53 protein-coding genes and 1 tRNA gene (2 of these 54 cut by a window edge) are annotated in these 56,751 nt (G+C 64.4%); 20 read left to right on the top strand and 34 right to left on the bottom strand.

The window, feature by feature from the left end; translation table 11 throughout:
* The 6 genes from ACLLJI_RS10135 to ACLLJI_RS10110 all read right to left on the bottom strand — a co-directional run.
* On the bottom strand, positions 1 to 3 hold the 5' end (the start) of the coding sequence (locus ACLLJI_RS10135; protein ID WP_283560613.1) for a ubiquitin-like protein Pup. It extends 195 nt beyond the left edge of the window; 3 of the gene's 198 nt are visible here — the first part of the coding sequence; it begins with the start codon at positions 1 to 3; its stop codon lies beyond the left edge, outside the window.
* 141 nt (positions 4 to 144) lie between these two features.
* Positions 145 to 1,737, bottom strand: coding sequence for a depupylase/deamidase Dop (dop, locus tag ACLLJI_RS10130; protein WP_434621401.1), 1,593 nt, complete (start codon positions 1,735 to 1,737; stop codon positions 145 to 147).
* Between the two features lie 14 nt (positions 1,738 to 1,751).
* Positions 1,752 to 3,482 carry a proteasome ATPase gene (gene arc / locus ACLLJI_RS10125; RefSeq protein ID WP_434621398.1) on the bottom strand — a complete coding sequence of 577 codons (1,731 nt, stop codon included), beginning with the start codon at positions 3,480 to 3,482 and terminating at the stop codon, positions 1,752 to 1,754.
* A gap of 81 nt (positions 3,483 to 3,563) precedes the next feature.
* Positions 3,564 to 4,685, bottom strand: a complete 1,122-nt coding sequence (locus ACLLJI_RS10120; RefSeq protein WP_434621022.1) for a tRNA (adenine-N1)-methyltransferase — start codon at positions 4,683 to 4,685, stop codon at positions 3,564 to 3,566.
* Between the two features lie 256 nt (positions 4,686 to 4,941).
* Positions 4,942 to 6,114: a site-2 protease family protein gene (locus ACLLJI_RS10115; RefSeq protein ID WP_434621019.1), complete on the bottom strand. Its 1,173-nt coding sequence runs from the start codon at positions 6,112 to 6,114 to the stop codon at positions 4,942 to 4,944.
* Entirely contained in the window at positions 6,111 to 6,944 is an 834-nt protein-coding gene (locus ACLLJI_RS10110; protein ID WP_434621016.1) for an HAD family hydrolase, read from the bottom strand. The genes ACLLJI_RS10115 and ACLLJI_RS10110 overlap by 4 nt, the downstream gene beginning before the upstream one ends.
* 147 nt (positions 6,945 to 7,091) lie before the next feature.
* Between ACLLJI_RS10110 and ACLLJI_RS10105 the strand changes: the two genes are divergently transcribed.
* On the top strand, positions 7,092 to 7,979 hold the full coding sequence (locus tag ACLLJI_RS10105) for a PAC2 family protein (RefSeq protein WP_283560609.1): 888 nt from the start codon (positions 7,092 to 7,094) through the stop codon (positions 7,977 to 7,979).
* Here ACLLJI_RS10105 and mshC read toward each other — a convergent pair.
* On the bottom strand, positions 7,976 to 9,346 hold the full coding sequence (gene mshC / locus ACLLJI_RS10100; RefSeq protein WP_434621011.1) for a cysteine--1-D-myo-inosityl 2-amino-2-deoxy-alpha-D-glucopyranoside ligase: 1,371 nt from the start codon (positions 9,344 to 9,346) through the stop codon (positions 7,976 to 7,978). The two genes, ACLLJI_RS10105 and mshC, sit on opposite strands and share 4 nt — an antisense overlap.
* A 9-nt stretch (positions 9,347 to 9,355) precedes the next feature.
* A complete protein-coding gene (locus ACLLJI_RS10095; RefSeq protein WP_434621008.1) occupies positions 9,356 to 10,198 on the bottom strand; it encodes an undecaprenyl-diphosphate phosphatase in 843 nt (280 codons plus the stop codon).
* An 89-nt stretch (positions 10,199 to 10,287) separates the two neighbouring features.
* Here ACLLJI_RS10095 and ACLLJI_RS10090 point away from each other — a divergent pair, with 89 nt between their 5' ends.
* A complete protein-coding gene (locus ACLLJI_RS10090) occupies positions 10,288 to 11,226 on the top strand; it encodes an aldo/keto reductase (RefSeq protein ID WP_434621005.1) in 939 nt (312 codons plus the stop codon).
* Between the two features lie 686 nt (positions 11,227 to 11,912).
* On the opposite strand, the gene ACLLJI_RS10085 is transcribed toward ACLLJI_RS10090, so the two are convergent.
* The 3 genes from ACLLJI_RS10085 to ACLLJI_RS10075 all read right to left on the bottom strand — a co-directional run bounded on the left by ACLLJI_RS10085 (position 11,913) and on the right by ACLLJI_RS10075 (position 13,811).
* Positions 11,913 to 12,449, bottom strand: a complete 537-nt coding sequence (locus ACLLJI_RS10085) for a hypothetical protein (protein ID WP_434621002.1) — start codon at positions 12,447 to 12,449, stop codon at positions 11,913 to 11,915.
* 12 nt (positions 12,450 to 12,461) lie between these two features.
* Entirely contained in the window at positions 12,462 to 12,869 is a 408-nt protein-coding gene (locus tag ACLLJI_RS10080) for a DUF222 domain-containing protein (RefSeq protein WP_434620999.1), read from the bottom strand.
* A gap of 669 nt (positions 12,870 to 13,538) precedes the next feature.
* Entirely contained in the window at positions 13,539 to 13,811 is a 273-nt protein-coding gene (locus ACLLJI_RS10075) for a hypothetical protein (protein WP_283560599.1), read from the bottom strand.
* A gap of 121 nt (positions 13,812 to 13,932) precedes the next feature.
* Between ACLLJI_RS10075 and ACLLJI_RS10070 the strand changes: the two genes are divergently transcribed.
* On the top strand, positions 13,933 to 14,166 hold the full coding sequence (locus tag ACLLJI_RS10070; RefSeq protein WP_434620995.1) for a DUF5703 family protein: 234 nt from the start codon (positions 13,933 to 13,935) through the stop codon (positions 14,164 to 14,166).
* A 45-nt stretch (positions 14,167 to 14,211) separates the two neighbouring features.
* Here ACLLJI_RS10070 and ACLLJI_RS10065 read toward each other — a convergent pair whose 3' ends face one another.
* Complete coding sequence (locus ACLLJI_RS10065) at positions 14,212 to 15,366, bottom strand: acyl-CoA dehydrogenase family protein (RefSeq protein WP_283560597.1); 1,155 nt, start codon at positions 15,364 to 15,366, stop codon at positions 14,212 to 14,214.
* Between the two features lie 12 nt (positions 15,367 to 15,378).
* Positions 15,379 to 16,683 (bottom strand): M20/M25/M40 family metallo-hydrolase, encoded by a 1,305-nt coding sequence (locus ACLLJI_RS10060; protein WP_434620991.1) that lies wholly within the window; start codon positions 16,681 to 16,683, stop codon positions 15,379 to 15,381.
* 162 nt (positions 16,684 to 16,845) lie between these two features.
* Between ACLLJI_RS10060 and ACLLJI_RS10055 the strand changes: the two genes are divergently transcribed.
* The 4 genes from ACLLJI_RS10055 to ACLLJI_RS10040 all read left to right on the top strand — a co-directional run bounded on the left by ACLLJI_RS10055 (position 16,846) and on the right by ACLLJI_RS10040 (position 19,967).
* Positions 16,846 to 16,928: transfer RNA gene (locus ACLLJI_RS10055), tRNA-Leu, on the top strand.
* 858 nt (positions 16,929 to 17,786) lie between these two features.
* Positions 17,787 to 18,818, top strand: a complete 1,032-nt coding sequence (locus ACLLJI_RS10050) for an aldo/keto reductase (RefSeq protein ID WP_434620988.1) — start codon at positions 17,787 to 17,789, stop codon at positions 18,816 to 18,818.
* A gap of 373 nt (positions 18,819 to 19,191) precedes the next feature.
* The gene (locus ACLLJI_RS10045) at positions 19,192 to 19,395 is read left to right on the top strand and encodes a cold-shock protein (RefSeq protein WP_196396538.1); all 204 of its coding nucleotides are present in this window, start codon (positions 19,192 to 19,194) and stop codon (positions 19,393 to 19,395) included.
* Between the two features lie 368 nt (positions 19,396 to 19,763).
* Entirely contained in the window at positions 19,764 to 19,967 is a 204-nt protein-coding gene (locus ACLLJI_RS10040) for a cold-shock protein (protein ID WP_196396538.1), read from the top strand.
* Positions 19,968 to 20,066: 99 nt separating this feature from the next.
* On the opposite strand, the gene ACLLJI_RS10035 is transcribed toward ACLLJI_RS10040, so the two are convergent.
* The 4 genes from ACLLJI_RS10035 to ACLLJI_RS10020 form a co-directional block, all read right to left on the bottom strand.
* Entirely contained in the window at positions 20,067 to 20,882 is an 816-nt protein-coding gene (locus ACLLJI_RS10035; protein WP_434620983.1) for a family 1 encapsulin nanocompartment shell protein, read from the bottom strand.
* Positions 20,879 to 21,286, bottom strand: coding sequence for a ferritin family protein (locus ACLLJI_RS10030; protein WP_434620980.1), 408 nt, complete (start codon positions 21,284 to 21,286; stop codon positions 20,879 to 20,881). Before ACLLJI_RS10030 ends, ACLLJI_RS10035 begins: the two co-directional genes overlap by 4 nt.
* Before the next feature lie 362 nt (positions 21,287 to 21,648).
* A complete protein-coding gene (locus ACLLJI_RS10025; protein ID WP_434620977.1) occupies positions 21,649 to 23,796 on the bottom strand; it encodes an MDR family MFS transporter in 2,148 nt (715 codons plus the stop codon).
* On the bottom strand, positions 23,796 to 24,311 hold the full coding sequence (locus ACLLJI_RS10020; RefSeq protein ID WP_434620974.1) for a MarR family winged helix-turn-helix transcriptional regulator: 516 nt from the start codon (positions 24,309 to 24,311) through the stop codon (positions 23,796 to 23,798). The genes ACLLJI_RS10025 and ACLLJI_RS10020 overlap by 1 nt, the downstream gene beginning before the upstream one ends.
* Positions 24,312 to 24,679: 368 nt before the next feature.
* Here ACLLJI_RS10020 and ACLLJI_RS10015 point away from each other — a divergent pair, with 368 nt between their 5' ends.
* A complete protein-coding gene (locus ACLLJI_RS10015) occupies positions 24,680 to 25,189 on the top strand; it encodes a DUF6328 family protein (RefSeq protein ID WP_434620971.1) in 510 nt (169 codons plus the stop codon).
* Positions 25,190 to 25,266: 77 nt separating this feature from the next.
* Here ACLLJI_RS10015 and ACLLJI_RS10010 read toward each other — a convergent pair whose 3' ends face one another.
* From ACLLJI_RS10010 to ACLLJI_RS09980, 7 genes are all read right to left on the bottom strand, one after another.
* Complete coding sequence (locus tag ACLLJI_RS10010; RefSeq protein WP_283560589.1) at positions 25,267 to 25,512, bottom strand: hypothetical protein; 246 nt, start codon at positions 25,510 to 25,512, stop codon at positions 25,267 to 25,269.
* A gap of 8 nt (positions 25,513 to 25,520) precedes the next feature.
* The gene (locus tag ACLLJI_RS10005) at positions 25,521 to 25,967 is read right to left on the bottom strand and encodes a universal stress protein (RefSeq protein WP_434620967.1); all 447 of its coding nucleotides are present in this window, start codon (positions 25,965 to 25,967) and stop codon (positions 25,521 to 25,523) included.
* A gap of 393 nt (positions 25,968 to 26,360) precedes the next feature.
* On the bottom strand, positions 26,361 to 27,233 hold the full coding sequence (locus ACLLJI_RS10000) for a universal stress protein (RefSeq protein ID WP_434620964.1): 873 nt from the start codon (positions 27,231 to 27,233) through the stop codon (positions 26,361 to 26,363).
* 143 nt (positions 27,234 to 27,376) lie between these two features.
* The gene (locus ACLLJI_RS09995) at positions 27,377 to 28,624 is read right to left on the bottom strand and encodes a kynureninase (RefSeq protein WP_434620961.1); all 1,248 of its coding nucleotides are present in this window, start codon (positions 28,622 to 28,624) and stop codon (positions 27,377 to 27,379) included.
* Between the two features lie 81 nt (positions 28,625 to 28,705).
* Positions 28,706 to 29,632, bottom strand: coding sequence for a MaoC family dehydratase (locus ACLLJI_RS09990; protein ID WP_434620958.1), 927 nt, complete (start codon positions 29,630 to 29,632; stop codon positions 28,706 to 28,708).
* Entirely contained in the window at positions 29,629 to 30,999 is a 1,371-nt protein-coding gene (locus tag ACLLJI_RS09985; RefSeq protein ID WP_434620955.1) for a 3-oxoacyl-ACP reductase, read from the bottom strand. Before ACLLJI_RS09985 ends, ACLLJI_RS09990 begins: the two co-directional genes overlap by 4 nt.
* Positions 31,000 to 31,004: 5 nt before the next feature.
* The gene (locus tag ACLLJI_RS09980; RefSeq protein ID WP_434620952.1) at positions 31,005 to 32,381 is read right to left on the bottom strand and encodes an acetyl-CoA C-acetyltransferase; all 1,377 of its coding nucleotides are present in this window, start codon (positions 32,379 to 32,381) and stop codon (positions 31,005 to 31,007) included.
* Positions 32,382 to 32,445: 64 nt separating this feature from the next.
* On the opposite strand from ACLLJI_RS09980, the gene ACLLJI_RS09975 reads away from it, so the two are divergent.
* Both ACLLJI_RS09975 and ACLLJI_RS09970 read left to right on the top strand, forming a co-directional pair.
* Positions 32,446 to 33,198, top strand: coding sequence for a TetR/AcrR family transcriptional regulator (locus tag ACLLJI_RS09975; RefSeq protein ID WP_434620949.1), 753 nt, complete (start codon positions 32,446 to 32,448; stop codon positions 33,196 to 33,198).
* Between the two features lie 9 nt (positions 33,199 to 33,207).
* Positions 33,208 to 35,304 carry an acyl-CoA dehydrogenase family protein gene (locus ACLLJI_RS09970; RefSeq protein WP_434620946.1) on the top strand — a complete coding sequence of 699 codons (2,097 nt, stop codon included), beginning with the start codon at positions 33,208 to 33,210 and terminating at the stop codon, positions 35,302 to 35,304.
* Positions 35,305 to 35,364: 60 nt separating this feature from the next.
* On the opposite strand, the gene glgA is transcribed toward ACLLJI_RS09970, so the two are convergent.
* Positions 35,365 to 36,558 (bottom strand): glycogen synthase, encoded by a 1,194-nt coding sequence (gene glgA / locus ACLLJI_RS09965; RefSeq protein WP_434621395.1) that lies wholly within the window; start codon positions 36,556 to 36,558, stop codon positions 35,365 to 35,367.
* A 109-nt stretch (positions 36,559 to 36,667) separates the two neighbouring features.
* Between glgA and glgC the strand changes: the two genes are divergently transcribed.
* The 4 genes from glgC (at position 36,668) to pepN (ending at position 43,596) form a co-directional block, all read left to right on the top strand.
* The gene (gene glgC / locus ACLLJI_RS09960) at positions 36,668 to 38,080 is read left to right on the top strand and encodes a glucose-1-phosphate adenylyltransferase (protein WP_434620943.1); all 1,413 of its coding nucleotides are present in this window, start codon (positions 36,668 to 36,670) and stop codon (positions 38,078 to 38,080) included.
* A gap of 10 nt (positions 38,081 to 38,090) precedes the next feature.
* Positions 38,091 to 39,530: an SDR family NAD(P)-dependent oxidoreductase gene (locus ACLLJI_RS09955; protein ID WP_434620940.1), complete on the top strand. Its 1,440-nt coding sequence runs from the start codon at positions 38,091 to 38,093 to the stop codon at positions 39,528 to 39,530.
* Between the two features lie 126 nt (positions 39,531 to 39,656).
* Positions 39,657 to 40,790: a YeiH family protein gene (locus ACLLJI_RS09950; RefSeq protein ID WP_434620937.1), complete on the top strand. Its 1,134-nt coding sequence runs from the start codon at positions 39,657 to 39,659 to the stop codon at positions 40,788 to 40,790.
* Positions 40,791 to 40,881: 91 nt separating this feature from the next.
* Positions 40,882 to 43,596: an aminopeptidase N gene (gene pepN / locus ACLLJI_RS09945; RefSeq protein WP_434620934.1), complete on the top strand. Its 2,715-nt coding sequence runs from the start codon at positions 40,882 to 40,884 to the stop codon at positions 43,594 to 43,596.
* Here pepN and ACLLJI_RS09940 read toward each other — a convergent pair.
* From ACLLJI_RS09940 to ACLLJI_RS09915, 6 genes are all read right to left on the bottom strand, one after another.
* Entirely contained in the window at positions 43,520 to 44,599 is a 1,080-nt protein-coding gene (locus tag ACLLJI_RS09940; RefSeq protein ID WP_434620931.1) for a tellurite resistance/C4-dicarboxylate transporter family protein, read from the bottom strand. The two genes, pepN and ACLLJI_RS09940, sit on opposite strands and share 77 nt — an antisense overlap.
* Before the next feature lie 59 nt (positions 44,600 to 44,658).
* Positions 44,659 to 45,720, bottom strand: coding sequence for a lipoate--protein ligase family protein (locus ACLLJI_RS09935; protein WP_434620928.1), 1,062 nt, complete (start codon positions 45,718 to 45,720; stop codon positions 44,659 to 44,661).
* A 123-nt stretch (positions 45,721 to 45,843) separates the two neighbouring features.
* Positions 45,844 to 46,098 carry a type B 50S ribosomal protein L31 gene (locus ACLLJI_RS09930; RefSeq protein ID WP_196396553.1) on the bottom strand — a complete coding sequence of 85 codons (255 nt, stop codon included), beginning with the start codon at positions 46,096 to 46,098 and terminating at the stop codon, positions 45,844 to 45,846.
* Between the two features lie 153 nt (positions 46,099 to 46,251).
* A complete protein-coding gene (locus ACLLJI_RS09925; protein WP_434620924.1) occupies positions 46,252 to 47,058 on the bottom strand; it encodes a TrmH family RNA methyltransferase in 807 nt (268 codons plus the stop codon).
* Positions 47,059 to 47,082: 24 nt separating this feature from the next.
* Positions 47,083 to 47,871, bottom strand: coding sequence for a sulfite exporter TauE/SafE family protein (locus tag ACLLJI_RS09920; protein ID WP_434620920.1), 789 nt, complete (start codon positions 47,869 to 47,871; stop codon positions 47,083 to 47,085).
* A 72-nt stretch (positions 47,872 to 47,943) separates the two neighbouring features.
* Positions 47,944 to 48,726 carry an ABC transporter ATP-binding protein gene (locus ACLLJI_RS09915; protein WP_434620917.1) on the bottom strand — a complete coding sequence of 261 codons (783 nt, stop codon included), beginning with the start codon at positions 48,724 to 48,726 and terminating at the stop codon, positions 47,944 to 47,946.
* A 77-nt stretch (positions 48,727 to 48,803) separates the two neighbouring features.
* Between ACLLJI_RS09915 and serB the strand changes: the two genes are divergently transcribed.
* Complete coding sequence (gene serB / locus ACLLJI_RS09910; protein WP_434620914.1) at positions 48,804 to 49,814, top strand: phosphoserine phosphatase SerB; 1,011 nt, start codon at positions 48,804 to 48,806, stop codon at positions 49,812 to 49,814.
* A 160-nt stretch (positions 49,815 to 49,974) separates the two neighbouring features.
* Here the strand turns inward: serB and ACLLJI_RS09905 are convergent, their stop codons facing one another.
* A complete protein-coding gene (locus ACLLJI_RS09905; RefSeq protein WP_283560570.1) occupies positions 49,975 to 50,730 on the bottom strand; it encodes an SDR family oxidoreductase in 756 nt (251 codons plus the stop codon).
* 97 nt (positions 50,731 to 50,827) lie between these two features.
* Positions 50,828 to 51,592, bottom strand: coding sequence for a beta-ketoacyl-ACP reductase (locus tag ACLLJI_RS09900; protein ID WP_283560569.1), 765 nt, complete (start codon positions 51,590 to 51,592; stop codon positions 50,828 to 50,830).
* A gap of 172 nt (positions 51,593 to 51,764) precedes the next feature.
* Between ACLLJI_RS09900 and ACLLJI_RS09895 the strand changes: the two genes are divergently transcribed.
* The 3 genes from ACLLJI_RS09895 to ACLLJI_RS09885 are packed head-to-tail and all read left to right on the top strand — an operon-like array spanning position 51,765 to position 53,431.
* Positions 51,765 to 52,256: a DUF3099 domain-containing protein gene (locus ACLLJI_RS09895; RefSeq protein ID WP_434620909.1), complete on the top strand. Its 492-nt coding sequence runs from the start codon at positions 51,765 to 51,767 to the stop codon at positions 52,254 to 52,256.
* On the top strand, positions 52,253 to 52,525 hold the full coding sequence (locus ACLLJI_RS09890) for a hypothetical protein (protein WP_283560567.1): 273 nt from the start codon (positions 52,253 to 52,255) through the stop codon (positions 52,523 to 52,525). The genes ACLLJI_RS09895 and ACLLJI_RS09890 overlap by 4 nt, the downstream gene beginning before the upstream one ends.
* A 9-nt stretch (positions 52,526 to 52,534) precedes the next feature.
* Positions 52,535 to 53,431, top strand: coding sequence for an SURF1 family cytochrome oxidase biogenesis protein (locus ACLLJI_RS09885; protein ID WP_434620905.1), 897 nt, complete (start codon positions 52,535 to 52,537; stop codon positions 53,429 to 53,431).
* A gap of 32 nt (positions 53,432 to 53,463) precedes the next feature.
* Here the strand turns inward: ACLLJI_RS09885 and ACLLJI_RS09880 are convergent, their stop codons facing one another.
* Positions 53,464 to 55,062, bottom strand: coding sequence for an ABC-F family ATP-binding cassette domain-containing protein (locus ACLLJI_RS09880; RefSeq protein WP_283560565.1), 1,599 nt, complete (start codon positions 55,060 to 55,062; stop codon positions 53,464 to 53,466).
* A 313-nt stretch (positions 55,063 to 55,375) separates the two neighbouring features.
* Here ACLLJI_RS09880 and ACLLJI_RS09875 point away from each other — a divergent pair, with 313 nt between their 5' ends.
* Entirely contained in the window at positions 55,376 to 56,158 is a 783-nt protein-coding gene (locus tag ACLLJI_RS09875; RefSeq protein ID WP_434620901.1) for a biotin transporter BioY, read from the top strand.
* Positions 56,155 to 56,751, top strand: the 5' portion of a protein-coding gene (locus tag ACLLJI_RS09870; protein WP_434620898.1) for an energy-coupling factor ABC transporter ATP-binding protein. The gene runs 99 nt beyond the window's last position; the window shows 597 of its 696 coding nt (coding positions 1–597); the start codon lies at positions 56,155 to 56,157; its stop codon lies beyond the right edge, outside the window. The genes ACLLJI_RS09875 and ACLLJI_RS09870 overlap by 4 nt, the downstream gene beginning before the upstream one ends.

Genomic DNA, 56,751 nt, shown 5'->3' with positions numbered 1-56,751 from the left:
CATCGTGATCCCCTTTCAACTGTTCGTCCTTCTCTCATCCTGCCACGAACTGTCCACGCCACGGGTGTGTGCCGGGTCCCGGGTTTCCCGAGGCTGGATTTCCGCGCCGTTTCCTGCGTAGCCGTATTCCTGCGCCGCTGCGCATTACCGGGGCAGGCCGAGCAGCTCGGCCAGGAAGTCCGCGGCGTCCCGGTGCCGATCGAACAGTCCGCTTGTCAATGCGCGGGTCCCGCGCAAAGGCTCCCGGGTCGGCACGCGCTGCAGACGGCGCTGGCCGGGCAGCTCGAAGATCACCGAATCCCAGCTGGCACCGATGATGTTCGCGCCATAGCGTTGGATGCACTGGCCCCGGAAATAGGCTCTCGTGTCTTCGGGCGGCTGCGCGACGGCGCGGGTGATGTCTGCCTCCGGCACCAGTCGGTCCAGCCGACCTCGGGACAGCAGGCGATAATAGAGTCCCTTTTCGGGGCGGACATCAGACCACTGCAGGTCAATCAGCCCCAGCCGCGGGTCGTCCCACTCCAGCGAGTCCCTGTCGCGGTACTGCTGGAGCAAAGACAGCTTGGCCGCCCACTCCACCGATCGCGAAGCCGCCGACGGGCCTGCCCCGAGCTGGGTGAGGACGCTCTCCCAGCGCTGCAGCACTTGGTCCGTATGGCCGTCGCCGCAGGGCCCTGCGGCTCCGGTCTGCGCCGTATGTCGCTGCGCCGCCTCAAGATACATCCATTGGATGTCCAGGGCCGTGACGCGGCGCCCCTCGGACAGCCCGATCAAGGCGCTCATCCCGGTGTCATGGCTGACCTGGCGCAGCGACTCCACCGGCCGCTGGACCTTGAGATCGGGTGCCGTGCCGTGCTCGATCATGTCCAGCACCAGCGCCGTGGTGCCAAATTTCAGGAAATTTGAGATTTGGCTGAGATTTGCGTCTCCGATGATCACATGCAGCCGACGGTATTTCTCCGCCGTCGCATGCGGTTCGTCACGCGTGTTGATAATAGGCCGGCGGATCGTGGTTTCGAGGCCCACCTCCGCCTCAAAAAAGTCCGCTCGCTGGCTTAGCTGGAATCCCTTGCCGGTTCCGTCCTGCCCCAGTCCGACGCGCCCGGCGCCGCAGATCAGCGCACGGGTGACAAAGAACGGTGTGAGCCCGGAAACGATATGGCCGAACGGCACCGCCCGCGGCATCAGATAGTTTTCGTGGCTGCCATAGGAGACGGACTTATTGTCCGTATTGTTTTTATACAGGTTCACCGCGGGCAACCCTGGGGTTCCAGCGATCTGCCGCACCGCAGCCAGGGCAACCAGGTCCCCTGCCGCGTCCCAGACCACGGCATCACGCGGGTTGGTCACCTCCGGACTGGAATACTCCGGATGCGCGTGGTCCACGTAGAGCCGGGCACCGTTGCCAAGGACCATGTTCATCATCAGCGGGCCGGTGTTGCCCGCACCGTCCTGATCCGGATCCGGCTCACCATTTTCCAAAGCAATCTGGGCGGCCGTCAACTCCTCCGGCTGGTCCGTGAGCTGGGACGGATGTGCCTGCTGCCGCGGTACCGACCAGCCGCGCGCATCCGCCAACGGATCCTCATCGGTATAATCCCAGCGCGCTTCGCTGCCGCCCGCCGCACGCTCACCGGTCAGCAGGGCATAAGCATGCACGACCTGGCTGGAGAGCCAGGTCGCGTTGCTCCCGGGCGCTCCGGGCGCGTGGATACCATATTCGGTCTCCGCGCCCATCACCCGGACAGCGGTCACAGATACTGCCCGGTGTTGGACATGGTCTCGAGCGTCTTGCCGGGCTCCTGGCCAGCCTTACCCTGCACAATGGTGCGGATGTAGGTTATCCGCTCGCCCTTCTTGCCGGAAATTCTTGCCCAGTCATCCGGGTTGGTGGTGTTCGGCATGTCCTCGTGCTCACGGAACTCATCGACCACCGCGCGGAGCAGATGGTCGATCCGGATGCCCCGCTCCCCCGTGGTCAGCAGGTCCTTGATGGCGTACTTTTTGGCCCGGTCCACCACATTCTGAATTACGGCTCCGGAGTTGAAATCCTTGAAATAGAGCATCTCAGTGTCGCCATTGGCGTACGTCACTTCGAGATACTCATTGGACTTTTCGGTGGAGTACATCGCCTCCACCGTGCGCTGAATCATGGCCTCCACGGTTGCCTGCCGGTCCCCACCATTGGCGGCCACGTCATTGGCGTGGAAGGGCAAATCAACCGTGACATATTTGGCAAAAATATCCGCCGCGGCTTCAACATCCGGCCGCTGAATCTTGACCTTGACGTCCAGCCGTCCCGGCCGCAGGATCGCGGGATCGATCATGTCCTCGCGGTTGGACGCACCGATGACGATGACGTTGTCCAGCCGTTCCACTCCATCGATCTCACTGAGCAGCTGCGGCACGATAGTGGTCTCCACATCCGAGGAGATGCCTGTCCCCCGGGTGCGGAAGAGAGAATCCATCTCGTCAAAGAAGACGACGACTGCACTGCCGTCGGAGGCCTTTTCGCGGGCCCGGCTGAAGATCATCCGGATCTGCCGCTCGGTCTCCCCGACATACTTGTCGAGCAGCTCGGGTCCCTTGATATTGAGGAAATAGCTCTTTTGGTCCTTTGACCCGGAACGCTCCGCCGCCCTGGCCGCCAACGAGTTGGCCACGGCCTTAGCGATCAGCGTCTTTCCGCAGCCTGGAGGGCCGTAGAGCAGAATCCCCTTCGGTGGCTTTAGACCGTGTTCGCGGTACAGGCCCGGATGCAGGAACGGAAGTTCCACCGCGTCACGGATCTGCTCGATCTGCGGCCCCAGCCCGCCGATGTCCTGGTACGAAATGTCCGGCACCTCCTCGAGGATCAGATTCTCCACCTCGGAACGGGGAACCTTCTCTAGCGCGTAGCCCGTCCGCGTGTCGACTGACAGTGCGTCCCCCACACGCAGCTTCAGGCTCTGTAAAGCGCCGGAAAGCCGGATCACGCGCTCGTCATCGGACCTTCCGATCACCAGCGCACGGTCTGTACCCAAAAGTTCCTTGATCGTCACCAGCTCTCCGACCCGGTCAAAGCCCAGCGCCGCCACCACTGTCAGCGACTCATTGAGCAGCACCTCCTGACCGACGCTGAGTGAACGGACATTCACCAGGGGGCTCAGGCTCACGCGCATCTTCCGGCCGGAGTTGAACACGTCAACGCTCTCCTCCGTCTGGGCAACGCCGGTAGCACCTGCGACGGAGTGCCGGCGAGCGTTGATCTGCAGCAGCGTCCCGAAACTGAACGGAGCCTGGCCGTCCTTTTCCAGCGCGCTCCTGAGCTTGACGATCTCGGCCTTAGCGGTTTCGAGCATCGTGACCAGACGCGAGTTGTTCGCCGTAGCCGCAGCCAGCTGCCGGTCCACATTGCGCAGCTTATCCCGAAGCAGGTTAAGCTGACGCTCCACCGCCTGCTGTGCCTGCAGATCCGGAGTCTGAGGAGTATCTGCATTCATCGGTTCGCCCACGGTGGTCAAATCCTTCCGTTAGGAGGCAACGCCTCTTCCCTGGCTTGCCATCGGTTCTTGTCTAAGACCCTAGCGTTCTTTACTGATTTCAACGGCACTGGTCTCGACGTCGTGATGGTATTCCACGCCCTCCCCGTTCTCAACGTCCGGCGGCACGGAAGTGTTTCCCGGCATTCCGGGCACCGGAACCGTGGAGGTCGCCTCACGGGCGGCACGGCGTAGTTTCTTGTCCGAGACGGCCCGCTCTCCAACGTTCGCAGGAGTCCAGGCGTTCAGGTCTTCCGCACTGAACTCGGTCTTGGAGGGCCGCCGCTTAGGCGTCAGCCCCGTAACGCCATCGGCCAGCCTACGGGTAATCAGCAGGAATCCGGTATGAGCGACCATGCGATGGTCGGGACGGACGGCCAGGCCCTCCAGATGCCAGCCGCGGACCATGGACTCCCATGCGTCCGGCTCGGTGAAGCGGCCATCGGCACGGATGGCCTCCGCCGTACGGGACAACTGTGTCACAGTGGCCACATAGTTGATCCAGACTCCGCCAGGAGCCAGCACCGTAGCCACCGCGTCGACGCATTCCCAGGGCGCCAGCATGTCCAGCACCACGCGGTCGACGCTGCCGGCTGCTTCCTGCCGGACCACCTCATCCTGGAAATCGCCCAACGAGATCTTCCAGGCCGGGTGTGAACCGCCGAATATGGTTTCCACGTTCCCGCGGGCGATATCGGCAAATTCTTCCCGGCGTTCGAAGGAGTGCAGGTAACCGCCGTCGCCGACTGCGCGCAGCAGCGAGATGGACAGTGCGCCGGAACCGACACCGGCTTCGACCACACGAGCGCCAGGGTAAATATCCGCCATCGTAATGATCTGCCCGGCATCCTTGGGATAGACAACGGCTGCGCCGCGCGGCATCGACAGCACGAAATCCGAGAGCAGTGGGCGCAAGGTCTGGTAGAGCTGGCCGACGTTGTTCGTCACCACTGAGCCCTCGGGCATGCCGATCACCGCATCGTGATTAAGGAAGCCCTTATGCGTGTGATAGGCCGACCCCTCGGTGAGTGTGATGGTATTCATCCGGCCGCGCTCGTCCGTCAGCTGCACCCGCTCACCGGCTCTGAAGGGCCCGCGCCTGGCCGCGGCACCATGCGGTTCTGCCCCGACGCCGGGGGCCGGCTTGGCGTGGATCTGGCTCATACTCAAGGTCCTTACTGATGAAAGTTAAGTGAACAATTCCTGTGCGTCGACGGAGGCCGGAAGACCGTCGTCCAACCGGCCGCTGCTTCAGCGAAGACCCGCAGCCCGCCCCGCGGTCAGCCGTTGCCGGCCGCCATCCCCGGGCCAGCCAATTCCGCCCGGCGACCCCCGGTCCAGCCGACTCCGCCGGGCCGCCCCGCGCTTCAGCGGATGCCACCACCCCGCCGGCGCGTCGGCCCCTCCGGCTGTCAGCTGGTCAACTGCTCAGCCGTGGGTCGGGTTTGCCGGTAATGGCAGCGACCACCACGGCCTGGCTGAGCACCCCCGTCACCTGACCGCGCTGATCGATCACAGCGTATTCGCTGCCGGCCAGCTGAGCCAGATACTGGACCAGTTCCTGTCCCGAGGCCGACTGCGGCACATACGCACCGGCAGCAAGATTTCTGGCCACCGCCGTGGCCGGCGTGTTAACTGCAACGGCACCGGGAACACTGCCCAGCACGTTTTGGTCCACGATCGCCGATGGCCTGCCGTCGGGCGTACACAGCACAATGGAAAGCCCAGGATTTGACCCGCCCACGGCGAGCACCTGCGCCACGGAGGACCCGTCCGGCATGCCGACAGCCCTGTCGCTGAGCCGGCCGGCGCTGATCTCCGGCAGCCGCAGCCGCATCCGGGCATTGCTGATCGCAGCGGTGGCGCCCAGCCAGAGGAAACCGGCAATGAACACCGTAACCAAAATGTTGGTGCTGCTCGGCTGGCCACCGTTGAGCAACGGTAACCCAACGACGGCGAGGACCAGCAGGACCACGATGATCCGACCGGCCCAGCCCGCCGCGACTGTTCCCTTTTCCTGGCTTCCGGTTGCCTTCCAGACAATCGACTCAACCAACCGGCCGCCGTCGAGCGGTAAACCGGGCAGCACATTGAACGCGCCGATCAGCAGATTGGCCCACACGAAGATGTTGACCAGCGTGCTCAGCACTGCCGCCTGCAGGGTCTGCGGTACGGCAAGGTTATTGAGCAGCAGCCAGCCCAGCCCGGCCAGCGCGATGTTGGCCGCCGGTCCGGCAAACGCCACCAACAGCGAACGTCCCGGAGTGGCAGTGAAATTCTCAAACTGGGTGTGGCCGCCCCAGAGGTTCAGCACGATCTTCTGCGTTGGCCAGTGATACACCTTTGCCATCAGCGCGTGTGCAAGCTCGTGGACCAGTACCGAGAACAGCAGCAGCAGGGCGTAAATGAAAGCCACACCGTAGGCGCCCGCGCCCAAGCCGGGATAGCCCTGGGCCAGCTGGGGGCCGAAGAGGAACACGGTAACCGCCGCAATCAAAAACCAGGAGTAGGCCAGGACGATCGGGATGCCCGCAATCCTGCCCATCGGAATCCCCTCGCGCACTATCCTCGCACCGGTCGCGGGCGTACTCACTCTGCGCTACCGGTGGCTGCGGTACCGACGGGCGCGGAAGCGGCGGCGACCCCGGCTGCGGGGATCAATCCGGCGGCGAGTTGGACAGCCCGGTCGCCGACCAATCCACGCAGGTCTTCCACGCTACGTCCGGCCAACGACGTCCAGGTGGTACGGCCCGCATCCTCGGGCAGCGGCACCGAGTGGGGAATCGCCAGCGTCACCACGCCCGAAGCCTGCGCGGAGGCGACGCCGGGTATGGAGTCCTCCAGCGCCAGGCACTCGTGGATACTCAGCTGCGGATCCAGCACCCGCAACCTCTGCACCGCGGTCAGATAAGGTTCCGGATGCGGCTTACCGTGTGTGACTGCGTCACCGGTGACCATGAATTCGAAATACTCCTGCGGCAAACCAGTAACAATTTCAGCCGCCAGCGGGCCCTCGCTCATCGTCACCAACGCACAGCGCACGCCGGCTTCGAAGAGTCCATGCAGCAGTTCCCGCGCACCCGGCCGCCATGGAATTTCCTGCCGCACCTGCCGGATCACCTCGGCGGTCAAATGATCGATGATTTCACGGATCTCCATCCGGACGCCGGCCTGCTGGAGCACGCCGGCAGAGTGCACCAACGACTGCCCTACCATGCCCATGGCCTGTTCCTGGCTCCATGTACCACCATGGGCATGGACCAGAGCAAATTCCGCGCTGATCCAGTACGGCTCCGTATCCACCAAGGTGCCGTCCATGTCCCAGAGCGCAGCCTTGAGGGTGGCCGTCCGAGGCCTCTGCCCGGCATCGCCGGGCACCCCCGAATCTCTGGACTGAACGCTGGAAACCGCCGAAGAATGCATGGATCCAGTCTACGGGGCGCCACGGGAAGCCAGTGGCGTCTATGCTCAGCGCGAATGTGCATCCGACCCCAGCCGCCTGGAGCGCCGCTAAGCTCTTAGCCGTAATTGGTGCCCGTCAAGTCCCCGCCGTCGTAGGGTGGAGGCGTGATGAGTTACGACGAAGGCGCCACGTCTCCCGTGAGCCGGCTGATCGAGTCCGTGCCCGACGGCGAACGGGTCACTGTCATGCTCGCGGCATTCGAAGGCTGGAATGACGCAGGCGAAGCCGCCAGTGACTGCCTCAAGTACCTGCACCGGCTGTGGGGCGCCAAAAAAGTCGCCACGCTCAACCCGGATGAGTACTACGACTTTCAGTTCACCCGGCCCGCCGTGAGACGCAACGCCGCCGGAGCGCGCAAAATCAAGTGGCCCACCACGAAGCTCACGAAGGCCTCGGTGCCGGGATCAAATGTGGACGTCGTGTTTGTGCACGGCATCGAACCGTCGTACCGGTGGCGCGCCTACACGGCCGAGCTGCTGGCACATGCCGCCGGACTGAATGTGAATTATGTCGTGCTGGTCGGTGCCCTGCTGGCGGATGTACCGCACAGCCGGCCGATCCCCGTGACCACCACCAGCGACGACGACGAGCTGCGGACCCGCTTGAATCTTGAATCCTCACAGTATGAAGGCCCGATTGGCATTGTCGGAGTGCTGGCCGAATTGGCCCTGCTCGCGGGGCTGCCCACGGTGTCGCTATGGGCCGCCGTCCCGCACTACGTCGCGCAGGCGCCATCACCGAAGGCGCAGCTGGCCCTGCTGAACCAGATCGAGGACTTGCTGCAGATTACCTTTGACACGCAGGAAATGGCAGAGGAATCCCAGGCTTGGGAACGGGGGGTCGACGAGCTTGCCACAGAGGACCCGGAAATCGCCGCCTACGTCCGGCAACTGGAGGAGGCAAAGGACACCGCGGAACTGCCCGAGGCCAGCGGGGAATCCATCGCCCGCGAATTCGAGCGTTACCTCAAACGACGCGGCAAGGACATGCCTTAAGGCTGGACGACGACGCCGAGCAGCGCCTCGAGCGCGTCCGTAACGACCGCGGAATCCAACCCGGAATGCCGGTCAGCGAGTCGCGTTCCGGAGGCAGGCTGAGCGGCCGCCCACCTATCCACGACCGCCAGTGCCCGTGGAGCATCCAGATCAGCGGCCAGCGCCGCCCGCACCCCGGAAACCAGCGCAGCTGCGGACCCGGGGCGTGTATCAACCAGTGCCTGCCTCCAGCGCAGCAGCCGTTCCTTTGCCTCCGCCAGGACCCCGTCCGTCCAGCACCAGTCGCTGCGGTAATGATGGGCCAGGATCGCCAGCCGGATGGCAACAGGGTCAACACCGCCGGCCCGCAGCTTGGAGACCAGGACGAGATTCCCCTTTGACTTGCTCATTTTCTCACCGTCCAGCCCCACCATTCCGGTATGCACGTAGTGCCGCGCCATCTCAATACCGCTCAGGGCATAGGCATGCCCCGCTCCCATCTCATGGTGCGGAAAGACCAAATCGGAACCGCCGCCCTGGACCGTAAACGGAACGGGCAGAAAACGCTGGGCAATGACCGTGCATTCGATGTGCCAGCCGGGGCGCCCCGCGCCGAGGGTCGCACCACTCCAGCACGGCTCGCCCTCGCGGGCCACGCGCCACAGCAACGGATCCAGCGCATTACGCTTGCCTGCCCGGTCGGGGTCTCCCCCGCGCTCGGCAAAAACGGGCAACATCTCCTGCGGCGTCAGCCCGCTGACCTGCCCAAGCCACCATGCGCCGTCGTCGGCTGCCCTAACGGCAACCGCTCCGCCCTCACGGGTCCCGCCGACAGCAACCGAGCCGCCGTCATGAGTGCCGCCCGCGGGCGGCGTGGAAGCCGCATCGACGGAGAAGTAGATATCTCCGGAAGGCTCCCCATCCGACCCTGGCACGGAGTAGGCCAAGCCCGCTGCCACGAGCCGTTCAACCTGCGGAACAATCCACTCAATGGATTCCACGGCGCCGATGTAATGTTCCGGTGCGAGAACGTTGAGCGCTTCCATGTCCGCCCGGAACAGATCCGTCTGTTCGACGGCCAACTCGCGCCAATCCACGCCGTCGCGGACCGCACGCTCCAGCAGCGGATCGTCCACATCCGTCACATTCTGAACGTAGCTGACACTTTGGCCGGCGTCACGCCAGGCACGGTTCAGCAGATCGAACGCAACGTAGGTGGCTGCATGGCCAATGTGCGTCGCATCGTAGGGAGTGATGCCACAAACGTACATGCTGGCCGAATCCTGGACGGGCAGCGGACGGACCGCTCCTGAACTGGTTTCGTGCAGACTAAGGGCGGCCATCGATCCGGCGAGCTGGGGAACGGGACGGGAATTCCAAGACTTCACCGCTTTAGCCTACTGGCCGGGAGTGATCACGCCGAACCCGAGCAGCACGAACAGCAAAAGACCCAGGGCGATCCGGTACCAGACAAAGATCCGGAAGCTTCTGGTTGAGATGTATTTCAGGAACCAGCCAATAATCAGATATCCCACCGCAAACGCGATGACGGTGGCCAAGGCCGTTTCACCAACCCCGAATGGCCCCTGCGCGCCCTCGTGCTTGGCGAAGATCCTATACAACTCGTAGAGACCGCTGCCAAAGACAGCGGGAATGGCGAGCAGGAATGAGTACCGGGCGGCCGCTTCCCGGGTGTAACCCATCAGCAGGCCGGCCGTGATGGTTCCGCCGGAACGGGACACGCCGGGAATCAGCGCCAACGCCTGGGCGAAGCCGAATAGGATGCCGTGTTTCACGCTCAGATCCTTCAGGTCGCGTTCCTGTTTCGCGACCGCGTCCGCAACCGCCAGGATCAGGCCGAAAACGATCAACGTCGTCGCCACGATCCACAGATTCCGCAGCGATGATTCAATCGCGTTCTGGAACAGAATGCCCAGGACCACGATTGGCACGGTTCCGACAATCACCAGCCAGCCCATCCGCGCATCCGGGTTGTCCCGCGGCACCCGACCCCGCAAGGCGCCGAACCACGCCTTGATGATCCGGACTATGTCCCTCCAGAAAAACACGATCACGGCGGTCTCGGTGCCTAATTGGCTCACCGCGGTAAATGCGGCACCCGGATCGGTACCGGTCGGCAGGAACTTCCCGACGACAAACAGATGCGCGCTTGAGGAGATGGGAAGGAATTCGGTCAGGCCCTGTACCAGGCCGAGGAAGGCAGCTTCAAACCAGTTCACCTTCCGACCTTAAGGCACAAATCGCGAGGTCCCTGCCGCAACGCCCGTAACGCACGAAACATTGTCTTTCCGGCACGTAAGCTGGCGTTATGCAGCAACGATACGTAGGCACCAGCGGACTGCGTGTTTCCGCCGTGGCCCTCGGCACCATGTCCTGGGGAACGGACACTGACGAGGAAACCGCGCGCGACCAGCTCCGTGCCTACACCGCTGCCGGCGGCACCACCATCGACACGTCAGTCACCTACGGCGAAGGTCGAAGCGAAGCAATCCTGGGCGCGATGGTCGGCGACGTAGTAGCCCGCAGCGAGGTTGTTTTGGTCTCGAAGGCCGGAATTACCCGGCGCAACGGAAAACGGATGGTGGACACCTCCCGGCGGGCGATGCTCACAGCCCTGGATTCATCGCTGGCCCGGCTCAGCACCGACCATCTGGACCTGTGGCTGGCGCACGCCTGGGACGATAACGTCCCGCTGGAGGAAACTCTCAGCGCCTTGGATTACGCCGTGACATCCGGTCGGGTCCGCTACGCCGGAGTCTCCAACTACAGCGGCTGGCAACTCGCCCGCGCTGCTACGTTATCCCGAACGCCGCTGGTCGCTAATCAGGTGGAATATTCGCTGCTGCAACGAGGTGCCGAAGCGGAAGTGACGCCTGCTGCGGAACATCTGGGCATCGGCCTGCTGTGCTGGGCACCGCTGGGACGGGGCGCACTGACCGGGAAATACCGGGGCCAGATCCCGGCCGATTCCAGGGGCGGGAACGATGCGCTGGCCGGGTATGTCCAGCCTTATCTTTCAGGGCTTCCCGCCCGGGTCACGGAGGCGGCTGTTACCGCTGCCAAGGGCCTCGACCGGCAACCCCTGGACGTAGCACTCAGCTGGCTGCTGAGCCGCCCCGCCGTCTCGGGAACCGTGGTCGGGGCCCGCACGGCAGGGCAGCTTAAGCAGATCCTCGATGCGACCCTGGAGCCCTTACCCGAGCAGATTGAAGCGGTTCTCGACGAAATCTCCACCCCGGCCCGTTAGTCCCGGCTCCTTAGTCCCGGCCCGGCAGTCCGGAGCCACCCGACACGACGGGCCCGCTCGTGCAATTCCGGCCCGGCAGTCCCGACATGGCAGGCCGGACCCTGATGCCGCCTACCAGCCGACATTGGAGTTTCCAGAAATCCTCCAGCGGTGCTTCTAGAACGGCGGTTCGATTTCGGGCGGAGGAGTCTCATCGGGCGACGTCGACTCGGCCCCGAGTTCCCGGCCGGCCAGAGGCTTCTCCCTCGGGATGGACTTTGCGGGAAGCCGCGAAACCATACGACCGGGTCGTTCTGACACAGGGGCGCCAGGAATATCGGGCATGGCTGCGTGTGGTGGTTGGTTGTTGGGTGGGGCGGTGAGTTGTGGTGGGTAGTGGTTCGGTGGTGGTGGTGGGTAGTGCCGTCCGGCTGGTGAGGTCCATGCGGTTTGTCCGGTTTCGGTCATGACGGGTGTCCAGCCGCGGATCCGGAGGTTTGGTGGCGGGTCGCCGACGCTGGTTTCCCGTCGGGGGAGGTACCGTCGGGGGTTTTGAAGGCGCCTCTGCGTTTGCCGTGGCGGTCTTTGCCGTCCTTGAAGTGTTTGATCAGGTGGTGCTTCTTGCATTCATCGGTGAGCTCGTCCGCGGATGTCCCTCCGCCGTGTTCCTTCGCAGTGAGGTGGTCGAGTTGGGTGTCGGCGGTGTGTTACGCGTCGCTGTGGATGAGGAGCCGGAGGAGGCCGGGGGCTTCGGCGGTGAGTCTGCGGGCGAGGTCCGCGGGGATCGGGCCGTAGCCTTCGAGTTCGGCCGGTTCGTCGGTCAGGCCCATCAGCGCGAACACGGGGACGGTGACCAGGATCTGGGCCTGCGGGGAAGGACACCCGCCGGGAGCGCCGGCACCGGGGCCATCACCCTCGACGTCAACACCGACGTCGCTGTCACTGTCACTGTCACTGTCACCGGCACTGTCACCGGCACTGTCGCTGTCGCCGTCGCTGGCCCTGTCGCTGGTTCCGGTGCCAGGCGTCCCGCCGCCTGGTCTGGTGGTGGTGTTCAGGAGCCAGCCGGCACTGATGTCGACGCGCAGTTGTGTCAGGGTTCTTGGTTCGGTGGGGCCTTGGGCCGCGCGGGCGGCTTTCGAGGCCCGGTTCCAGATGCCCTGGGCGGTGTCGGCGGGCAGGTACGCGCTCAGGTATGACATGCCGTCGCGGTCCGGGGAGAGCTCGAGGCGGCGTTTGGTCACCGCGTCCCGGTGTCAGGTGATCATGGTTCCGGGGTGTTCGCGTTCGCGCCACCGTCGGGCCTTGGTCCGGAGTTTGGCCACGGTCAGGCCCGGGGCGGCGGCGAGCAGCCGGGCCTCAAAGTCCCTGGCCACGGCCGGGGGGATCGCCGGGTCGATGGCGGCGTTCGGGGAGCCTACCTCGTCGATGATGACCTGCGCGTGCCGGTAGGACACGTCCACGGTGGTGAGGGCCTGCAGGGTGTTGGGCCGGTCGTGGACCAGGATCATGCTTTCGTGCAGCAAGGTGCTCGCGGTCATTTCGGGGATCGTCAGAGCGCAGGCGAGTTCGGCGGTCATGGACGCGGCGGCGATGTCCCGCTGCCAGGAGTCCAGTCCCAGGCCGGCGCTGATCCGGGCTCTGACCGCGGCGAGGCTGTTCAACCTCGCGGGCTTTCCCGGCCGTGACCCGGGCCTCCAGACGCGCCCACTGGGTCAGGGCGTCGACGGTGTTGTCGTAGATGGTCTCCAAACCGGTGAGCCAGTCATCGGCTGCCGTGACCACGGCCGTGAACAGAGGGTCCAGGGCCGGTAACACGGGCTCGGGCCGCCGCGGGCGGTCCGCCTTCCAAACCGGAACCACCGGCCCGGGCACGCCAGACGCAGGCACGCCAGACGCGGGCGCGGCGGATGCAGGCGCGGCGGTTCGGTTCCCTCAGATGTGTTCCCCGCCGCAGATGTTATGTCCGCTCCCGGCCCGTCCAGGGCCTCCGGGATGTTCTGGACCTGCCGGGACGCCAGGATGCGGCGGATACGGCTCGAACGCCACGCTCACCGGCAGGACCACGGCGGCGAGCAGCGCCGCCGTCGAAGGCAGAGCCTTCGACAGCTCTGCTCCTGACCCGCCCGGTGTGCCCGGTGCTCCTGTAAAACCGTTCATACCCCAACACTGCCACCGGCCACCGACATAATTGGTCGCCCTATATCAGCAGGCGGGCGGCGGTGATATCCACCGGAATGACGCCGAGGCGGCCGTGCGATGGGCAGCGAACGCCATGCGCGCGGGGGCAGGCCTCACCTATCGCCAGCGGATTCCGGTGGACTGGTTCGATGTCAGTCGTCGATCGGCTCCAGATCGTCGTCGTCGCCGACGGAATCTTCCTCGTCCTCCTCGGCGTCCTCTTCATCCTCGTAGATGACCAACGGGGTAACTTCGTTGTAGCTTTCGAAAAGGACTTCTTCGTAGATCTCAAAGGCATCAACGATCGCCAGGTAGGCGGCCTCAACGGCAGGATCGTCGTCTCCGCGACGGGCAGAGGCGGCCACCAGATGTTCCTCGAATGCGGATGTAAGGGACTGCAAGGCGGCGCGAGGATCTAGACTCATAGGGTGAACGCTACCAGTGCGCTGGACAAGTTGTAAGCCCGATCGGAGGCTCGAAAATCCCCCGCAAAATCCCAAGTCGGGATGCTGGATTCGGTCCCGTATTTGGGCAGAATGGAGTGTTATGAGGGAACAATTCAGCACTGGCTCCATCAGCAGGGAACGCGATTACCTCCGGCAATACGAATACCTTGTGCTGACGGTGGCGCCCTCCGAACCGCTTCCCGTGGCTCGGCAGCGGCTGACCGAGCACGCCGAATACGGTAAATGGGAGCTGGAGCGCAGCTGTATCTATACTGGCGGCGGACGGCAGTTCTGGCTTCGCAGGAAAATTATGCGGGTGGAGCGGACGGCTTAGCGCTCTGCGCGCGCCTGTCCTCCAGCAGTCCGGACCCCGGTCCCGTCAGCTGTCCAATGGTCCAAGCCATGCATTGGCCACTGTATTGTGCGCCGACTCGTCGTCGGAGGGATGGAAAATCCCGGCCAGCACATCCCGGTACAGCCTCCCCAACTCGTTCCCTGCGAAGTAGGTGCCGCCGCCGGACACCCGGACGGCCAGGTCCACCACGTCACGTGCGGTTTCCGTGGCCCGGACCTTAAGCCCCACCAGGCGGGGAAACCATTGGGCCCCGTGCTCTGCCAGTTCGTCGACGTCGCGCGCCACCGTTTCGACCTGCGGGTACAGCCCGTCCATCGCGATGGCGGCGGCCGCGATCTTCCAGCGGATATCCGGGTCCTGCGCATAGGACCTGCCTCCGTATTTCTGCGATTTCCGCCGGTGCGCCGCTTCGACACCCAACTGCAGTGCCCGCTCGCCGATGCCCGCGTAGACGGCCGCCAGAAGCGTTTCAAAACACGCGAAGATGGCGAAAATCAGCGGATCGGCGTTCGGCCCCACCGGCAGTTTCCGGAATACCCTGTCCGCCGGGGCAGATGCCCCGTCGAGAACCGTGGTGTTGGACTGGCTGGCGCGCATCCCCAGCGTGTCCCAATCGTTCCTGATTGAATAGCCCGCAGTGCCGCGGCTGATGAAGGCATGCACCAGCACCGGCTCCGGTCCTGTGCTGTCTTTGCCGAAAATTCCGAGCCGGGTCCAGGCCGGACTCAGGCTGGTGAAAATCTTGGTGCCGGTGAAGGCATACGAGCCGTCCGCGTGCGGCACCGCAACCGTGGTGGAATCAAAGAGCACGGAATCGTTTCCGGCCTCCGAGTTGCCGAAAGCAAAAACTTCCCCGGCAACAGCCTCCCGTAGCACGTAGAGCAGCGAGTCGTCGCCGCGCTCGGCGAGCAAATGGGCGACGCCGGTCCATACCAGGTGCATATTGATCGCCAAAGCGGTTGCCGGGGCGGCCGTGGCAAGCCGGCGCTGCGCAGCAGCGGCCTGCTGCAGACCAAAGCCGAGACCGCCGTCGTCCGTCGCGGCAAACAAATTGAGATATCCGGCGCCTTTTAACTCCTGCAGGTCCTCGTGACAGAATTCATTGCGCTCGTCGTAACCGCCCGCGCGGCTCCGGAATCTCGCGAGCAGGTCATCGGTCAGTAATTCGTCGATGTTCATGGACAGCCTGTCTCAGTTTGTGCTCAGCAGCCGGTCCAGCACCCGGGTGCCGAACTTAAGGGATTCGGTGGGTACCCGCTCATCCACGCCGTGGAACATGCCGGTGAAATCAAGTTCCGGGGGCAGCCGCAGCGGGGCAAAACCATAGCCGGTGATGCCGAGCCGGCTCAGCGACTTATTGTCCGTGCCGCCGGACAGCGTGTAGGGCAACACTTTTGCACCGGGATCCTCCGCGTGCAGGGCATCAATCATGGAATCCACCAGATTCCCGGCGAACGGAACCTCCAATGACACATCCTTATGGTCGTAGCTGATTTCAACGCCGTCCCCGGCCAGCCCCTTGATGATCTCAAGGACTTCCTCCTGCTGACCGGGCAGGGTGCGGACGTCGATGAGCGCCTCCGCCCTGCCGGGGATCACGTTGTGCTTGTACCCGCTTTTCAGCAATGTCGGATTAGCAGTATTCTGCAGCGTGGCACCGACGAATCTGGCCACCGTGCCCAGCTCGCGGAGCAGATTCTCCGGATTGCTTTCATCCAGTTCGACGCCGGTGAGCTCGGAAACGCCTTCCAAGAACTGCCGTGTGGTGGCCGTTAGTTCCACCGGCCACGGGTGGTCCCCGATACGGGTGACGGCACGAGCCAGCCGGGTCACCGCGTTGTCCGTGTTGATCTGCGAGCCGTGCCCGGCCCGGCCGTGCACGGTCAGGCGGAGCCAGGACAGGCCTTTTTCCGCCGTCTGCAGCAGGTACGCGCGCTGGCCGCCGATCTCGGTGGAAAAACCGCCTACCTCGGAGATGGCCTCGGTGGCTCCGTCAAAGAGTTCGGGTTTGTTATCCACGGCCCAAGACGCGCCATAATTGCCACCGGCCTCTTCGTCGGCGAAGAATGCAAAGATAATGTCCCGCTTGGGCCTGCGCCCGTCCCGGGCCATCCCCCGCAGTACCGAGAGGATCATCGCGTCCATATCCTTCATGTCCACGGCCCCACGTCCCCAGATCATGCCGTCTTTTTCCTCGCCGCCGAATGGGTCAATGGTCCAGTCGTCCTTGAGCGCCGGAACCACATCCAGGTGACCATGCACCACGAGCGCACCCGCAGCGGGATCTTCGCCCGACATCCGCGCCACCACGCTGGTGCGCCCCGGAGCGGATTCAAAGACTGTGGTCTTGAGGCCGGCCTCCTCGATCAGTGCTGCGGTGTATTCCGCGGCTTTGCGCTCCCCCGGTCCTTCGTTGTCACCAAAATTCGTGGTGTCGATCCGGATCAGGTCCTGGCAGATTTTGACGACTTCATCTTCGGGCCGAACGGCATTCACGGCGGGCTCCTTCGGTTACTTCCGGCTATCTGAACAGACTACAGCGGAGTCCGTCGTCGTCCCGATTCAAGGTTCACGGCCAAGTCGTGCTATCGTTTTTCTCGCTGCATTTGTGCGTACCGAACCCGGTTTGACGGGGGCTTCGTTGCCGCAAAATCACCTGCGCGGGTGGCGGAATGGCAGACGCGCTAGCTTGAGGTGCTAGTCCTGGAAACGGGGTGAGGGTTCAAGTCCCTTTCCGCGCACAGACGAAAAGCCCCGGAGGATCGTTGATCCGCCGGGGCTTTTCCGCGTCCGCGCATGGATTTCCAGGTTTGACAAGTCCTTGGTACCGGTGCGGCGAAGTACAGCCCTACTGCGAATGTCCACGCGGGGATGACGGAGACCCTATTGCCGAACGAGCCGGCGAGGTAAAAATCGCCATCCCGGCCACCGCCAGCACCGTTGCTGGACATCGGTTCTGCTGCCGTTGGCTGCCAACCGCGTGGACGTCTCGCAGGTTCCTGCTCAACGACTAGCAAACCGTCGACGGCTGCTGCAAGCCTCGGCGCGGTGATCAGTGAATGGGCGACGACGGCGGGAGCTGAACCAGCGCTCGGGGCGGCGGGTTTACGGCTGGCCTGTGCCCGGCCCGGAGCCCAGCAAGGGAGGATCGGCCGGCCGCCTGGCCTCAAATCCGGTTAAGACCCCGGGATTGCCCGTCACCTATGCGTTGGCGGCCGACCGGCGGCCGAGCCGCAGGCCATCAGTGTGGAGGACAGCGAGCCGAGAAAATCTCGTCCTCCTGCCCAGCACTCTGTGGCCGATGTCGCTGGGAGCATCGCAGGCGGACAGCAACAGCAACCATCACCAGACCTGCGGACAGCGCCAGGCTTCGTTTCATGGCCTTGGCAAGCGTCGTTTCGACCGAAGGGGACGGCCCGGAGGGACCATTTTCCGGGAGTTGGGTTGGCACGATAGTCCGTGTGGTGCTGCACTCGGGGATCTCGGCGCGCGGACGGTCAGGAGAATAAATGACCAGTGAACCGCGTTACACCAACTGCTATCCCATCGAATGTTCACATCGGCGGGGACCCGCGGGTTCCCGACGTATAAGGAGGACCATGGAGTATCGCAATCTCGGAAACAGCGGAGCGGTGGTGTCGAAGCACGCGCTGGGAACAATGACATTCGGCGCAGAGGCAACTGAGGAGACGTCGCATCGGATCCTGGATGGCTATGTCGAGGCGGGCGGCAACTTCATTGACACCGCCGACGTCTACAGTTCCGGCGCCTCAGAGGAGATCCTTGGTCGCTGGCTGGCCCAGCGTCCCGAGGCAAAGGATCAGGTTGTCCTTGCCAGCAAGGGCCGCTTCCCCATGGGTGCCGGTCCCAATGACGCGGGTACTTCCGGCCGGCACCTGCGGCGCGCACTGGATGCTTCCCTGCTAAGACTTGGCGTCGAGCAGATTGATCTCTACCAGATGCACGCATGGGACCCGCTCACGCCCATCGAGGAGACTTTGCGTTTTCTCGACGATGCAGTCAGCAGCGGGAAAATCGGCTATTACGGATTTTCCAACTTCACGGGCTGGCAATTAACCAAGGCGGTGCACGTTGCCAAAAAACACGGCTGGGCTCCCCCGGTGACACTGCAGCCGCAATACAGCCTTCTGGTGCGTGAGATCGAGCTCGAAGTTGTCCCGGCATCGCGTGACGCCGGTATCGGGCTGCTTCCCTGGTCCCCTCTGGGTGGTGGATGGCTGTCCGGAAAGTACCGGCGCGATCAGGCTCCGACAGGCGCCACGCGGCTCGGGGAGAATCCGGAGCGCGGTATGGAAGCGTGGAAGCAGCGTAACGCGGAGGAACAGACATGGCGGATTATCGGAACCGTGGAAGAAATCGCCAAGGCACGTGAGGTGAGTGCGCCGCAGGTGTCATTGGCATGGCTTGCGGACCGCCCTGGGGTGACATCGGTGATCCTTGGGGTCCGGACTACCGCGCAGCTCACCGATAACCTCGCCGCCGCGGACCTTATTCTGACTGCAGAAGAAACGGCGAAATTGACCGAAGTCAGCGAACCCCGCGTCGGCGTCTACCCCTACGGCCTGCCGGCCAAGGAACAGCGCAGCCGCAGGAGGGATGGCGGCCGCTAGCCGGCTGAGAACGGAACCTTCCCTACGGCGTCACGACGACACCGTTCGGGAAGCTGCAGCCGGGCCTCGGGTCGGGAAGCCCGGCCAACCTGAACGCTGAGGCCCATTCCATCGTTTATGCGGGACAAGCTGCCGCTCCCTAAATGGGGCTGCACGGGCATCTCTGGTGAATCAACTCGAGTGAATCAACTCGAGCAGTGGAAACGAAGGCCAAATATCTGTATGCTGGTGGAAGTTGTAGTGTTGCGCATTTTGAAGTTCAAGCGGCGAAACCCAAAAGGGCCAGCCGCTTTTCTGTAAAAGCGGAATATGAACACCGCGGCTAAGACCCTCCGGCAGTCGGAGAGTCTGTCTTACAGAAAGATTAACAAAAATGGCTACAGGTACCGTCAAATGGTTTAACTCCGAAAAGGGCTTTGGTTTCATTGCTCCCGAAGACGGCAGCGCCGACGTTTTCGCTCACTACTCGGCTATCAACTCCGGTGGCTACCGCTCTCTCGAAGAGAACCAGGTTGTTACGTTTGAGACCGAGCAGGGCCCCAAGGGTCCCCAGGCTGTCAACATCCAGGTCGGCTGATTTTCTGATCTGAGGTCTTAGGACCGAACAAGTGGGGCGGGACGAAACTCCCGCCCCATTTGTCGTTAACCGCGAGCCTCCCTGCCAGTCCTGTCAACGTGATCGTGCGAACGGCGCTTGACCAAATCCGGCCAGCTGATCGTGCCGCCGACGTGGCCCTGCCGCCGTCGGCGGGGCAGGTACCCGGATTTGTGCCACGGCCCGGAATCTGGGTATACTGATGGAAGTTGTAGTGTTTGCGCATTTTGAATTTCAAGCGGCGAAACCCAAACGGGCCAGCCGCTTTTTCTGTAAAAGCGGCAAAATGAGCACCGCAACTGGGACTCTCCGGCAGTCGGAGAGTCTGTATTACAGAAAGATTAACAAAAATGGCTACAGGTACCGTCAAATGGTTTAACTCCGAAAAGGGCTTTGGTTTCATTGCTCCCGAAGACGGCAGCGCCGACGTTTTCGCTCACTACTCGGCTATCAACTCCGGTGGCTACCGCTCTCTCGAAGAGAACCAGGTTGTTACGTTTGAGACCGAGCAGGGCCCCAAAGGTCCCCAGGCTGTCAACATCCAGGTCGGCTGATTTTCTGACCTTGGGTCCTCGGACCTAAGAGTAGGGCGGGAGGAAACTCCCGCCCTACTCTTGTTTAAGGCTTGCGGTGGAATCCCTCAGTGGGAGACCTCAGTAGCTGCTGGTGAGATGAATGGCAGCTTCAGGAGTGGCGACGCGAAAACTGAAAGACTGCTCTATATACAGGTGGACGTCTTCGGCGTCGTGATGGCTGTATCCGATCGAGAGATCCTGCCCGGATTCGAACAGGAAATCACCGCCGCGCAGACTCATCACCACAGCACCCTTTACTCCCGGCGCCCAGACGATAGGGCCGCCAAGTATTTTGCGCAGATGCTCCGCCAGCAGATATCCACCCCGTTCAGCAGACTCAATCACCGCCGTGTAGTGGCCCGGCCCCAGTGCCAATCCAAAGGGCCCGCTGATTCCACTCTTCAGCAGCACGGAGACGGCTTTGGCCACTCGTTTGGGATAATCGCTGAAGTCGTCCACCCGGGGAACGGGCGTGTGCGGGGCGGCCCCGGTGATCCCGGTAATACCGGCTTGCTCCCAGCCGTGGAACACGGCTACGTTCTCCGCGCTGGCGATGCGCAGGGCCGCTTCGTCCAGTTCCGACAGGTCCATGTCGGCCGCGCCGCGGTCGTTATCCAACAGCTCGTTGCGGGACACGGTGAAGTCGGCCCGGACTTCCACCAGCGGCAGCACCCGTCGCTTGGCTGCCGTGATGCCCTCCGTGGGGGACCCGCTCACCGGGGAGACCCGGCCAAGATTGGTCGCCGAATAGTCCCAGCCAAGGGGCCCGGCGAAATCGATGAGCTTCCGCGCGCCCAAAGCGACGCTCAGCCGGTCGCGTGCTTCGTCGTCCAGGGCTTTCCAACCGGCGTCGGAGATCGGGGCATGTTCACGCAGCAAATGGTTCATGGTCATAGCGTCGGTCCCTTCAGACTGCCGATTCCCAGCGACGTATCCATCGCGTCCATCGCGCCCGCCTGTGGGGCATCTGCCGGTGCGGTTCCGGAGTCCACGGCAGCCTCAGACGCCTCACCGTTTGCAACAATGTCGCCATCTTGGAACAGAATGCCCCGTGCGGTTTCGCGCCACACAGGCTTGGCACGGAACAGGTATTCCAGTTCCATACTGAAGTGTTTGAATTCCTCCCCGAGCGAGTTATACATGATGGCGCGGGAGGCTGGGTCCGGCTCCACGGAAATTCGCTGCTCATACCAGCCAATTGCCTCGGCTTCCTCGGTCAGGTTGGCGCACATCCTGGCGAAGGTCCGCGTCTGGGCGGACAGCTCCTCGGGTGGTTCATGATATTGATCAAAGCCCAACGGAATCTCCTCATTGAAGGCGGGTGAATCCTCGATACGTGCTCTGCTGCCAGCGTATACACGCAGGACGGCAATTGGCCAGTACCGCGCCTTGGGGCCAGGTCCCCACCCAGCACCGCGGCCAGGTCCCCACCCAGTACCGCGGCCAGGTCCTTACCCAGTGCCGCGCCGTTGCCGCCAGCCCAGCCGCCACCAAGGTCCGCTCGGTGCAGCTGCCACCGCTGCCGTCGATGTGTTGGAGCGGGTACCGGCGGGGTATACGTGGTTCAGCCAGCGCCGGATCAGAGGCCCGCTCGGACCGCAGCAGCGGCTCTTTGCTGGACGGGCACCGCGCGGGCTACCGTCCCTGTCGGCCGTGCTGTTTACAAACCGGCCTGCCCGGCCTTCGCCCTGTCAAGCGCACCGTGCTGTTCCGCGAGATAACGGGCCGCGGCTTTCTGCAGCTCCCGTTCCTTCGCCAACTGGGCTTCCAGCTCGGTCAGCCGTGCGGCGGTTGCTGCCTGTTGTCCTGCGATCCCCCGTAGCCGGGCGGATTGTTCGCCCACGGCGGTCAGAGCCGAGCTCAGCTGCAGCTGCTGTTCCGCAAGGAGCCGCTGGGTCACCTGGATCTGGGCGGCGAGCTCCAGCTGCGCTTCCGCCTCGGCAAGCTGCGCGGCTGCCGACGGCGGAGCGGCCGAATGCTTCTGCGGCTGAACCGTGCCGGCTTCGTGCCCGTACCTTTGGTGACGTTCCGCGGTCCGGCCAACTCCCTCGCTGAGGACATCGGCAAATTCACGGTCAAGATCGGACGGCGTGCGGAACGCGCGCCCCGGCTCCTCGGCCGGCCCGCCGTCGTCGTCCGTCTGCGCTCCGGTGACCCCGGTGACCCCCGCGCCATCGGCAGTACTGCTGACCGCCATTGCGCCCGCTGAAACCGTGTCGCCACCGCCGGCCGTCTTACTGATCGGGACGATGTCGACCGTGCGGCGAAGCGGGACTTCATTGATCAACAGCACTGCGATGAGTGCCACGACCGACATAAAGGCCGCGATCGTGAAGATCAGTGCGGTTCCGTCGCCGTACGCGGCGCGGACAACCTCCGCTATGGGGGCCGGCAGATCCTTGACGTCCAGGGAAACCCCGGAGCCGGCACCCGTCACGCCGATGTTCTTCAGTCCGGTGCTGACCAGATCGGTGACCCGGGTGCCCAGGATTGCTCCCAGTACGGAAACCCCGGCGGCGCCGCCGACTGTCCGGAAGAAGGCTACGGAACCGCTCGCGGCACCGATGTCCTTCGCGGCGACGGTGTTCTGCACGGCGAGAACCAGGTTCTGCATCATCATGCCGAGGCCGAGGCCGAAGACGAACGTGTAGACGCCGACCAGGAACAAGCTGGTGGAGTGATCGATGGTTCCGGCAAGGCCCAGGCCCACGATCAGCAGCACCGCACCGCCCACCAGGTACCCCTTCCATTTACCGAATTTACTGACCAGCAGACCCGCGACGACCGAACCGATCAGGTTCCCGGCGATCATTGGCATGGTCAGCAGACCGGCCTCGGTGGGGGTGGCGCCGCGGGAAACCTGATAATACTGTCCAAGGTAGCTGGACGAAGCGAACATGGCGACGCCGACGGCGATGGAGGCGATGATGGCCAGTGCCGGAGTGCGCTGGGCGATGATCTTCAACGGGATGATCGGCTGTGCGACCTTGGATTCGACCAACACGAGCAGTGCCAGCATGACCACGCTGGCGCCTACCATCACACCACTCTGCCAGGAGATCCAGTCGTAGTACCCCGCCTGACCCGCAAAGGAAACCCAAATGAGCAGCAGGCTGACGCCGGCGGTGAGCAGGATCGATCCCACATAGTCGATCTTGACCTTGCGTTTGATGTGCTGGAGCTTGAGGGTCTTCTGCAGCAGGATCAGCGCGATGATGGCCAGCGGTACGCAGACATAGAAGGTCCAGCGCCAGCCGAGCGAGCTGTCCACGATGAAACCGCCCAGCAGCGGGCCGCCGGCTGTGGCGACGGCCATGACCGCACCCATGTAGCCGGAGTAGCGGCCGCGCTCACGGGGCGGGATGATGGTGCCGATGATCGACTGCGCCAAGGCGGTCAATCCACCCATGGCCACACCCTGGATGACGCGGGCGGTGAGCAGCAGCGGGATGGTCTCGGACAGGCCTGCCAGGACGGATCCGGCCACAAAGATGATGATGGAGAGCTGGACCAGCAGCTTCTTGTCAAAAAGATCGGAGAGCTTGCCCCAGATGGGGGTGGTGGCGGCGTTTGCCAGCAGCGCAGCGGTGATGACCCACGCGAAGTCCGTCTGTGAGCCGTGCAGCTCCGACATGATGGTCGGCAGAGCATTGGCCACGATGGTGCTGCTGAGAATAGCGGTAAAGAGCGCGGCCAGCAGTCCGGTCAGCGCCTCTAGGATTTGCCGGTGGTTCATCGGCGTGTTTTCCTGCACCGCATGGGGCGTACCTACCGGGACCGCCGGTGCGGTTGATGCGTGATGTGCCATTAATTCACTCCTGCGAGCGTCTGGGACTGGTGGTCCTGGGTGGTTCCGGTTTTGTGTGCCCGGGGTGAAGGTACGACGGCGGCGCGAAGTGTCGCTGTGAGCTGCTGCACCGTGCAGGCCGTGTGGGCGGCATCCTCTTCGCTCCAGCCCGCGAGCATCTGCTGCACGGTAGAAGCTCGGCGGTGCTGAATTTCCGCGAGGTATGACCGGCCGCTGTCAGAGATCGACAGCAGATGCGCCCGTCCGTCGGCCGGGTCCGGCTCGCGTTTGATCATGGCGTGTTCTTCCAGCTCCGCGACCTGCCGGCTCAACGCCGATGGGCCAACGCCCAGACGTGCCGCGATGTCCGAGGCCCGGGACTGTCCGCCGCCGTCGGCTATGAAGCGCAGAACGCCCTCGAGTGCCACGCCCAGATCCGCCGGTCGGGCCGAGGCTGCCGTGGCGCAGCGAAGGGCGCGCTGCAGATCAAAAATGCAGTACACCAGCTCGGTTGCTGTGTGCTGACGAACCGTCATGTCGCCTCCGTTGATTGGTTGCCTTTAACAACTATAACCTTTTCAATTGATTAGGGCAACTAAGTAGAACGTGTTCCGCGTCGCAGGCGACGTCCCCGCCTCAGTAGACTGGTTCTTGACCCGTACGGGCTGCGCCAGCCTGATGGGCCACTCCAGCCGGGTTTCGTGGATCCGGAACCTGCAACCGTAAATCGGGCCCGCTGATGATCCGCTACATCAAACGGCCTCAGGGCCTGCCCGAAACCGCCGTGCCGCATGGTTTAGCGGGCCAGTTAGCGGGCCCAGTTGGTTGGCTCAGTTAACGGGCTCGGGCTGACGGCCTCGGGCTGATTGGCCTACGACAGGAAACGCACCAGGAGGGGCACTTCATGAACCCGGAGAAATCGATCGAAGCTCCGCGCGCCGGGGACGGCCGGCACGAGACCCGTGACGAGCAGTTGGACCGGAACTGGTCCGAACTGCTGCAGGAGCTGCGTGTGATGCAGACCGGTGTGCAGATCATCGCGGGATTTCTGCTGACACTGCCCTTCCAGCAGCGATTCACCACCTTGGACACACCACAGCGGGGTGTGTTTTTGTTCCTCGTGGTGGTCTCGGCCGTGGCCACTGCGCTCATGCTCGCTCCGGTAAGTCTGCATCGGCGTCTGTTCAGGCACCATGTCAGGGAGACGCTGGTGGCCAGCGGCGACCGGATCGTCAAGATTGTGCTCGGCTGTGTCGCGCTGCTGATCGCCGGAACGGGCTGGCTGGTCTTTTCGGTCGTGGCGGGTCCGACGGCAGGCAACGCAGCCGGTGCCGCGCTCCTGGCGGTGATAATTCTGCTTCTGCTGGTGTTCCCGCTGGTCGTGGGACGTCGGCATCGCGGCCGGGATTTATGATCCGGGACCTACAACCCCGGGGACGTCCGGTGGGCGGACCAGCACAGCTTTGCCCGCGGCGGCGCCGCACGCGGAGATCAGGGTTCCTGACGGGTCCGCTCCTGGGGAGTCCACGTCAGCGTGATCTCAACCATCTCCGCCGCCTCCGCAATGTGCAGCAGCAGGTCTTGGCCGAAAAGTTCCTCGTGAATGTTTTCAGCGCCCTCGGCAGCCACCTGCGCGGCAAGGCTTTTCATGGCCTGGGCCATCGCCCGACCCCAGTCCTGCGGACGCAGGCTTGAAGCCTGCGCGGTCGCTGTATACGTCGTGTCCATTTCCACCATCGCCCTTCTCAGTTCTGCTTGCGCTCCGTGTGAACGACCAACACGGGGCAATGGGCGTGGGCGACGCAGGCAGAGCTGACTGAGCCCACCAACAGGCCGCCGAAGCCACCATGACCACGGCGGCCGAGCACCAGCATGCTGGCATCACTACTTGCGTTGATCAGCGTCAGCGGCGCGGGGCCGTGAATCAACTTCGTCGAGACAAAGGCTGGCCTCTCTGCTCCGAGGGTCTTGGTGACGGAGTCCTGCAGGACTTTTTCCGCCGCCTCCGCAAAGCCCTCAACCCCGGCAGCAACGAAGCCAGTGTACATCCGGGGATACTCCCAACTGGCTAGGACTTCCAGTGCGACTTCCGAGGTTTGGGCCAACCGGGCAGCATGCCGCAACGCCTCCAGTGATTCCTCCGATCCGTCGACTCCGACGATAATCTTCGCAGTTTTTGACGTCCCGTCCATGCGTCTGACTCCTTGTAGGCGCAATGAAACACGCCCGGTAGCTCGGCGGAAAGCGCGTCGTCGCAGCGGTCCGTTCTCAACTCCATCTTGACGTACATCTTCATCTGGCGATAGTGGCGGCCCCCTATCCCAAGGACCGGCCTGTCCGAAAATCCGGAACGGACCTACACTCCGTGGCATGACAATGCATCCAGCTGGCCCGCAGACGGAGAGCCACGATGTTCATGAGTGCTGGCGAATGCTTCGGACGGTGTCCGTGGCACGATTGGCAGTATGGCTGCGTTGACGCGGAATCGGGTACGGCATGGAGCGTGGTGGCCAAGGGCCCTGCGCGGGCTGTCGAGCGTGCCGCGGACGAACAGCCGACAGCCGTCAGCATCGAGGGAGGTTCTGTCAGCCCCGTGGCTGCTCCCGCTGCGGCACCCTGGCAATAATAGTGGGGCACGGAATGTGCATCAGGACGTCCTGCCCGACCGAACCTATCAGCACGTTTTTCAGTGCTCCACGGCCCTTGCCACCGACCACCAGCAGGCGGGCGTTGGCGGCGGCCAGCACCAGGGCCTCGGCCGGGAACTCCGCCGCCTGAAGATGCTGGTGCACCGTTAACTCCGGGTGACTCGCGCGGACCCGGGCTGCCGCTCCCGCCAGCAGCGTCCGGCCCTCCTGCTCCACCGCTTCGCTGACGATCGCTTGGGGGATATTTCTGCGCAGCCAGGGAGCAGGAATCCTGCCCGCATACACGGTGTGCAGTTCCTGTTCCAGCCGGGAAGCCTCGTCCGCGGCCAGGTCAATGGCAGCGGCGGCCTCCGCGGATCCGTCAATGCCCACCACGATGCCGGACCGTCCTGTCATCGGCAGGAGCGGGACGACGGCGACGGGTGAGAGACTCAAGGTGGCGATCTGCAGGCTCAGCACACCGAAGCCTTCCCCGCGGGTGCTGCCGGTTTTGTCCGTGCCGATGACCACGAGACTGGCATCGGTCGAAAGGTCACTGAGCACTTTGGCGGCCTCGCCCTGATGCACAGAGGTGCTTACCGTCACCGTGGGCGTGATCTGCGCGGCCCGCGCCGCCTCGGCCGCGAGGAGTTCCCGGGCTGCCAGCTGCATGGTGTCGGTATACCCGGTCTCCGGCGTCGCCCAGTATTGCGGAACGGAGTGCACCAGCACGATGGGAAGCCCCAGTGCCCTGGCCCTGTTCAGGGCCCAGTCCAAGGCGACCCGACTGGGTTCAGAATCGTCCAGACCTACCACTATCGGCTTTGGCACCGTTAAGCTCCTTCGCGCATCCACCATTATTACGGACACCGGCTGGACGATCACCAGATGAGCCGTCGGCTCCGCAGTCAGCGACCGGACCGATTGGAGACCCCCGTCGACCGGCTGGACGGTCCATTCGGCCTCCCGGACGGCTATCCGGCGAGTTCCTCCCGAATGGCGTCAACAGCCAACCATACTTCCGCAAAGCTGGTCGACAGCGGTGAAAGGCCCAGCCGGATCCCGTTCGGGTTGCGGAAATCGGGAATGACGCCGCGCTCCCACAACGCCGTGGTGACCTCACGGAATGACGGGTGATCGAGTGTGATGTGCCCGCCGCGCCACCGGGCCTCGGAAGGCGATGCCAGCGTAACACCCAGCGGCGCCAGGATGTCCCGGTAAAGACGCAGCGCAAACTCCGTCAGCGCTACGGACTTTGCCCGGACCGCCCCAATCCCCACCTCGCCGATCAGGGAAATCATGTCCTGCATAGCCAACATGCCCACGATGGGAGGGGTGCCGCTCGTGTATGCCCGAATGCCTGCCGCGGCCTCGTACAGCTCACCCATACCAAAAGAATCCGCGCTGCCCAGCCAGCCCTGGATGGGTTGCCGTAGCACTGCCTGATGCTCTCGGCGCACGTAGCCAAAGGCCGGCGAGCCGGGACCTCCGTTGAGGTATTTGTAGCTGCAGCCAACCGCCAGGTCCACGCCCCAGGCATCCAATTCGGTGGGCACCACACCCGCGGAGTGACACAGGTCCCATAGAATCAGCGCGCCCGCCTCGTGGGCCTGGGAGGTCAAAGTGTGCATGTCCGCCAGATAGCCTGAACGGTAGGCGACATGGCTGAGGACGACCAGCGCGGTCTGCTCGCTGAGCACCGCGCCGAGATCCCTCGCGGTCACGCCGGCATCGTAGGCTGGGCGGATCCACCGCAGGGTCAGGCCGCATTCGGCCGCTATGCCCTCCAAGACAAAGCGGTCCGTGGGGAAGTTATCGGTGTCCAGAATCACCTCGGTACGTCCGGGACGTGCGGCCACCGCGGCCCGGCAGAGCTTGTAGAGCATGACAGTGGTGGAATCCCCGACGATCGTTTGGCCGGCGGCGGCGCCGAGCGCCACCAGTCCGAGTTCGTCGCCGATTTCCCCGGGAAGGGAAAGCCAGCCCTCGTCCCAGCCCCGGATCAGCCTGCCGCCCCACTGTTTCCGCAGGAAGCCGGCAATACGATCAGCGCTGGCCTTCAGTGGACGGCCGAGCGAATTGCCGTCCAGGTAGGCTACGACGCCCGGATCATCGCTGCCGATGAATCCCTCGCGGTAGGCGGCCAGCGGATCCTTCAGATCGAGGCACTGCGCGTCGTCGAAGGTGTGTGCGTTCTCCACGCCGTCATGGACCTGAGTCATCTGCCCAGCATACGGTGCCTGCCGGTCCCGGCCACGGCACTCCGTCCCCGCGGCCGTGGCGGGACACTGGAACGCGGGAATTTAGAGCACGGCCGCCGTCCCGGAAAAATGTTTCCTTCCGGTACGTGCGTTCCAGCCCACGAACTGGGACGAGACCCAGACGCCGTCGTCCGTCTGGGTATCAGCAATATGCACCGCCACGGCGGCCGGCAAGAAGACCGGTGCGTCAAAAGCGATCTCCCAGGAAAAGGCGTCTGGCTTGGGAGACCCGACGTCGGCCAACACCCGCGCGGCCAGATACATCCCGTGCGCCAACGAGCGCCTCATGCCCAGCGCCTTAGCGGAAAGGACACTCAGGTGGATGGGATTGAAATCGCCGGACACGGCAGCGTAGGCCCGTCCGGTATCCACACCCAAGTGCCAGAGGCCGGTGGGATCCGGTGGAGTGAAAGACGCATGGGCGGCGTCGGGCCCCGTGCCGGCGACCGCCGGTTTGTCTACGCCCGGAAGGAAGATGCCCTTGGCCAGATAAGTGGAGACGCCCCGCCAGAGCAGTTCCGGGGAACCTTCCGCCCGGACCTCCACCACGAGTTCGACCTGGGTGCCCGCCCGGTGGGATGTCAGGTTCCGGGCCCAGGACCGGATGGTCACCGGCTGGGTAAAGAGAACCGGCGCCAGATGCTGCACCCTGTTTTTCAGATGGATCATGCCCAGCAAAGGGAGCGGGAATTCCTCCCGTACCATCACGCTCATCGCCACGGGGAACGCCAGCGCGTGGATGAAGCCCGAGGGCATCACGTCGCGTGCGGCCTTTCCGAGCAGGTGCTGGTATTCGGTCATCTTCGCCAGGTCCGCCAGCACGCCGCGTACTTCATTGCAGTCCGCCGGCAGGGTCATGGGCGAGTTCAACCCCAGGACGCGGGATTTTGCCGCCGTTGCCGCTGCATTGACGTACAGCTTGGAGAGCGACGGCATCCCCGCCAGCACGTTCGCAGCGGGGTAGCTCACTGTCCCACCAGATTCTGGCCGCAGACGCGCAGCACGTTGCCGTTGACACCGCCCGCGGATCCGGCCGCCAGGAACGCAACGGTTTCCGCCACGTCCTCCGGTTTCCCGCCCTGCTGCAGGCTGTTCAACCGTCTGGCGACCTCGCGGGTGGCGAACGGAATTTTGGCCGTCATTTCGGTTTCAATGAACCCCGGGGCGACGGCGTTGATGGATCCGCCGAACGGCTCCATCAAGCGTGCAGTCGCGGTGACCATGCCAATCACGCCGGCCTTGGACGCCGCGTAGTTGGTCTGCCCGCGGTTTCCGGCGATGCCGCTGGTGGAGGCCACGCTGACTATCCTGGGGTGGTTCGTGAACAGGTCCGAGCTCAGGAACGCCTGATTCATCCGCAACTGGGCCGAAATGTTCACGGCAATCACGGCATCCCACCGGCTGGCGTCCATGTTGGCCAGCAGCTTGTCCCTGGTAATGCCGGCGTTGTGCACCACGATGTCCAAGCGACCATGCCGCTGGGCGGCGTGGGCCAGAATGCGCTCCGCTGCGTCAGCCGCGGTGATATCCAGCTGCAGCGCAGTGCCGCGGACCTCATTGGCGACGGAGGCCAAATGGTCGCCGGCGGCCGGCACATCCACGACGACGACGTCGGCCCCGTCACGGCTGAGTGTTCGGGCGATGGCCGCACCGATGCCGCGGGCGGCCCCGGTCACCACGGCAACCTTGCCGGCCAGCGGACTGGCCCAGTCCTCCGGCAGCTCGCCGCGCTCACTCGAGACGCTGAGGAACTGCCCGTCCACGAAGGCGGAACGGCCGGACAGAAAGAACCGTAAAGCGCCCAAAACGCTCGGGGCCGTAGTGCCGGCGCCGTCGTCGAGCACTATCCCGTTCGCCGTGGCGCCGTTGCGCAGCTCCTTGGCGATGGAGCGAAGGATGCCGTCGACAGCACGGCGGGCCGCGGCTGCAGCCGGCTCCAACTCCGGAGCGGCCGGCCGCGAGATCGTGACGACGCGCGCGTTGGGTGCCAGGTCCCGCAGGGAAGACCCCACCGAGCGCACGGGTACCGAAAGCTCGTCCGGGTGGCTGAGCTCATCGAGCACCAGGATGATTGCGCCGAGCTTCAGCTTGGGGGCGCCGTGCCGACGGACATCCACGTTCCAGTCCAGCAGCCTGGCGGCCAGCTCATCGGCGCCGGCGGAGGACCCGAGCACCAGCACCGGACCCGTGATCAGCGGCGCGTCGGGGGTGTAACGGCGCAGGATGGCCGGCTGCGGCAGCCCGAGCCGCGCCGCCAGGTCCTTGCCCAGCCCCGCACTAACGAACCGGGTGTATCTGTCCGTCGGTATGACCGCAGACCGCGTGTCCTTTGTCATCACTCCTACCTCGCTTCCAGGATCGCCGCAACGCCCTGGCCCCCGGCCGCACAGACTGAAATCAGTCCGCGCGCCGGACGTCCTTCCACGGTGCCCCTATCGTGCAGCAACTTGGCCAGTGTGGCAACCAATCGGCCGCCGGTGGCGGCGAAAGGGTGCCCGGCCGCCAGTGAGGAGCCGTTCACATTGAGTTTGCTGCGGTCAAGTGCGCCGAAAGCACCGGCCAGGCCCAGCCGGGTGCGTCCGAAACTTTCGTCCTCCCAGGCCGCGAGGGTGCTGAGCACTGTGCCGGCGAACGCCTCGTGGATTTCGAAGAAATCAAAATCGGCCAGCGTCAGTGCGTTGCGCGCCAGCAACCTCGGCACGGCGAAGACCGGGGCCATCAGCAGCCCGTCCTTGCCGTGCACGAAGTCGACGGCCGCCGTCTCACCGTCGATCAGGTTGGCCAGCATCGGAAGGTCATGGGAGGCGGCCCACTCCTCTGAGCCCAGCAGCACGGTGGACGCACCATCGGTCAGCGGCGTGGAATTCCCCGCGGTCATCGTCGCCGCGGCCCCGAGGTTCCTGCCGAACGCGGGCTTGAGCTTTGCGAGCTTGTCCAGCGAGGAATCCGGGCGGAGATTGGAGTCCTGGCTCAGCCCGCGGTACGGCGTCAGCAGGTCGTCAAAGAAGCCGCGGTCATAGGCGGCGGCAAGGTTCTGATGGCTCGCCAGCGCCAGTTCATCCTGCGCCTGCCGGCTGATCTTCCATTGGGCCGTGGTGAGGGCCTGGTGCTCGCCCATGGACAGGCCCGTTCGGGGTTCACCGGTGGAGGGAGCGTCAGGGGAAAGATCCTTGGGCCGGATCCGCGCCAGGATGCCGAGTTTTTGGCCCAGCGTCCTAGCCCGGTTCAGATCCAGCAGGACCTCCCGAAGACCTTCGCTGACCGCGATAGGTGCATCCGAGGCGGAGTCGACACCTCCGGCGATGCCTGATTCGATCTGACCCAGCTTGATCTTGTTGGCCAGACCCAGCACCGTTTCCAGGCCGGTGGCGCAGGCCTGCTGCAGATCGTAGGCCGGTGTTTCGGGCGACAGCGCCGAACCGAGAACGGCCTCGCGGGTCAGATTAAAATCGCGGGAGTGTTTCAGGACCGCACCGGCGGCCACCTCGCCTATCCGCTCGTCCTGCAGACCGAACCGCGCGACCAGGCCATCCAGCGCGGCGGTCAGCATGTCCTGGTTCGACGATTTCGTGTACGCTCCGCCGGCGCGGGCAAAGGCGATGCGGTTTCCGCCGACGACGACGGCGCGGCGGGTTCGGACGACCGGTGTCGCGCCCTGCGACGTGGGATTCTGCGTGGGATGCTGTGTTCCGGAATGGTTCGCATCGTTAGCGGTCATGGTGCACTCTCCCTTGGTAAACTCATGGTTACTGATACCAAGCGTACCTGATACGCTGGGTATCATGAACAACACGCAGCCCGGTTCCCGGTCCGGTCCGCCGGTTGTGGACGGCCGAAGCGCGCGCTGGGACGCACACCGCGGTGAACGGCGCCGATCCCTGATCAAGGAATCGCGGCGGGCGATCCACCTACTGGGAGCGGATGCCTCGATGGATGACATTGCCGCCGCCGCGGGCACCAGCAAATCCGTCTTTTACCGATACTTCGGCGATAAGGCCGGCCTGCAGCATGCCGTGGGCGAGGTGGTCATCGCGCAGATGCAGCAAAAAATCCTTGAGGCGGCCAAGTCCGCAACCTCCCCCCGCCAGGGCCTGCTGAACATGGTCTCGGCCTATCTGGAAATGGCGGAAACATCGCCCAGCGTCTATGCCTTCGTCACACAGTTTTCCGTCGCCGATGCAACGTCCGGCCAGGGGGTCGTGCAGGTCCGCGGTGCCCTCGGCACATTCTTCGAAGAGATCACCGCGATGATCGCAGAGCCAATGCGCGGGCATTTCCGGGACACCGAGCCGGTGCTGTCGGAGTACTGGCCCACCGCAGCCATCGGCTTGGTCCGGACCGCGGGCGAGCTCTGGCTTAACACTCCGCCGGCGCCCGGAAAGCCCGATCATGTGACCATGGCCGAACAGCTGACCAAGTGGCTGTTTTTGGGTATTTCGCCGGACCTTGATCGACGCCGGACCGGTCCCCCACATACAACAACCGAGCAGGTACGACAACCGATGCGGCAACCGAACCCGCATGCCGAGCGCTAAAGGAAAATCATGACTGACGTATTGACTTCTGCCGGAAGATTAAAGACCACAATCGCCGATCCTGCCATCGATGTTGCCGCGCTCGGCGAAATCCTGCTGGGTCAATGGGCCGATATCCGCCGTCAGGCCCGCGAGTTGGCGGGCCGGTCCGAGATGCATAAAGTCGAAGGCCTGAACCATACCGAGCACCGTGAACGCACCTTCGGTCAGTTGAAGTTCCTGGTCGAAAACAAGGCGGTGCACCGCGCCTTTCCCGCCCGGACGGGTGGATCGGACGACCACGGGGGCAACATTGCCGGATTTGAGGAGCTCGTGACCGCGGATCCGTCATTGCAGATCAAGGCGGGCGTTCAATGGGGGCTCTTCGGCTCTGCCGTCATGCATTTAGGCACTGCGGAGCATCAGGACAAATGGCTCCCCGGCATCATGAGCCTGGAAATCCCCGGCTGCTTCGCCATGACGGAGATCGGCCACGGCTCCGACGTTGCCTCCATAGCGACCACCGCCACCTTCGATCCCGCGGCGGACGAGTTTGTCATCAACACGCCGTTTAGCGCCGCCTGGAAGGAGTTCATTGGCAACGCGGCCGTGGACGGGCTCGCCGCCGTCTTGTTTGCCCAACTGATCACCAAGGGCGTCAACCACGGCGTGCACGCCTTTTACGTTGACCTGCGCGATCCGGCTACGAAGGAATTCCTTCCCGGCGTGGGAGGCAAGGACGATGGGATTAAGGGCGGACTGAACGGCATCGACAACGGCCGCCTGCACTTTAGCGGGGTCCGCATTCCACGCACTAACCTGCTGAACCGCTACGGAAGCGTCGACGCCGGCGGCAGCTACAGCTCCCCCATCGCCAGCCCGGGGCGGCGTTTCTTCACCATGCTGGGAACGCTGGTCCAGGGCCGCGTTTCCCTCGACGGTGCGGCCGTTGCGGCCAGCAAGGTGGCCCTGAAAATCGCTGTACAGTATGCGTCCGAGCGCCGCCAATTCAACTCTTCCTCAGACACCGAGGAAGAGTGCCTGCTCGACTACCAGCGCCAGCAGCGTCGTCTGCTCCCCCGCCTGGCCACGACCTACGCGGCCAGCTTTGCGCACGAGCAGCTGCTGGCAAAGTTCGACGGCGTTTTTTCCGGAGGCAACGACACCGATGCGGACCGCCAGGACCTGGAGACGCTCGCCGCGGCGCTGAAGTCCATGTCCACCTGGCACGCCTTGGATACCCTGCAGGAATGCCGCGAAGCGTGCGGCGGAGCGGGATTCATGATCGAAAACCGCTTCTCGTCGTTGCGTGCGGATCTGGACGTGTATACCACCTTCGAAGGGGACAACACGGTGCTGCTGCAGCTGGTGGCCAAACGCCTGCTGACCGACTACGGCAAGGAGTTCCGTAACGTCGACTTCGGCGTGCTGGCCCGCTATGCCTTCAATCAGGCCGCCGATCTGACGCTGCACAAGACGGGTCTGCGCCAAGTCGCGCAGTTCGTGGCGGACACCGGCTCGGTGCAGAAATCCGTTCTGGCGCTGCGCGACGAGGACGGACAGCGTGCCCTACTGACGGACCGGATCCAGACCATGGTGGCGGAGGTGGCCGGCTCCCTCAAGGATGCCGCCAAGCTTCCGCAGCCCAAGGCCGCCGGGATTTTCAATCAGCACCAGCATGAACTCATCGAGGCGGCACAGGCCCACGCCGAGCTGCTGCAGTGGGAGGCCTTCACGGAAGGACTGGGCCAAATCGAGGACGCCGGCACCAAGGAGGTCCTGACCTGGCTCCGCGATCTGTTCGGCCTGGGACTGATCGACAAGCACCTCTCCTGGTACCTGATGAACGGCAGGATCTCCATGCAGCGGGCACGCACCGTAGGCGGCTACTTGAACCATCTGCTCGTCAAAATCCGTCCGCACGCACTGGACCTGGTGGACGCCTTTGGCTACGGCCCGGAACACCTGCGGGCCACCATTGCCAGCGGAATCGAGAAGTCCCGTCAGGACGAGGCCGCCGAATACTACCGGCGGCAGCGGGCCAGCGGCTCGGCACCAATGGATGAAAAGGTGCTCCTGCTCAAGCAGAAGGCAGCCGCGAAAGCCACCCGCTACACGCACAGCTGAGCGGGGGGCTCCGCCGATCTGCGGCAGTCTTGAGCGGCAGAGCTCCGCATTCGACGGTCCCTAAAGCACCGAGCGGTAGACATCCAGGGTGGCCGCGGCGATGGAGTCCCAGGAAAAGTGCTCCTGCGCGCGGGCCCTCCCTTTTTCGCCCATGGTCCGGGCGCGGGACGGGTCCGTCACCACGGAGATCAGCGCGTCGGCGAAGTCCCTGACAAACCTGTCCGGATCCAGCGGGGTGCCGGTCCCGTCGCCCACCTGATCCAGCGGCACCAGCAGGCCCGTGACACCGTGCTCGACCACCTCCGGGATACCCCCGGTCGCGCTGGCGACGACGGCAGCACCGCACGCCATGGCCTCCAGATTCACGATGCCGAGCGGTTCATAGATGGACGGGCAGGCAAAGACCGTGGCGTGGCTGAGTACCTGAATCAGTTCCGCCCGCGGCAGCATGCGTTCAATCACGACGACGCCGTCACGCTGGCTGCGGAGCCCGGCAATCAGATCATTGACCTGGGCGCCGAGCTCGGGGGTGTCCGCCGCGCCGGCGCAGAGCACCAGCTGGACCTCGGGCGGCAGCAAGGCCGCGGCCTGGAGCAGATAGGGAACCCCCTTCTGCCGGGTGACCCGGCCGACCCAGACCACGCTGGGGCGCGACGGGTCGATGCCCAAGGAGGTTACGGCGTCGTCGTCCTCATCCCGCTGCCATCTGGACACGTCGATGCCATTGTGCACGACCTTGACCCTCGCCGGATCAACCTGCGGATAACAGCGCAGAATATCCTGCCGCATGCCGTCCGAGACAGCGATGATTGCCGCCGCGGCCTCATAGGCCGTCTTCTCCACCCAGGACGAAAGCGCGTATCCGCCGCCGAGCTGCTCGGCCTTCCAAGGACGCAGCGGTTCCAGCGAATGCGCGCTGAGCACGTGCGGGATGCCGTGCAGCAGCGACGCCAGATGCCCGGCCATGTTGGCATACCAGGTATGCGAATGCACCAGATCCGCGCCGGCGACGTCCGGCACAATCTGCAGATCCACGCCGAGCGTCTGAACCGCGGCGTTGGCGCCGGCCAGCCCGTCCGGCGTCGCATAGGAACTGACGCGGGCGCCGTGGTAATCCTGCGCCCGGGCGGCACCGAAAGCATGGACCCGAAGGTCCACCTCACGGGCCAGCACCCGGCTCAGCTCGGCAACATGGACGCCGGCTCCCCCATAGATCTCGGGCGGGAACTCTTTAGTGACAATATCGATTCGCACCCTCCCAAGGTAGCCGGTCACGGAGCTTTTGATCTAGTGTGAAGATCACCGGGTTGGTTCCGGGGCATATTTGCATTTTGGCGATAATGTTGGGGGTTGCGAAGTGGCAATGAAAAAGGTTCTGGCAATTGTTCTGGCCGGCGGCGAAGGCAAGAGGTTGATGCCGCTGACCGCCGACCGGGCAAAGCCCGCCGTACCGTTCGCTGGCAGCTTCCGGCTGGTGGACTTCGCGATTTCAAATCTGGTCAACTCTGGGTATTTGAAAATCGTGGTCCTCACGCAGTACAAATCGCACAGCCTTGACCGGCACATTTCCGAGACTTGGCGGATGTCCACCCAGCTGGGCAATTACGTGGCGTCAGTGCCCGCGCAGCAGCGGGTCGGCAAGAGCTGGTTTCTGGGCAGCGCCAACGCCATTTACCAGTCGCTGAACCTGATCTACGATGCCGAGCCGGATATTGTTGCCGTGGTCGGTGCGGATCACGTGTACCGGATGGACTTCGAGCAGATGGTGCGCAGCCATATCGCATCGGGGGCCAAGGCGACCGTCGCGGCGGTGCGCCAGCCGCTCTCCATGGCAGATCAGTTCGGCGTCATCGAAGTGGACGGCCAAAGCCCTGCAGGGAACCCTGCCCATCGGATCTCCGCCTTCGTCGAGAAGCCCGCGACGACGCCTGGACTGGCCGATGATCCCACGCAGTTCCTGGCGTCCATGGGCAACTACGTCTTTGACTCAGATGCACTGATCGAAGCCCTGCACCGTGACGCCCAACGCCTGGACACGAAGCACGATATGGGCGGCGACATCGTTCCGTACTTCGTGGACCGCGGGGAAGCCTTCGTCTACGACTTCACCACCAATAACATCCCCGGCGCTACCGACCGTGACCGCACCTACTGGCGCGATGTGGGGACCCTCGATTCCTACTACGACGCGCACATGGACCTGATTTCGCCGCTGCCGGTGTTTAATCTGTACAACATGGACTGGCCCATCCATACCCGGCAGAACATTGCCCCGCCGGCGAAATTTGTCCGGGGCGAGCAGAACGCCGTTGGCCTTGCCATGGACTCCATCGTCTCCAGTGGTGTGGTGATTTCGGGCGGCATTGTGGAACATTCCGTGCTGGCGCACGAGGTGTACGTCGGCACCGGGGCCCGCGTGGCCCATTCGGTCCTGATGGACAGGGTATCCGTCGGAGCCGGTGCGGTGGTCAAACGGGCCATTCTGGACAAAAATGTCCGGGTCCCCGCCGGGGCAACGATCGGACTGAATCACGAGCTTGACCGCAGCCGCGGTTACACGGTCACCGAATCCGGCCTGACGGTCCTGAGTAAGGGTCAGCATGTCCCCGAGCCGGACGATCATGAGCGGGAGATGGCGCGGGAGGCAGCCGCCGCTATTCCGGAGGCGGTCCAGATCGCGGCGGCAGGTTGGCCCGAGGTCCTGGAATCGGTGGAAAAAGTCTCGGAAAACTACCTGCACGCCGTCCGTGCTGGGGACAAAGGCCGGAGCCTGTAAAATTGTTGGGGTGACTGCCCCCATCCTGACTCCCCAAGACATAGCGTCCTGCCTGAAAGTACTGAACGCCATCCACGTCTACGACGAGGAGCACCCTGATTATGTCCAGGTGCGCCGCGCCACGGGCAAGATGTTCAAGGCGGTCAAACGGCACCGCCGGGTCGTCAAGCGCGACGCCGTCAACGAGGCGGACCGTGCCGTGCTGGCACAGACGGCGACGGCGGCTCCGGACCGGATTGACGACGAAACCCGCGGCAATAAGCTCACGGCCTCGGCGACCGGGGAAGTGGCGGGCACACTGATCCGCTCCCGTGCATGCTACATCTGTAAGCAGCATTACACGCGGGTGGATGCGTTCTATCACCAGCTGTGTCCGGAGTGCGCCGCGTTCAGCCACGGAAAGCGGGACGCCCGCACGGATCTGACCGGTCGCCGCGCACTGCTGACCGGCGGCCGGGCCAAGATCGGTATGTATATTGCCCTGCGGCTGCTCCGCGACGGCGCCCACACCACGATCACGACGCGGTTCCCCAAGGATGCCGCACGCCGTTTTGCCGAGATGGAGGACAGCGCCGACTGGCTGCACCGGCTCAGGATCGTCGGCATCGATCTGCGCGATCCGGCGCAGGTCATCGCCCTGACCGATTCGCTGAACGAAGCCGGCCCAATGGACATTATTATCAACAACGCGGCACAGACCGTCCGCCGGTCAGGCAACGCCTACAAACCCTTGACCGACGCCGAACTGGAGCCCCTGCCAACAGATCGTCCGATGCCGGAACTGGTCACCTTCGGCCATGCCCACGACAAACATCCGCTGGCCCTGGCCAGCCAGGTGCTGGAGCATCCGGTGCTGGCCGGGGATGAAATCAGTGCGCTTGCCCTCTCGGTCGGATCGGCTTCACTGGCACGGATGGAGGCTGGCACGGCAATCGACGCCGGTGGTCTGGTGCCGGACAAGGACAGCATCAACAGCTGGACGCAGGTGGTCGACCAAGTGGATCCATTGGAGATGCTGGAGGTGCAGTTGTGCAATGTTACAACCCCGTTCCTGCTGGTATCCCGTCTCCGGCCGGCCATGCGCCGCTCGGAAGCGCACCGTAAATACATCGTGAATGTGTCGGCCATGGAGGGCCAGTTTTCACGGGCCTACAAGGGACCGGGCCATCCGCACACGAACATGGCCAAGGCAGCCCTCAACATGATGACCCGCACCAGCGCCCAGGAAATGCTGGATACGGACGGAATCCTGATGACCGCGGTGGATACCGGGTGGATCACCGATGAGCGGCCGCATTACACCAAGGTCAGGCTGGCGGAAGAAGGCTTCCACGCCCCGCTGGACCTGGTGGACGGGGCGGCGCGGGTTTATGACCCGATTGTGCGCGGGGAATCCGGCGACGACCAGTATGGCGTGTTCCTGAAGGACTACAAACCGGCCAGCTGGTAGCCCGCACTCCGCGGATCAGCCCGCGGTGGTCCGCGCGGTCGGCAGCTGGTCCGCGGTGAGCATATGGTCCGCCGCCGGCAGGCACGGTTTTGGCTCGGTGGCCCGGTATAAGGCAAAGTGGCATACATGCCCTCCTCTGCCGCCGCCACAACAGTGAAGCGGCTGGCACCGGGACTCGTGGCCGCGCTGGCCGCTGTTGGCCTGGCCCTCCTGGTCCACGTCGTGTTGCCCTCCCTTCCCGCCATGACAGTTGCCGTTGTGCTCGGGATCCTGGCGGCAAACCTGCCGGGCAGCTCAACGCTCGTGTCCGGAGTGTTGCGGCCGGGCCTGCATTTTGCCGGCAAGCACCTGATGCGCGCCGGCATCGTGTTGCTGGGCCTGAAGCTGAGCCTCGGCGATGTGCTCGCCCTGGGTTGGATTACGGCGGCCCTGGTGGTGGCCGTGGTGTTGTTGAGCTTCGCGGGGACGTACTGGCTGGGCAAACTCTTCCGGCTTGCCGGGGACGCACCGCTGCTGATCGCCACCGGATTCTCCATTTGCGGCGCCTCCGCGATCGGCGCCATGGCCGCGGTGAAGGGTACAAGGCATCAGGAGACCGTTCTCCCGGTGGCCCTTGTGACCCTCTGCGGCACACTGGCCATCGGGGTCCTTCCCCTGCTGATGAATCCGCTCGGGTTTGACCCCCTCGGATTCGGCCGGTGGGTAGGAGCGTCGGTCCATGATGTCGGCCAGGTCGTGGCCACGGCCCAGACGGCCGGTGCCGTTGCGCTCAGCGCCGCCATTGTCATCAAACTGACGCGCGTGCTGCTACTGGCCCCAATGGTGGCCACGGCCGGTGTGCTCGAGCGCCGTGCTCACAACCGGCGGATCAGCAGCGCGGACCGCACGGCCTCACTTCCCCGCAACTCAAACACGACCACCGGTGCCAGCCGCCCCGCCGCAGCTGCCGCGCTCGATGCGGACTCCGCCGGTCCCGCCCCTGCGGTGAAATTTCCGCCGGTAGTACCGTTGTTCGTCCTCGGCTTTCTGCTGACTATCGCCTTGCGCACCCTGGGTTGGGTCTCTCCCCCGGGCCTGGAGCTGGGCAATTTCCTCCAGGACGTGACGCTGGGCGGGGCGCTGTTCGGGCTGGGGTCCTCGGTGCGGATCCGCGAGTTGCTGCACACCGGGCTCCGCGCCTCCGGCATGGCGCTGTGCGCCTGGCTGCTGATCGCTGCGCTGGGGTATGGCGCGGTCCGGCTGATGGCCGGCTTTCACTGACGCACCCTCGGCAGGGGACGATCAGCACGGCGGTCCCGTCTCCCGCAGCAGTGCAAAGGGACGGATCGGGTCTCCATGATTGAATGGACGGATGCCCAACCAGAATCTGCGCCGCGATGAAGCGGCCCTGCGCTCTGCCCTGATCTCCGTCCGCAGCTACGATGTCCAGGTCGACCTCAGAAACGCCGAGGACCCAGCTGCTCAAGGTTTTGGCACCCGCAGTGTCATCAGATTCACCGCGGCGACGGCGGGTGCGGAAACGTTCCTGGATTTCATCGGCTCCGAGGTGGTCTCGGTGAATCTCAACGGCACGGAACTGCCGCCGGTCGACGTCGTCGACGGGGCCCGGATCAGGCTCCCGGGCCTGCTCGCGGACAATGAGGTCATCGTCACCGCCAGGGCCCTGTATTCGCGCAGCGGTGAAGGCCTGCACCGGTTTGTCGACCCGGTTGACGGCAAGACGTATCTGTACACGCAGTACGAGCCCGCCGACGCCCGCCGCGTCTTCGCCAACTTTGAGCAGCCGGATCTCAAGGCGCCGTTCACATTTCACGTCAGTGCGCCGTCGGACTGGAAAGTGGCATCCAACAGCACGGAACAGGCCCGCACACCGGTCAGCGGTGATCCCGCGGCCAGCCGCTGGGACTTCGCCCCCACGTTGCCCATCTCCACCTACATCACCACCATTCTGGCGGGCCCGTACTTCAGGGCGCAGGAGAGCTGGCGCCACGAGCGTTTCGGCTTGGAGGTCCCGCTCGCGGCCTATTGCCGGGCCTCCATCGCGGACAGCTTCGACACCGCGGAAATCTTTGCCGTCACCAAAGCCGGCCTAACATATTTTAATGATCTCTTCGACTACCCCTACCCGTTCGGCAAATATGACCAGGCCTTCGTGCCCGAATACAACCTGGGCGCGATGGAAAACCCAGGCCTGGTGACGTTTACGGACAACTACGTCTTCGCCTCCCGGGCCACCGACACCCAGCATCAGCTGCGCGCCAACACGATCATGCATGAGATGGCGCACATGTGGTTCGGCGACCTGGTCACGATGTTCTGGTGGGACGACCTGTGGCTCAAGGAATCCTTCGCCGACTTTATGGGCACCTTGGCGGTTTCCGAGGTAACGCCGTGGCGGGACAATTCATGGATCCTTTTTGCCAACCGGCGCAAGGGGTGGGCCTATGTGCAGGATCAGTTGCCCAGCACCCATCCGATCGTGGCTGATATCCGGGATCTGGAAGCGGCGAAGCAGAATTTTGACGGCATCACCTATGCCAAGGGTGCCTCCGTGCTCAAACAGCTCGTGGCGTATGTCGGCTTCCCGGCGTTCACGGCCGGCGCGCGGCAGTATTTCCGGGACCACGAGTTCTCCAATACCTCGCTGGCGGATCTGCTGGTGGCGCTGAGTGCCGCTTCCGGCCGGGATCTGCGCGTGTGGGCCGGGCAGTGGCTGCAGACATCGGGGATTTCCACCCTGAGTGCCAAAGTGACGGCCGACGACGGCGTGCTGACGGACGTGTGGATCGTCCAGGATGCCGTGGACCCGGTGAGCGGCGACGAACAGACCCGCCCACATCTCTTGAAAATCGGTCTGTACAACTTCGACGACTCCGGCAACTTGGTCCGCACGGACAGCGTCCTGCTCGATGTCTGCGGTACGGTCACGCAGGTGCCCGGTCTGGCCGGAAAACCGCAGCCGGCACTGCTGCTGATCAATGATGAAGACCTGACGTACGCCAAGGTGCGTCTTGACACGGTATCGGAAGCGATGGTCCTCGCCCGGCTGGATAGACTGACGGACCCGATGGCGCGGACCCTCTGCTGGTCGGCGCTGTGGAACGCGGCGCGGGACGCCGTCCTGCCGGCCATGGACTACGTTGGCGCCGTCCGACGTTTCGCGCCGGAGGAAGGGGACGTGGGTGTACTGGCGTCGCTGCTGGAGAACGCCCGCTTTGCCGTGCAGCGCTACTTCCCAGCCGAGGACCGCGACGGCGGCCGCCGGGACCTGCTCGCCGCCGTCGTCGATGGGTTGCGGGTGGCCGTACCCGGATCCGACCACCAGCTGGTCTGGGTGCGGAGCCTCGCCGCGCTCGGGGAGAACATCCCGGAAGCCGGTCCGTTGATCAGGGGGCTGCTCGAGGGCAACGCCACTGCAGATCCGGTCCCCATCAGTGGGCTCCCCATCAGTGGAATCCGGGTCGACGGAACCGGGCTCCCGGTCAGTGGGCCGACGCCGGACTCGGAGCTGCGCTGGAGCCTGTGGCTGGCGCTGGCCGCCACCGGGAATGCGACCGCATCCGAGCTCGATGCCGAGTTGGCCCGCGATCCTTCCAGCTCAGCCCAAGCCGGTCACCGTAAGGCGATGAGCGCCCGCCCGCTGGCTGAGGTCAAGGAGCAGGTATGGCGCGAAGCGGTGCTGGAAACGGGGCTGTCCAATACGCTCCTGAGTGCGGCCATCGACGGGTTCATGCTGGCACCGCCGGAACTGCTGGCACCCTTTGTGGAGCGCTACTTTGACATGATTGCGGACGTTTGGGCGGCCAGGAGTATCGAACTGTCCAGCCGGATCGTCCGCGGCCTGTATCCCGCTGCGCAGGACATGGCCGTGCAGGATTCAGCGGAGCAGCATGCCGGCAGCAGCCAGGCCCCGCTGCAGCACCCCGTGGTCCTGCGCACCGATCGGTGGTTGACGGCCAATGACCACGCCCCGGCGGCGCTGCGCCGGATCATCCTCGAGCAGCGCGATCATTTGCTGCGCGCCCTCCGCGTCCAAGAAGCCGGGCGCAACCGGCATAAACCATAGCAGCCGCCACGACGAGCCAGGCGATCCCGGCGATCCAGGTGCCGGCTTCGCCGATACCCACCAGCAACGGCAGCCGGGCCACCGTGCCGAAATGCATGCTGGCCACCGAATACATGCCCAGCGGGAAGACGATGCTCCATAGGCCCGCCTCGTAACGCGCCGGTTCGCGGTGGATGACGTGGCGCCAAAGGCCGAAGAGCACCAGCAGCGGTACCCACCATGCCCCGAAGGCCCACAATATATACGTCAGGCCGGAGACGACGCCCGCCGTCGCGGCCATGATCGGCAGATCCTGCGGCAGCAGCAGAATCCGGGACCCGGCCAGAACGGTGATGGCGGTGGCGCCCATGTAGATCCAGTACGACGGCGTGAAACTGTTGGGCTTGCTGGGGACGGTCAACAGCCGCAGGGTGACCAGGGTTGCCAGCATCAGGTACAACAGGACGCCGATACCCCACAACGCGACGGCCACCGCCGCCAACGCGTGGCTTCGGACGCCTGCCCCGATGATGGCGGCGGCCGTCGCGACAGATTGGGTGCCCACGACCCAGAGGAACCAGCTGCCGTCCACCTTCGTCGCCACGGGACCGGCCAGCGGGCGGAGCATGAGGTTACCCGGCAGCCCGTACGTGAACAACAGCCACAGGGGCACACTCAACACCGCCAAAACGACGGTCGCGGTCGGTGCCTGCGGTGAGTACATCCGGATGCCCACCACGTTGATCGCGGCCACCATCGTGAAGAAGCCGAAGGCGCGGGCCGGGTTCCGCGCATCGAGCAGAACCTCTGCGCGGTACGCCGCGAAACGCCAGACGCTGATGATGGCTAGAATGACCAACGCACCGACGGCAATGATCAGCAGGATCAGCGACGGCACGGCCCAGCCAACGATGGAGAACGCTGTCGAAACGATTCCGGTGGCCATCACGAACGCAAAGGAACCGGTCGGCAGATCCCGCACCGCCGTGCTGACGAGTGCTTCCGTCCCACGCGGCTCATCCACGACAGGCTTCCCGGCGCCTGGTCTGCCTGGTGCCGGCAGGGCCTGTCCTGGTCGGCTCGTCAAGGGACGCGCTCGAGCCACTGCGCGGTTCCGAACTTGGTGCCGACCCGGGCGCGCGCCTCCGCGAGTTCCTCACTGGTCAGTTCCGAGGCCTTCGCTCCATAGCGTTCGGTGAAGGTCGACATCATGCGCGAGATGATTTCCTCGCGGGCCACCCCGGTCTGGCGGCGCAGCGGATCCACCCGCTTTTTTGCCGACGTCGTGCCCTTATCGGACAGCTTTTCCTTACCGATCCGCAGCACCTTGACCATCTTGTCGGCGTCGATATCGTACGACATGGTCACGTGGTGAAGCATACCCCCGTTGGCGAGACGCTTCTGCGCAGCACCGCCGATTTTTCCCTGCTCCGTGGCAATATCGTTCAGCGGAACATAGAACGCTCTAATGCCCAGGGATTCGAGAGCCGCCATCACCCAGCTGTCCAGGAACGGATATGAGTCGGCAAAACTCAACCCATCGACCAGACTCTGCGGGAGGTACAGCGAGTAGGTGATGCAGTTTCCGGCTTCCATGAACATCGCCCCGCCACCGCTGATCCTGCGCACAACCTTAATGCCGTATTCCTCCACCCCGGCCGGATCAATTTCGTTGCGCAGCGACTGGAAGCTGCCGATCACCACGGACGGTTCCTGCCAGTCCCAGAACCGCAACGTGGGGTTGCGTCTTCCGGCGCCGACCTCCGCGGTCAGCACCTCGTCCAGGGCCACATTGACCTCCGTCGGCAGCACGGTCGGCCCGACCACATCCCATTGGTGATCGGACCAGCTGGTCGCCAAGGCCAGTGCGCGCCGGACCGCCATGGCCACGGCCTGAGCCGAAAAACCGAAGAGGACGACGCCGGCGGGCAGCCCAGCGTCAATGGCGGCAGCCAGCGCTGCCGCGGGAGCAGCAGCGTCCTGGCCATTCAGTGCGCCATTGATGTCTGTCAGTGCTTCGTCGGGTTCGAGGAAAAAATCACCACTGATGGACACATTGGCCAGCACCCCACCGGCCACGTCAAAATCCGCCACCACCAGTTTGCCGCCATGCACTTTGTACGCGCCGTGGAATTGAGGTGCCATGGAATCATCTTGCCAAGCGCGGGCATATTCTGCCAAAAGGGGGCAAACCCGCGCCCGGGTGCCAAAAAGGGTCCGCACCCCCTGGCACGGACCCTCTTTGAAACTGTATGGCTGGTGAACAGACTACTTCTTACCGAAACCGGCAAAGCGGGCGTTGAAGCGCTCCACGCGCCCGGCGCTGTCCATGATGCGCTGCTTGCCCGTGTAGAACGGGTGCGACTCAGAGGAGATCTCGACATCGATGATGGGGTAGGTGTTGCCGTCTTCCCACTCGATGGTCTTGCTGGAGCCGACCGTTGAACGGGTCAGGAACTTCGTGCCGGAAGCAAGATCGTTGAAAACGACTGCTTCGTACTTCGGGTGGGTGTTAGTCTTCACGGTTTTGCCTTTGCGTAGTCGACTGGATTTTGCCAGCCGGAATGAGAACAGGTGGCCACGAGGACCAGCACTCCATACTAGCGCCGCACCGAAGTATCCCCAAATGCGGCGGTCAAGGCGTGACTGCGGGGCCGCCCGAGCGGCATGTCCCGGTCACTGCGCGGGCCGGCAGGCCCAGAATGCCACGGCGCCGGCGGCGGCGACGTTGAGGGAGTCGACGCCGCGGCCCATCGGAATCCGCACGGCGCAGTCCGCGGCGGCAAGTGTCGCGGCGCTGAGCCCCTCCCCTTCGGTGCCGAGAATCAGGGCCAGCCGTTCGTATTTGCGATCCGCCAGGCGATCGATGGTCAGCGAGTCATCCGTCAGGGCCAGGGCCGCGGTGGCGAATCCCTGTCCACGGAGCATCACGATGGCTGCCGGCAAATCCTCCAGGCGCGCCCACGGGATCTGGAACACGGTGCCCATACTGACGCGGATGCTCCTGCGGTACAACGGATCGCCGCACCGCGGGCTGATCAGCACCGCGTCCACGTCAAGGGCCGCCGCGGAGCGGAAAATGGCACCGAGGTTGGTGTGGTCCACGATGTCCTCGAGCACGGCAATACGACGTGCCCCGGCGAGCAGCTTGGCGACCGGCACCGGATCCGGGCGGTGCATGGCCGCCAGCGCCCCGCGGTGCAGATTGAATCCGATGATGTCCGCCAAGAGTTCCGGACTACCGACAAAGGCCGGGACGCCCGGATAGGCGGTCAGAAGGTCGTCCAGGTCAGAAAGCCATTTACGTGCCATAAGGAACGAGCGCGGCCGGTGCCCGGCCGCCAGTGCGCGGCGGAGCACGCGCGGTCCCTCCGCGATGTACAGGCCCTCCGCAGGTTCCCGGAGCTTGCGGAGCTGGACGTCGGTCAGCCGGGTGTAGTCGGCCACGCGCGGATCCCCGGCGTCGTGAAGTTCAATGATCATTGTGGCGCCACTGGGTTCTCGTCATCAATGCGGCGCCACGAGTTTGGCGACCATAAAATACAGCGCCACCGTGCCTAGGGTGACGATGACCAGCCTCAGCACCAGCGGGGAGAGTCGGCGCCCGATCCGCGAGCCGACGAAACCGCCAATCAGTGAGCTGACGGCGATCAGGCCGACGACCGCCCAGATGATCCGATCAGGGGCAAAGAGCAGATAGGAGACGGCGGCAATAAGGTTTACCGCCAAGGATAGAACGTTCTTCACCGCATTGGCGTTCTGCAGCGTTCCGGTCATGAAGATCCCCAGAATCCCCACCAGCAGGATGCCCTGGGCCGCGACAAAATATCCGCCGTACACCCCGGCGAAGTAGACCAGCGCCGTCATGACGATCGTATGCGAGCGGTGCGGCACGCCGTCGTTCGCTTTGGCGCGCCTCTTCACCCAGCGCTGCAGCTTCGGCTGCAGGATCACCATCCCCAGCGCCAACACGATCAGAAAGGGCGCAACGACGCCGAAGACGCTCTCGGGCAGGTGCAACAGCAGAAAAGCACCGGTGATGCCACCCAGCAGTGAGGCCGGCAGCAGCCGCAGGAGGTTTGTGCGCATGCCGGCCAGTTCGCGGCGGTAACCGAGGACGCCGGAGACTCCGCCGGCGATCAGCCCCATGGCATTGCTGACGGTGGCCATCACCGGCGCGTAGCCAAGGGCTATCAGGATGGGGAAGGTCACCAGTGTCCCGGAACCAACCACCGAATTGATGGTGCCGGCCCACAGCCCGCCGAGCAGAATGAAGACGGCGTGCAGAGGTTCCACGGGAAGGGGTCCTATCGAGCGGAGCAGGGCTGGCGGGCGGAGCAGTGCGGATTGTGGGGCGGAGCAGGGCGCCTATCGGGCGGTGGCGGAGTACCGCCCGTCCTGGCTGCTGACCTTTAGCGGCAGGCCGAAGGTCGCACTCAGGTTGTCTTCGGTCAGCACCTGGGCCAGCGGACCTTGCGCCACCACAGTGCCCTCACGCAGCAGGAGCGCGTGGGTGAACCCGGGAGGCACTTCCTCCAGATGGTGGGTAACCAGGACGACGGCGGGGGCAGCCTGGTCTGTGGCGAGCCCGCTGAGCCGGTATACGAGGTCCTCCCGGCCGCCCAGGTCCAGTCCCGCTGCCGGCTCGTCCAGCAGCAGCAGCTCCGGATCACTCATCAGAGCCCGGGCTATCTGCACGCGTTTGCGCTCACCCTCGCTGAGCGAGGCAAATGTGCGGTTCATGAACGTGGACATGCCCCAAGCCTCCAGCAGTGCGAATGCACGGCGCTCGTCCGCGCGTTCATACTGCTCACGCCAACGCCCGGTGACCCCGTATGAGGCCGTGACCACCACGTCCAGCACCTTTTCATGCCCGGGAATCTGGGCCACCAGTGCCGCGGATGCCAGGCCGATCCGTGGACGCAGTTCAAAGACATCAACGGCACCCAGAACCTCGTCGAGAATGCCGGCAATACCGCTGGTGGGGTGGATCCGTGCGCCGGCGATCTGCAGCAGTGTGGTCTTGCCCGCGCCGTTGGGGCCCATCACCACCCAGCGCTCACCCTCCCTGACCTGCCAATCCACCGTGTCCAGCAGCTTCTTACTGCCGCGGACAACGCTGACGCCGGCCAATTCAAGAACATCGCTCATAAGGAATGACACTAGGCCAAATCCGGGCCCGAACGCTAACTGCACCGGCCTGACCCAGCGCCGGTAGAATGTCCGGTATGCCCTCCCTCTTTACCGCGGTCAGCTATGGTCTCTCACTGCCCGACACCATCCTGAATCATATCCGCGGCGTCCTCGCCGACAGCGGCGCGGTCGTTCTGGACGAGCAGTGGTACAGCCGCCCCGGCTACGAAGCCTGCCTGATGGATCTGGAACTGGCCCAGGAACCGGGCAGTGCCCCGGCGGAAACCGGCAGCGTCCCGGACGGAACCGGCCCGCCTGCCTCGACAGGGAGTCACTCGACAGGAGAGCAGTCGACGGCGGTGCAGCTGACGCCGCCGTCGACGTCGTCCGCACTGGCCCGCCTGCGCAACAGTCTCGCCGCGGCTCCTGCCGCCGGCATCGATACCGCTGTCGTGCCCGCGGCCCTGCGGCAGGCCCGGCGCAAGATGATCATCATGGATGTGGACTCGACGCTCATTCAGCAGGAAGTCATCGAGCTGTTGGCCGCGCACGCCGGCACCGAAGCCGAGGTCGCGGAGGTCACCGAAGCTGCCATGCGCGGCGAGCTCGATTTTGCCCAGAGCCTGCACGCGCGCGTCGCCACCCTGGCCGGTCTCCCGGATACGGTGCTGGCGGACGTAGGCGCCCGCATCAGGCTAAGCGTTGGCGCCGAGCGTTTGGTCCGTGAGGCACGTGCCGCGGGCCACATCGTGGCTGCCGTCTCCGGCGGATTCGCCCAGATCCTGGTCCCATTGGCAGCGTCCTTGGAGCTGGACTTTGCGCTGGCCAACGAGCTTGAGATTGTCGACGGCGTCCTGACCGGCAGGGTGCTGGGAGCCGTGGTGGACAGGGCGGCCAAGGCGGCGGCGCTGCGCCGCTGGAGCACGGCGGAAGGAATCGACCCGGCGCACACGGTGGCGATCGGCGACGGTGCCAATGATCTGGACATGATGGCGGCGGCAGCCCTGAGCGTGGCCTTCAACGCCAAGCCGTCCGTCCGGGCTGCCGCTGACGCTCAGATCAATCTCCCGAACCTGGATATTGCGCTGCAACTGGCGGGTATCTGAGCGTCCGTTGATCCCGGGCGCCGCCGCGTCCAGCACAGCGTATCGGGCGTGGGAAGGCCCCCTCGCCTTCACGAGGGGGCCTTCCTCCGCTGCTCCAGGCACTGCACGGGCTACCGCGGCGGTTGCTGCAGCGGTGGGACAATCCGGGGCTGTCCGGGGGCTACTGCTCCCCGGCGGAGCTCACGTAGTCCGCGCCGCCGACGTATTCGGTATGACCCGATTCCACGTCCGCCCCCGCCATGGCCGCGACCTCGGCGGCAAATTCGGTCACCGAGTACAGTTTTCCGGCCTCGGCACGCCGAGCCTCGATGGCGCCCGGGTTGGCCCGGTCCAACAGGGTGGCGGTGACCGTTCCCTCGATCATGTCTCCGGAGACCACCACCAGCGATATGCCGTGGTTGGCCAGGCTCGGGATCAGCTCGCGCAGGGCATCCTCGCCTGCCCGCTTGCTCCGGGCCACCGGCTCGTAATCTGCCATGGTGGGGACGGCGTTAATGAAGTGGGCCTGATGGCTGGTCACAAAGACCACGCGGGAGCCCTCGGGCATCAGCAGCACGGCGGCATTGAGCATATTGACCTGGGCATCGCGGTTGAGCTTCAGCGCGTAATTTTCCTCCATCCCGGTCTCCATCCCGCCGGAGGCGTTGAGCACCAGCAGGTCCAAGGAGCCGAAGTTCTCCATCGCCGCGCTGACGAGTGCGTGCACGCCCTCCGCTGTCGTCAGATCCGCTCCGATGGCCACCGCCCGGCCGCCGGCTGCTTCGATTTCGGCCACGACTTTGTTGGCACGAGGTGCCTTCTGCCGGTAATTGACGACCACGGCGGCCCCCTGCGCGGCCAGCAGCTTTGCTACTTCCGCGCCGATGCCGCGCGAGGATCCGGTGACAATCGCTGTCTTGCCTTCAAACTGGCCCATCTATAAACCTCCAAGAGACTGCGTTGGTTTTCAAGTGCTCCGGCAGCTTCGCCGTGCCGCTGCCGGCTGCCGGATGTAGCGGCGGTTCTGCAAAGGTCTAGTGTCCCATTCCCAGACCGCCATCTACAGGGATGACCGCGCCGGATATGTAGGCCGCCTCGTCACTGGCAATCCAGCGCACCACCTTGGCAACCTCCTCGGGGTCGGCAAAACGGCCGGCGGGAATGGTGGCCAGATATTTCTTCTGGGTTTCTTCCGGGAGCTCGGCGGTCATTTCGGTGTTGATGAAACCGGGCGCGACCACATTGGCGGTAATCCCCCGCGAGCCTAGTTCCCGGGTCAACGAACGGGCGATGCCAATCAATCCGGCTTTCGACGCCGAGTAGTTGATTTGCCCCGGCGCCCCGTACAGCCCTGACACAGAGGAAATCAACACCACACGGCCCTTGCGCTTCCGGATCATGCCGCGGGAGGCCCGCTTGATGACGCGGAACGCGCCGGTGAGATTGGTGTCGATCACCGAGCTGAAGTCGTCTTCGCTCATCCGCAGCAGCAGAGTGTCCTTGGTGATGCCGGCGTTGGCCACCAGCACTTCCACCGGCCCGTGGGCCGCTTCCACCAAGGTGAAAGCGGCGTCCAGGGAGGCCTCGTCAGTGACGTCGGCCTGCACCCCGAGAATGCCCGCCGGCAGTGCGGATTCGCTCCGATAGGTTACGGCTACCCGATCGCCATTGGCCAGGAAGGCCTTGGCAATGGCGAGTCCGATGCCCCGGTTTCCGCCCGTTATCAGGACGCTGCGACTTGGCGCCGGCTCAGTGGGTTTCGGCCCATGGGATTTCGGCTCTGTACGTACTGCAGTCATTCATTCCTCCGTGATCGTTCCCGCAATGAATCCTAGCTGTGACCGCGGAATTTCCGGAACTGCCCGGCGGTAAAGTGCGTCCTAAAGCACCCATAGGAGAGCGGCCGGCCGCGGGGGAACTTTGGTATGCGGCCCCTCTCGGTGCGAGAATGGGAGAGGCCCTTGGAGCGTGATGAGAAACAAAGCAGCACAACCGGCCGGTTACGCCGACGGCGCAGCCGGCCGCCCGGCAGGCGGTTCCCACACCGCTCCGGCCGATGTCCACAACATCACGGACGCGCGCACCGCCCATAGCGACGATATGCGACAGCGGATGTTCAGGTATGCGGTCGCGATGGGAATCCGGCTGGTTTGTCTTTTCCTGATTTTCATCCTCCCCGGCTGGTTCAAAATCATTGCCGTTGTCGGCGCCGTGGCCTTGCCGTGGTTCGCCGTGATCATCGCCAATGGGGGCAGCGACACCCTCAATGAGCACGCGGTGTCGTTGTTGGATCAGGCCCCGCTGGCCGAGCTGGAAGCCCCGGCCCAACAAGACCAAACCGGTGGGCCCTCGACGCCCGGCGACGGAGACTCGCCGCTTCTCCAAGGCGAAGTCATTCCACCTGCTCCCCCGGAACCCGAGGCGCCTAACGGCACCCCCGAGGATGGCGGGCACAGGCCATGAATCTGCTCGATATGCTCGGTGCATCCCCGGCTTCGCAGGAAACCATCTGCTCCCGGCGCGGCTGCCGCACCGCCGCCACGGCCCAGCTGTTGTGGAACAACCCGAAGATCCATCCGGCTGAACGGCGTAAGATCTGGCTGGCCTGTGACGAGCACCTCGAATGGCTGGAAGACTATTTACGTAACCGCGCTCTGTGGCGGGAGACGCTGCCGCTGCCCGGCGCATTGACAGATCCCGGGACGCATTCCGCAGCGGAAGCGGACGGATAAGAAAGGCCCATGTACAAGTTTCTTTTCACCGGCCGGTGGCTGGGCTACCTGCTGATCGCCGCCGTTTTCGCCAGCATCTGCGTCGGACTGGGGTTCTGGCAGCTCGACCGGCGAGCCGAAGTGCTCGCCGACATCGCGAAGATCACCAACAATTACTCCGCCGCGCCGATCGGCTACGACCAGGCAAAGCCGCTGTTCGGGAAACTCGACCCCGATAAGGAATGGTGCCAGGTCTCGCTGACCGGAAGTTATGACATCCCCGGCCAGCGGGTGGTCCGGAACCGGCCGCTGAACGGGCAGCCGGGCTATGAAGTGGTGGTGCCGCTGAAACTGACCACCGGCGAAACGGTCGTCATCGACCGCGGCTGGCTGCCGATCGGCAACAATGAGGGCGGACGCCCGGATGCGGTCCCGGAACCCGTGACCGGAACCGTGACCGTCGTCGCCCGCCTGCGCCCTGCCGAGCCGGCTCTGCAGCGCGGCGCCCTATCCGGGCAGCTTGCATCGATCGATCTGACCGCCTATGCGAAAGACCTTGGTTACCCACTGCTCACCGGTGCCTACGCGCAGATGGCACAGGAATCTCCAGCCGCAGCCACCGAGCCGGTCGGTTTCCCGATGCCGTCCATCGATGAAGGCCCGCACCTGAGCTATTCGATGCAGTGGTTCGCCTTCGGAATTCTCTTCTTTATTGGCTATGGTTACGCAGCCCGACAGCAGGCCCTGTTGGACAGATACACGGCAGAGCAGGAATCCGAGGACATGGCCGATTCCGAGCAGGCCTACGGCCGCGGATCCGCCTTTACCAAGCGCCGGCCGGTCCGGCCATCCACGCCCGGCCGCCGCGCCACCGCGGAGGAAGAAGAAGACGCGGTCCTCGACGCCCAGGGCTTCCAAGGCTCCTAGTGCTGCCCCACAAGGCTGCCACGGCACCGCATTTAGGCCAGCGTGATCAGATCGAGGTAGTCCTCATTCCAGTGATCCTCCACGCCGTCCGGGAGCAGCACGACACGCTCGGGATTCAGGGCCTCAACGGCGCCCTCATCGTGGCTGACCAGAACGACGGCGCCGCTGTAGTTGCGCAGCGCGCCGAGGATCTCTGCGCGGCTGGCAGGGTCAAGGTTGTTGGTCGGTTCGTCAAGGAGCAGCACATTGGCCGAGGACGCGACGATCGTGGCCAGGGCCAGACGGGTCTTCTCACCACCGGACAACACCCCAGCGGGCTTCTCCACATCGTCACCGGAGAACAGGAATGAACCGAGGATATTGCGGACTTCCGCGTCATCCATGTCCGGGGCCGAGCTGCGCATGTTCGCCAGCACCGTGCGGGAGGTGTCCAATGTGTCGTGCTCCTGGGCGTAATAGCCCACCTTGAGACCATGCCCGGCGATGACCTCACCGGTGTCCGGCTGGTCCACACCGGCCAGCATGCGCAACAACGTCGTCTTGCCGGCGCCGTTGAGGCCAAGAATGACGACCTTGGATCCCCTGTCGATGGCCAGATCCACATCGGTGAAAATTTCCAGTGAACCGTAGGACTTGCTGAGCCCTTCCGCCGTCAGCGGGGTCTTCCCGCAGGGCGACGGATCGGGGAACCGCAGGGCGGCAACCCGATCGTTCGCGCGCACTTCCTGCAGACCGCTGAGCAGGCGCTGGGCGCGCTTGGCCATGTTCTGCGCGGCGACGGCCTTGGAGGCCTTGGCCCGCATCTTGTTGGCCTGGTCCATCAGGACACCGGCCTTCTTCTCCGCGTTGGCCCGTTCGCGCTTGCGGGCGCGTTCGTCCGTTTCGCGCTGCTCCAGGTACTTCTTCCAGCCAAGGTTGTACTGGTCGATCGTGGCCCGGTTGGCATCCAGGTTGTAAACCTTATTGACCGTTGCTTCCAGCAGGTCGGTGTCGTGGCTGATCACAATCAGTCCACCCGCATGGTTTTTCAGGAATTCCCGCAGCCACGCGATGGAATCCGCGTCGAGGTGGTTGGTCGGCTCATCGAGCAGCATGGTCTGCGCGCCGGAAAACAGAATCCGTGCAAGTTCAACACGCCGGCGCTGCCCGCCGGAGAGGGTCTTCAGCGGCTGGTTGAGGAGCCGGTCCGGTAAGGCGAGGTTTGATGAAATGGAGGCGGCCTCAGCCTCTGCCGCGTAGCCGCCATTGCTGAGGAATTCGTGTTCAATCCGGTCATACCGGGCCATCGCCTTTTCCTGCACGGCGGCGTCTTCGCTGGCCATGTCCGCCTCGGTCTCCCGAAGCTTGGTGATCACGATATCCAGGTTGCGTGCCGAGAGTATGCGGTCGCGGGCCATCTGCTCCATATCAGGCGTCCGCGGATCCTGCGGCAGGTAACCGATTTCACCGCTGCGGGTCACCTTGCCGGCGGCCGGAAGGGCCTCCCCGGCCAGAACCTTTGTCAGTGTGGTCTTGCCCGCACCGTTGCGGCCGACCAGGCCGATCTTATCGCCCTTGTCGACTCGGAAGGACACTTCGTCCATGAGCAGTCGCGCTCCCGCACGTAACTCAAGGTCTTGGACGATAATCAAGGTAGTAGCCTTTCACAGAATGGATGCAGGCCCGGTCGAGGGCATAACAGAACAGATGCGGGCCGGGGGCCGGTAGGTCGGTGCCGCGTGAGTGAACGGACAGCCTCTCCAGTCTACCGACGTTGCGGGCGCCAGGCGGACGCTTTCGCCTGGACCCCGGCCGCAGGAGCCTTACCACTGCACATACTTTGTTCTTCGTTGGGAGAATTCGGCCCGGGTCGGTCATACTTGAACACTGTTCAAGTATGACAAGTATGACCGACCCGGGCAACCTAGTCGGCACCCGACGTGCCGCCGCAATGAAAGTAGAGCCATGACGGATCCAGCACCACACCAAAAGAGCGCGGAGGCTTGGGCTCCCCACCCGGAGACGGCCGGGCCACCACAGACACTCGCTGCGGCAGCCAACACCGCCCGCGCCCCCCTAAACCCGGCGCCCCTGCGACCGGCGTCCCAGAACCCGGGTCCCCTGCAACCGGCGCCGCAGAACCCGGCTCCGCTGAACTCCAGGACACCGAGCGTAAGCGCCCGTCCCCGCGCCGGCTGGAACGCAGCCGATCTGGCCCTGATTGCCGTTTTTTCCGCGCTGATGGCGGCTTCCATCTCCATCCCCGGCATCCCGGTGGGGCCGCTGGGGGTGCCGATCACCCTGCAAACGCTCGCCGTGGCGCTGTGCGGACTGGTGCTCGGGCTCGGTCGCGGCACAGCCGCCGTCGCCCTGTATGTTCTCCTTGGTCTCATCGGACTGCCGATCTTCAGCGGCTTCCGGGCCGGCCCTGCTATTCTGGCCGGTCCCTCGGCCGGGTACATTGTCGGCTTCATTCTCGGCGCAGCGGTGATCGGGGTTCTTAGCCCGTGGGCGCTGCGCCGCCGCGCAAAGCCGGCCTGGCTGTTCGGCGCCGCCTGCCTGGGCATGCTGGTCATCCACGCCAGCGGTGTTGTGGGATTTGTCACCAAAGGGATGGGGCTTTGGCCGGCCATCGTGGCGGATGCTGCCTACTTCCCCGGCGACATCATCAAGAACGTGCTGGCCGTGGCCATCGCACTGACCCTGCACCGGGCCTTCCCCGACATTCTGCTGCGCCGCCGCCGGTGAACCACGTAGCCCTTTGCGGGGCCGGCGTCAGTGTTGAAACCGCTGATGGCAACCTGCGGACGATCCTCAAACCCACCACCGTGGAGCTGACCGAGCAGCGGATCGCCGTGATCGGGGCCAACGGCTCGGGCAAGTCCACCCTGCTGCGCCTACTGAACTCACTGATGCTGCCCAGCTCCGGCACGGTCACCATCAACGGGCTCGATACCCGCACGCAGGGCAGGGCGGTGCGCCGGCAGGTCGGATTCGTTTTCACCGATCCGCTCTCCCAGTTGGTCATGCCAACCCCTTTGGAGGATATAGAACTCTCCCTGCGGCGCGTGCACAAGTCGGCGCCGGAGCGCCGGTCCGCGGCAGCAGGCGTGCTGGAGCAATACGGCCTGGGCGCGCTGGCGGCGAACAGTATTTACGAACTCTCCGGCGGTGAACGGCAGCTGGTGGCGCTGGCAACGGTCCTGGCCGTGCAGCCGAGACTGCTCGTCCTGGATGAGCCGTCCACGCTGCTGGATCTGCGCAACAGCCGATTGCTGCGTTCCCGGCTCGCCGCGCTGCCCCAGCAGCTCATTATGGCCACGCACGACCTTGAACTGGCG

The sequence above is a fragment of the Arthrobacter sp. A5 genome (assembly GCF_051131705.1).
In the GTDB taxonomy this organism is placed as follows: Bacteria; Actinomycetota; Actinomycetes; order Actinomycetales; family Micrococcaceae; genus Arthrobacter_M.
This window is presented reverse-complemented; position numbering and strand designations above follow the sequence as displayed.

What these genes read in the sequence shown, in the direction of transcription:
- dop (WP_434621401.1), bottom strand. Translation starts at nt 1,737, where the DNA reads ATGGGCGCGGAGACCGAATATGGTATCCACGCGCCCGGAGCGCCCGGG.
- arc (WP_434621398.1), bottom strand. Translation starts at nt 3,482, where the DNA reads ATGAATGCAGATACTCCTCAGACTCCGGATCTGCAGGCACAGCAGGCG.
- ACLLJI_RS10120 (WP_434621022.1), bottom strand. Translation starts at nt 4,685, where the DNA reads ATGAGCCAGATCCACGCCAAGCCGGCCCCCGGCGTCGGGGCAGAACCG.
- ACLLJI_RS10110 (WP_434621016.1), bottom strand. Translation starts at nt 6,944, where the DNA reads ATGCATTCTTCGGCGGTTTCCAGCGTTCAGTCCAGAGATTCGGGGGTG.
- ACLLJI_RS10105 (WP_283560609.1), top strand. Translation starts at nt 7,092, where the DNA reads ATGAGTTACGACGAAGGCGCCACGTCTCCCGTGAGCCGGCTGATCGAG.
- ACLLJI_RS10090 (WP_434621005.1), top strand. Translation starts at nt 10,288, where the DNA reads ATGCAGCAACGATACGTAGGCACCAGCGGACTGCGTGTTTCCGCCGTG.
- ACLLJI_RS10075 (WP_283560599.1), bottom strand. Translation starts at nt 13,811, where the DNA reads ATGAGTCTAGATCCTCGCGCCGCCTTGCAGTCCCTTACATCCGCATTC.
- ACLLJI_RS10070 (WP_434620995.1), top strand. Translation starts at nt 13,933, where the DNA reads ATGAGGGAACAATTCAGCACTGGCTCCATCAGCAGGGAACGCGATTAC.
- ACLLJI_RS10065 (WP_283560597.1), bottom strand. Translation starts at nt 15,366, where the DNA reads ATGAACATCGACGAATTACTGACCGATGACCTGCTCGCGAGATTCCGG.
- ACLLJI_RS10050 (WP_434620988.1), top strand. Translation starts at nt 17,787, where the DNA reads ATGGAGTATCGCAATCTCGGAAACAGCGGAGCGGTGGTGTCGAAGCAC.
- ACLLJI_RS10045 (WP_196396538.1), top strand. Translation starts at nt 19,192, where the DNA reads ATGGCTACAGGTACCGTCAAATGGTTTAACTCCGAAAAGGGCTTTGGT.
- ACLLJI_RS10040 (WP_196396538.1), top strand. Translation starts at nt 19,764, where the DNA reads ATGGCTACAGGTACCGTCAAATGGTTTAACTCCGAAAAGGGCTTTGGT.
- ACLLJI_RS10035 (WP_434620983.1), bottom strand. Translation starts at nt 20,882, where the DNA reads ATGACCATGAACCATTTGCTGCGTGAACATGCCCCGATCTCCGACGCC.
- ACLLJI_RS10025 (WP_434620977.1), bottom strand. Translation starts at nt 23,796, where the DNA reads ATGGCACATCACGCATCAACCGCACCGGCGGTCCCGGTAGGTACGCCC.
- ACLLJI_RS10020 (WP_434620974.1), bottom strand. Translation starts at nt 24,311, where the DNA reads ATGACGGTTCGTCAGCACACAGCAACCGAGCTGGTGTACTGCATTTTT.
- ACLLJI_RS10015 (WP_434620971.1), top strand. Translation starts at nt 24,680, where the DNA reads ATGAACCCGGAGAAATCGATCGAAGCTCCGCGCGCCGGGGACGGCCGG.
- ACLLJI_RS10010 (WP_283560589.1), bottom strand. Translation starts at nt 25,512, where the DNA reads ATGGTGGAAATGGACACGACGTATACAGCGACCGCGCAGGCTTCAAGC.
- ACLLJI_RS10005 (WP_434620967.1), bottom strand. Translation starts at nt 25,967, where the DNA reads ATGGACGGGACGTCAAAAACTGCGAAGATTATCGTCGGAGTCGACGGA.
- ACLLJI_RS09995 (WP_434620961.1), bottom strand. Translation starts at nt 28,624, where the DNA reads ATGACTCAGGTCCATGACGGCGTGGAGAACGCACACACCTTCGACGAC.
- ACLLJI_RS09985 (WP_434620955.1), bottom strand. Translation starts at nt 30,999, where the DNA reads ATGACAAAGGACACGCGGTCTGCGGTCATACCGACGGACAGATACACC.
- ACLLJI_RS09980 (WP_434620952.1), bottom strand. Translation starts at nt 32,381, where the DNA reads ATGACCGCTAACGATGCGAACCATTCCGGAACACAGCATCCCACGCAG.
- ACLLJI_RS09975 (WP_434620949.1), top strand. Translation starts at nt 32,446, where the DNA reads ATGAACAACACGCAGCCCGGTTCCCGGTCCGGTCCGCCGGTTGTGGAC.
- ACLLJI_RS09970 (WP_434620946.1), top strand. Translation starts at nt 33,208, where the DNA reads ATGACTGACGTATTGACTTCTGCCGGAAGATTAAAGACCACAATCGCC.
- glgC (WP_434620943.1), top strand. Translation starts at nt 36,668, where the DNA reads ATGAAAAAGGTTCTGGCAATTGTTCTGGCCGGCGGCGAAGGCAAGAGG.
- ACLLJI_RS09950 (WP_434620937.1), top strand. Translation starts at nt 39,657, where the DNA reads ATGCCCTCCTCTGCCGCCGCCACAACAGTGAAGCGGCTGGCACCGGGA.
- pepN (WP_434620934.1), top strand. Translation starts at nt 40,882, where the DNA reads ATGCCCAACCAGAATCTGCGCCGCGATGAAGCGGCCCTGCGCTCTGCC.
- ACLLJI_RS09935 (WP_434620928.1), bottom strand. Translation starts at nt 45,720, where the DNA reads ATGGCACCTCAATTCCACGGCGCGTACAAAGTGCATGGCGGCAAACTG.
- ACLLJI_RS09925 (WP_434620924.1), bottom strand. Translation starts at nt 47,058, where the DNA reads ATGATCATTGAACTTCACGACGCCGGGGATCCGCGCGTGGCCGACTAC.
- ACLLJI_RS09915 (WP_434620917.1), bottom strand. Translation starts at nt 48,726, where the DNA reads ATGAGCGATGTTCTTGAATTGGCCGGCGTCAGCGTTGTCCGCGGCAGT.
- serB (WP_434620914.1), top strand. Translation starts at nt 48,804, where the DNA reads ATGCCCTCCCTCTTTACCGCGGTCAGCTATGGTCTCTCACTGCCCGAC.
- ACLLJI_RS09905 (WP_283560570.1), bottom strand. Translation starts at nt 50,730, where the DNA reads ATGGGCCAGTTTGAAGGCAAGACAGCGATTGTCACCGGATCCTCGCGC.
- ACLLJI_RS09900 (WP_283560569.1), bottom strand. Translation starts at nt 51,592, where the DNA reads ATGACTGCAGTACGTACAGAGCCGAAATCCCATGGGCCGAAACCCACT.
- ACLLJI_RS09895 (WP_434620909.1), top strand. Translation starts at nt 51,765, where the DNA reads ATGAGAAACAAAGCAGCACAACCGGCCGGTTACGCCGACGGCGCAGCC.
- ACLLJI_RS09890 (WP_283560567.1), top strand. Translation starts at nt 52,253, where the DNA reads ATGAATCTGCTCGATATGCTCGGTGCATCCCCGGCTTCGCAGGAAACC.
- ACLLJI_RS09885 (WP_434620905.1), top strand. Translation starts at nt 52,535, where the DNA reads ATGTACAAGTTTCTTTTCACCGGCCGGTGGCTGGGCTACCTGCTGATC.
- ACLLJI_RS09875 (WP_434620901.1), top strand. Translation starts at nt 55,376, where the DNA reads ATGACGGATCCAGCACCACACCAAAAGAGCGCGGAGGCTTGGGCTCCC.